Below are 57,671 nucleotides of genomic sequence, written 5' to 3'. Positions count from 1 at the left end.
AGATACCAAATGTACTCAGCTTTAGTTTTATTATTAATGGGACTAAATTTCAGGTTTGAAGATGGTTATGAGCAATGGGCATTCCATGGAATTTTTTGGGGCACAATTCTATTCTCTGGAAGTATATATGTACTTAGCTTTAAAGATTTATGGAAGACTAATCTTAAATTTTTAGGCCCTATTACTCCTCTAGGAGGACTATTTATGATTATCGGTTGGACTCTGATGTTAGTCTCTTTTCTGTAAAAAAATAAAATGTAAAATAAAGCTATCTAAGCTTAAATCCCATTAGACAAAGTTAACTGTTAATAGAGTTGTCAATTACAATTAACTATATTACAGCAATTTATACCACTTTAAATATTTTTCAATTGATTCCCTTTTTTCAGAGGTAAGATTATAATCCAAATTTTCATTTAAGTATTTCGCGTAGTCAAAATTAGGAAATTCAGGGAGGCCAGGAATTACATCATTTGGTCTCGATACTCCGTCGGCTAGAGCAGTATTGAATTTAGTTTGAAAGTCCAGGGGTAATCGCTTATTAGACACCCATACGGCAAAAGCAAATTCTAAACCTGTTAAGACTTTCCAGTAATGACCTAAGTCATAGTTGAATTCGAAATCTTCTTTTCTCCCAAATGTTCGATCTCCAATCAGAACGATTGCATCTGCAGCCCCCTGTTCAACCAAAGTTACTTCTTTTTTCCAAAGGTGCTTTAATAAAATTCGAGCTAAACCATTCGAGGTTTTAGACTGCATATCCAATTGCAGGGTTTCAATGTCCTGTATAGGCTTATTAGAAAATATAAAAACAGAATCTACATAATCCTTACTGCCAATACAATAATCTCCGATGATATAATATTCTTCTAAATCAGATAGGCCTGCAACGGGAATTATCCCCATATCGGCCTCATTTTCGATGACCTTTCTTGCACATTCGCTTGGATAATCTACAGTTAATTCAATGTCATCTATAATTTCAGAGTTCCTTATTCCTTGCAAAAAAGGTAATGTATTGGTATATGAAACAGCCGATATTCTAATTTTATTCATCAATTAAGTGTTCTAAATGCTTAATATTATAATAATCAACAATTGAAAATGAATTGTCTTGATATTCTAATTTGTACAATGAGGTATTCGTATGTGGGAATTCATCCATACGGCATACAGGAATATTGATAAGGTGGCATAACATAATTCGTAGCGCGCGGCCATGCATACAGACAAGTACAGTCTCTTCCTCAAATTGATTCAGCATGTAGGCTATTGCTGCTTTCTGTCTCTGAACTAAAGTATTGGGTGATTCTCCGGCCTCAATGGCCACGTCCAAATTATTACCCTTCCATAATTCGACAACCTTCTGAAACCCACTTAATACCTCAGGGGTTTGCTCCTTCCCTTCATAAATCCCCCAACTTATTTCGTCCAAACCTTCTAGCTTCTCCATAGGAATACCATCGTTCAAAAAAGGATCTACTGTTTGATGGGTTCTAAGTAAAGTGGAGGTATATATTTTATCAAATGGAACGTCTCTATATTCATTATAAAAAGCAAGAGATTGTTTTATTCCGATTTCATTTAAGGGACTATTCACCCCTCGTCCCTGAACTATTCCTTTAAGATTTAGGTCTGTTTGACCATGCCTAATAAAATAAAAAGTTTTCTTCAATTTATTATAAATTCTTATCCATTTAAAACAGGCAAAGCATAGTATTTTTTCTTGGAATCTTCGCCAAAATCAACATCTTTGAAATCTGTGACTACATTATATAACGTATCTCTCTCAATTGGGTGCCTTCCAACATGTTTAATAAGTTCCACAAGTTCTTGTGTACTCATTGCTGGATTTTGTTCCTCAGCACCGGCCATACTATAAATTTTTGTTGTATCGTCTAATGTACCGTCAATATCATTTACACCAAAACTTAAAGACATTTGAGCAGTATTTCTAGAAATCATTGCCCAGTATGCTTTAATGTGTGGGAAATTATCCAAATAAATTCTAGAGATTGCATAATTTCTTAAATCTTCTATCACAGAAACTTCAGGAACATTATTCATTTGATTGTCCTTATTCCTAAATTTGAGTGGTATAAAGGTTTGAAAACCATGTGTTTTGTCTTGAAGTTGCCTCAAACGTTCCATATGATCTACCCGATGCCAGAATTCTTCAATGTGACCATATAACATGGTTGCATTTGTGTGCATCCCTAAACGGTGGGCCTGTTCATGGATATCTAACCACTGTTCGGCATTGCATTTATCATTCGCAATTTTCTCTCTAATCTCAGGATGAAAAATCTCTGCACCACCACCAGGCATTGAATCCAGGCCGCACGATTGGAGGTATTTAAGGCCTTCGTAGTGACTTAAATTTGCTTTCTTGAAAATATAGTAATATTCTACTGGTGTTAGTCCTTTTATGTGAAGGTCAGCTCGATGTTCCTTACATCGTTTAAAAAACTCAGCATAAAATGCTAAATTCTGTTTTGGAACCACCCCCCCCGTAATATGAACTTCGGTAACTGGTTGGTTGTCATATTTTTTCACGATATTAAGCATAGCATCTACATCCATTTCCCAACCGGCCTCTCGCTCTTTTATCATACGTGAATAAGAACAGAATTTACAATCGTAAACACAAATGTTCGTGGGTTCAATATGAAAGTTTCGATTAAAATAGGTTAAATCACCATGAATTCGTTCTCTAATATAATTTGCCAGAACTCCTAGATAGCCTAGTTCGGCATGTTCGTAAAGAAATACACCTTCTTCAAAGGTTATTCTTTCTTGTTTTTGAACCTTCTCAGCAATTTGTATTAGCTCTGTTGATAAGTTTTTATCATTTAATAAAAACTTTAGTTTTTGTGTTGATTCCATTGCGCACTCCTTACCTACAAATGTATGAAAACCTGCCCTAAAAAGCTATTTATTTAAGTCATTATACTTCAACAAATTGTTGCATATCAATCAATCTTTTATATAATCCGTTTTTCTCAATGAGCTGCAAATGGGATCCGGTTTCAACTATTTTCCCTGCTTCTAATACAATAATCAAATCAGCTTTTTGAATAGTTGATAACCGATGGGCAATAACGACAGTTGTTCTATTTTCCATTAGTTTATAAAGGGAATCTTGAACCAATCTTTCTGATTCAGTATCTAATGCGGAGGTAGCCTCATCTAATAACATAATCGGTGGGTTTTTAAGTACCGCCCTAGCTATACAAATTCTTTGCCGTTGTCCCCCAGATAATTTAGAACCTCGGTCCCCAATATTTGTCTGGTAACCTTTCTCAGTTCCTATTATAAATTCGTGTGCATTTGCGATTTTAGCTGCGTGAATTACTTGTTCCTGGGTAGCTGATAAATTTGCAAAAGCAATATTATTAAAAATTGAATCATTAAATAAAATTGACTCTTGATTCACGACGCCAATCAATTGGCGTAAAGATTCTTGGTTTAAATCCCGAATATCTACATCATCAATGGTCAAGGAGCCAGAATTCACATCCATGAATCTAGGAATTAGATCGACCAAAGTTGACTTTCCACCTCCTGAGGGTCCTACCAAAGCAACAGTTTGCCCCTTCTGTATATCTAAATTTATATTATGTAAAACCTCTTGATCTTCATAAGAGAAACAGACTTGATTAAATTTAATTTTGTCTTGAAAGCTTGTTATTATTTTTGAATCCGGCTTGTCTGATACTTCATTTTTTTCATCAATCAATTGAAGCACTCGTTCCCCAGCTGCAATGCCATTGTGAATGTTGCTAAAGGCATCCGTTAATGCTTTCGCTGGTCGCATAACTTGTGAAAAAATTGCAATATAAGCGATAAACTCAGAAGCACTTAAGTCACCTTGACCGCTCAAGACAAGATGACCACCATATAGAAGGATAATGGCAACCATAATTACTCCCAACAGTTCCGAAACGGGTGATCCCATTTGTTGACGTCGCACCATTCTTCTATTTATTTTCGCATAGTTATCGTTCTCCAAATTAAATTTCCCTTTAATAAATTCTGAAGCATTAAAAGACTTAATAATCTTAATTCCGGAGAGTGCTTCTTCTAATAAAGTAATCATATTAGCATAAGTTCTCTGCCCCTGTTGAGCCTGGTGCTTTAAAGTCTTCACAATCCTAGCAATGAAAAATGCGGAGACGGGTATAACCAATAAAGAAAACAAGGTTAATTTGCTAGAAATAATAAAAAGCATGACCACATAGGCTAATAATTGAAGTGGTTCTTTAAAGGCAACCTGAAGGGTACCAGTCACTGAAAATTGTACAACCTGAACATCAGAGGCAATTTTCGAAATGATATCTCCTTTTCTTTGATTGGAAAAATAACCCAAATGAAGATTCATAACATTTGAAAAAACAGATTTTCTAAGATTCAATAATGTATGAATTCTTAAATTCTCCATTATACGTTGAGAAAGATATCTAAACAGGTTACTGATAAATACAGAAACCACAATTACAATACACGTTACCTTGAGAGCTTCATATGGACCAAAACGATTGTTCATATCGTAAGCAAAATAATTGAAATAATCCATCACGTCAAATGCTCCTTCTGGTTTAGGTACCGGCTCTAACACAGCATCTTGAGAATTAAATAAAGTTTGCAATAACGGCGCTAACAAAGCTAAATTCAGTGTACTGAACACCACCATGATTAATGTGCAAAGGATATAAGGAATAGCGTATTTTTCAATAGGCTTTGCAAACGATAAAAGTCGAAAGTATGTTTTCATGCAGAATACGAATTCCACAAAAATAACAAAATTTACAACCATAGCGGTTTATACTTATGGCATCTACAAGAATGTTGCAAACATATGTCATTTTAAACGCATAATTCTTTTTATTTTTTAGAATTAAAATACTGTTAATCAACTATTTAACAAACAAAAACTAACATTCGTTATTATTACTCAACTTACTAATAAAAATAAAGTGACTTGCTCATTAAGGCACTAAAATGTAAAATATTTTAACGGTTAAGATCAAAACTGAGATGAATCTGATTTTTCATCCCTTTTCATGGAATCTGCGTTGTAATGCAAAAATTAAAAAATGATTTAATTCTTTGTCAAAAACTGATAATTCCATTAAGTTTTTATAATTTTAATGCCAAATATTAAAAAATGGAAATAGAGGTTGCCAAAAGACTTCAACAAACACAAGAGTATTACTTTTCAAAGAAGTTGAGGGAAATTGATGAGATGAACAGGAACGGTTTCCAGGTCATAAACCTAGGAATTGGAAGTCCTGACCTTCCCCCGCATCCAGAGGTAATTCAGACACTTCAGGAAAACGCGGCATTACCAAACACACATGGCTATCAGAATTATAAAGGGGTTCCGATTCTAAGAAAAGCTATGGCAGATTGGTATCATCGATATTACCAGGTTACACTAGATCCAAATTCCGAAATTCTTCCTCTAATTGGTTCCAAAGAAGGTATAGTCCATATTTGCATGACCTATCTTCAGGAAGGAGATCAGGTTTTAATTCCTAATCCGGGTTATCCTGCCTATTTAAGTGCGGTTCAGCTAACGGGCGCCACTGTAATTCCTTACGAATTAAGCTCTGAAAAAAACTGGCTTGTCGATTTAGACGAATTAGAAAAGTTAGATCTAACTTTAGTAAAAATGATGTGGATTAATTATCCACATATGCCTACCGGTGCCTTAGCAAACACGGCTTTTTTTGAGTCTGTTGTTCAATTTGGCAAAAAGCACAATATTTTGATATGTCACGATAACCCGTATAGTTTTATTTTAAACGATCGGCCTCAAAGTATTATGTCGGTGGATGGATCAATGGAAGTAGCCATTGAATTAAATTCTTTAAGTAAATCATCTAATATGGCTGGGTGGCGAATTGGCATGTTAATCGCAAATGAACGTCGAATTTCTGAAATTTTACGATTCAAAAGTAACATGGACTCTGGCATGTTTCTCCCTCTACAATTGGCCGCCGCAAAGGCTCTGAGTTTAGATGAAGATTGGTATACTCAACTCAATATACACTATGAAGGCCGTAGAAGAATGGTTTTTGAAATAATGGACTTATTAGGCTGTAAATACGATCAAAATCAAGTCGGCTTATTCGTTTGGGCAAAGATTCCCGAACACTACGGAAACTCATACGAGTTAAGCGATATGATTTTAAATCAGGCACATGTGTTTATAACTCCAGGAGGAATCTTTGGTTCGGCCGGCATTCAATATATTAGAATTAGCTTATGTGCAAAAATTGAAGTTTTCCAAACTGCAATTGAACGAATAAAAGCAAGAATCAATTAAGTTCGTTTTATTTAATAGCTTCAGCAATTGAACACGTTTGCTTGACGGATGGAAAAAGTTTGATCTTCAATATCAATTTCATTAAAATAATCAGTTTTTCTTAGAAATAGGAAAATATTTTTAACCAAAGAGGGAATAGTGACTCAATTCCTCCCACATAAAAAGATAATGTGGGTTTCCTTGAGTTAATATAATGAATATAGCAATTCTCGGAATTGGGCTTATTGGAGGTTCAATTGGAATTCGATTAAAAGAAAGCAATTTCTGCGAAAAAATAATTGGAATCGAAAAAAATGAAAACAATAAGAAGTTAGCAATTCAACTTAAATTAGTTGATGAAATTCAAACTTTACAACAAGCAATTGAGACTTGTAAAGTTATTATTTTGACCATACCAGTGGATGCCATTATGGAGATGTTACCCACAATTCTTGATCAAGTTACAGATCAAGTTATTATTGATATGGGATCAACCAAATCTAACATTCTCAATTTAATAAAAGACCATCCAAAACGCGGAAGGTATGTTGCCGCTCATCCTATGGCCGGTACTGAATATTCAGGTCCTGAGGCTGCAAAATCGGAATTGTTTAAAGGAAAAATGATGGTTTATGTCGAAGCATTTAAGTCTGATGAGGATGCATTTGAAATTGCAGATAGTATAACAGATCAACTGGAGATGAAATCTTCTTTTATGAATGCCCAGGAACATGATATGCACACTGCATATGTATCGCATATCTCCCACTTAACCTCTTTTGCCTTAGCATCTACTGTTTTAGAAAAAGAAAAATCGCAAGGTAGAATATTTGAACTCGCTGGTTCTGGTTTTCAATCGACAGTACGTTTAGCAAAATCCTCACCAGATATGTGGACACCAATCTTTAAACAGAATAGGGAAAATGTTTTAGAAGTATTGGAAGAACATATTAAACAACTACAACACATCTACGATAAAATCCAACAAGAGGATTATGTTGCCGTACATAAATGGATAAAAAAATCAAATAAAATAAACAGGATTATTAAATAAATCATGCTTGAAAGAAAAACTCTTAGTAACGATTTAGTACAACTAATTCCATTGATTAAAGAAGATTATGGGTGGGTTTTCGCCGTTGCTTCTGATCCAGAAATATGGTCACAACATCCAGATTTTAAACGATATACCCCGATTGGCTTCACGAAGTACTTTAAAAAACTTTTGAGTACGGATATTGCCTATTTAATTTTAGACAATAAAACGGAAAAGGTTATTGGAGCAACCTCATTCTATCAATTCAATAGAACTACCAATTCGGTGGCAATTGGGTATACCTTTATTGCTAAAGAATATTGGGGAGGAAAATATAATCAATCTATAAAAAATTTAATGATGAATTTTGCTTTCGAAGAAGTGGAAAAAATCATATTTCATGTTCGAAAGGGAAATCATAGATCCCAAAAAGCATTGGAGAAAATTGGGGCAAGATTGTTGAGGGATTTTCCTATTGAAAATGAGGATGGGGTCCAATTAGAATATCAAATTGAGAAGGATCAATATCAAACCCAAAATTAGTCAGGGTTCATCATCTTAGTTTTAATTTACTATTGAGAATAAAGAAAGGCCAGAACACCCTCCTATTAACCGTTATTTCTCTCTATCAATACCATTAACGTCAAACTCAAAATAAAACGCTCATCATCTAGATTATTTTCTGACAATTTTGTCACTGAGAATTTTCTGCCAAAAAAAGATGGTTGTTTTGTGATTTCGAACAATTCTTCGCCGGATAGATCTTTGAGTATATATGACGGATTAAAAACATAACCAGAAAGGATTCCAATAACTGGAATGTCGCCAAATATACCGTCAAAGAATTTAGTCCAAGGGTTTTTCTCATGAATAGTGTGGTCCAATTGATCATTTTCATCCATCAAATTAAAGGTAGATCTCCATAAAGAAGCGATCGTTTTTCTGCGAAGTTTTCCTACAATACGCTCGCTATTATCTTTTATGGTAAATGTTTGTTGAAAATCAATCAGCTTATTCGAAATCAATTCATAAAGTTGTTCTGTCTTAGATTCATCTTTATAGACTATAATATGATCTCTCCACGAAAAAATTTTCGACCTTACATGAAAAATAGTTTGCCCATTGTTATCTTTGGCCGTAAAATCATTTGCAAAACTGGTTATGCGAAACGTAAAATTCAAAGGATATTGTAAATCTTTCATTTGATTGGTTAATATTTTTAAAAATAAACAAATCTGTTTAAATTACATTACCGGAATTCAGATTTTGAAGAATAGATTAATTAACGAGATCCCCTTTAATTTAGTACTTCCAGTTCAATTTTTCAAAAACTTTTGACCATAACCAAATGGGTCCAATACTTAAAAGTGTTATAAAACTCGCTTGTTGCATCGGCTTAGTCCTAAACTTTCTTGAGTATAACCATAAACCTAATAGGCCAAAAAGTGCTATGATTGAACAAATCAGAATAACTGTAGGTCCACCATCTCTTTCAATGTATTCCAATTGAACAATAAAAAAGCTCATAACCCCAATAGTAAATAAAACGACATATGAGAGCGTAGGCGCTAATTTTAAATAACTATAGATCAATATTGCAATAAAAAAAGAACCCCAATTCAAGAAAGTATGAGCATTCATATGAACTAAAAATTCAAATTGAGGAAACGGAATCATCCAAATTAGACCCATAATTCCAAAAAATGACATAAATAATAAAGTTGCAACAATAGTAAAATTTGCTTTTTGGAACGTTTGATCTAATTTATAAAAATATTGCTCAACTGGCCTCGTAAAAGTCGGCTTATTTGTATTGCCTTTATCTTTTTTGTTCATCAGGCAAATATAAGTAATATTGTAATTAAACCAGTTAGTGTTAGATTTTAAGCCCGTAAATAAATATGAATTACATCCAAAATATTTTCTAAATAGTAAAGGCCTATCAGTTGATAGGCCTTTACTATTTATTTAATAACCTTATTTTGCATATGAAACTGAACGGGTTTCACGAATAACTGTTACTTTAATCTGACCTGGATAAGTCATTTCTGTTTGAATTCGATTTGACAAATCTGCAGCTAATATCTCTGCCTGTGAATCTGATACCTTTTCACTCTCAACGACCACACGAAGTTCACGTCCAGCTTGGATTGCAAAAGTCTTTTCTACACCGGGATATGATAAAGCGAGATCTTCTAACTCTTTAAGACGTTTGATATAACTCTCAACTACCTCACGTCTGGCTCCAGGGCGTGCACCAGAAATGGCGTCACAAGCTTGAACAATTGGCGATATCATTGATGTCATTTCAATTTCATCATGGTGGGCCCCAATTGCATTACATACATCAGGATGTTCCTTATATTTTTCGGCCAATTGCATCCCCAATATTGCGTGAGGTAGTTCTGGGTTGTCATCAGGCACTTTACCTATATCATGCAATAGTCCAGCACGTTTGGCAAATTTCACGTTAAGACCTAATTCTGCAGCCATAGTAGCCGCAAAATTGGCAACTTCACGAGAGTGTTGTAGTAAATTTTGACCATATGAAGAACGATAACGCATTCTGCCAACCATTCGGATCAATTCTGGGTGCAGCCCATGTATTCCTAAATCTATTGCTGTCCTTTCACCAATCTCCACAATTTCATCTTCAATTTGTGTCCGTGTTTTCGCAACAACCTCTTCAATCCGGGCAGGGTGAATCCTACCATCGGTAACTAAACGGTGTAAGGATAATCTCGCGATCTCGCGACGAACTGGATCAAATCCAGAAAGGATAATTGCCTCAGGTGTATCATCAACAATGATTTCAACACCAGTCGCAGCTTCTAAAGCACGAATATTACGACCTTCACGTCCAATGATACGACCTTTTATCTCATCATTCTCAATATTAAAGATAGAAACGGTATTTTCTATTGCTGCCTCTGTAGCAGTCCTTTGAATGGTTTGAATGACAACCTTCTTAGCTTCCTTAGAAGCGGTTAGCTTCGCTTCGTCTACTACGTCTTTGATGTGAATGATCGCCTGTGATCTGGCTTCCTCACGCAAAGAATTAATCAATTGTTCTTTTGCCTCATCAGCGGAAAGTGCTGCAATACTCTCAAGCTGTTTGATGTGTTGCCCTTTTAGTTGTTCAACTTCTTCCTTTTTCTTCTCATTGATCTCAATCATTTGGTCCAACTTCTTAGATTTCGCATCTAGTTCTTGTTTTTCACGATTTGAGTTTTCAATTTTTTGATTAAGAGACTGTTCTTTTTGACGAATAGAATTTTCTTTCTGAGCCACCGTATTGTTACGCAGATTTACTTCCTTTTCATGTTCAGCTTTTAATTGTAAGAATTTCTCTTTGGCCTCTAATTGACGTTGTTTTTTGGTATGTTCAGCCTGTTGTTCCGCTTCTTTGATAATTAGTTTTGCCTTTTCATTTGCCGATTGTTCTTGTTTCTTGAATACCATCTGTAAAAGATAGCGACCAATAACAACACCAATTATCAGCGAAATTATGATTGATATAGTGGTTAATGACTCCATTTGTAAATAATTAATTTATGTTAATGTAATAGCAATTAGTTTCAAAAAAAAACCGCAATTAAATTATCAGGTCTCATGTATTATTAAACTTCGATTACACATGATTTGAGCATTTGATCATGACCTAGATGGCTTTCGCAAAATGGCCTACATCTCAGTTTTGCTCGTGATATTGAAGCGTTAAGTTTAAAATAGTGACAACCCGAATTTAATTGCGGCAAATTCGTTGTTATTAGCTCTAAATTATAAGAACGTAAACGTTTATTTTTTAAAAAAATCAGTAAGTATATTATCCAATTCGTGAATAGATTTCTCAAGGCCAACCTCCTGGTTCTGCGAATTCTTTTCAGCTTTAATCATTCCTGTAGCGTATTGTAACACACACATTGAAAGTAGATCTTGCTTATCACGAACAGCATAATTATCCTGCAATTCTTTAATTTTTTCGTTTATAAGCTTAGCGGCATATCTAATTACCTCTTCCTCTTCCGTTTCAACACGTAAAGGATACACACGATCAGCTATATTTATTTTTATGGAAATTTCTCCCATGTTTATTTGAGCTTAATAACGTAAAAAGTCAATTCAGTTTGTGTCAATCTCAACACTACTTCAATAGACTTATACATTTGTCTATTTCTCGCACAAAATCGTTAATTTTTTGCTTTGTGTCAAGTACTTTTTCATTTATGGCTGATTTATCTGCCTCTGAGTTGTCAAAGGATTTCGCTACCGCTAACTCCTTTATATTTTCTTCCAATTTTTTAACTCTATTGGAACTGGTCTCAAGGGCTACTTGCAAAGATTGAACTTCTAATTTTAATAAATCATTCTCTTCTTGCAAGGCTTCACTCAATTGAATAAGATTTTTCGTTTTCTCAACGATAATATTCATTTGGGAAGTTAAAGACGCCATATATTTCGCAATTTTTTTGTTTTATTAGCGCACTGATGCACCTACTTCTTTCTCAAAGTTAATAATTAATTTTTGAATTATTCCATCAATTTGTTTATCAGCAAGTGTTTTTTCTTCGTCTTGTAAGATAAAACTTAAGGCATAAGATTTCTTCCCCTCTGGTAATTTGTCCCCTTTATAAACATCAAATATCTGAACTTCTTTTAGAAGTTTGCGTTCAGTTTTATTTGCTATTGTTTGTAATTGGTCAAATGTGATCTGATCATCCAATAATAATGCTAAATCTCGGCGAACGGTTGGAAACTTAGAAACTTCTTGGAACGTTATTTTGTTCTTTTTAATTACTTTAATGACAAGATCCCAATCAAACTGAGCAAAAAAAACGGGACCATCAACATCTGTTTTCCTTAAATTTTCAACAGAAACTGCCCCAAAATTTACAAGAACTTTTTCGCCTTTTTTATACGTTAAGCCATAATTAAAATAAGAACCTTGATATTCTTCTACCCGTAAACCCTCAATTTTTAAGCGATTCACAATTCCATCAACAACGGCTTTTATGTCATAAAAATTTACAGCAGTTGAATCATTGTTCCATTGATCTACTTGCTTTCGTCCGGCAATGGTTAAAGCAAACAATTGTGTTTCCACGTATTTATTCTCAATCAGTTGATAAGATTTACCATATTCGAAAACTTTTAGATCAGCATTTTTTCGTTTTTGATTATATCCAATTGCCGTCAAAGCTGAAAATAAAAGACTTTGACGCATTACATCTAAATCATTACTCAATGGATTAAGCAATTTGACAGCTGTTTCTTCATTCTCTAAATATTCCGATTTCGTTAATGAATTGGTTAGAATCTCTCTATATGAATTTCCAATAAGAAAATCAGAAACCTGATTTAAAACAACTTCTTTATCAGGCTTTTCAGATGTATTAAGTGAAGCCTTAATTTGCGAATTCAATTCAATATTATTGTAACCATAGATACGTAAAATCTCTTCAACAATATCTATTTCTCTCGTCACATCCACTTTAAACCGAGGGACTAAAACATCAAATCCTTCTTCCGTTTCATTTTTTATCTTAATTCCTAAACTAAGGACAATTTCTTTTATGGTATCCTTTGGAATATCTTTACCAATCACCTTTTGAACATTCCTATAAGTAACTGCAAATTGGAATGGCAGAATTTTCTCTGGATAAACATCCACTAACGATGAAGAAATATACCCACCTGCTATCTCAGTAATAATTTTAGCTGCTTTTTTCAAAGCTGTAAGAGTCATATCTGGGTTTGTACCACGTTCAAACCGGAAGGATGAATCCGTTTTGAGAGTATGTCGTTTTGAGGTTTTGCGAACTGTAACAGGATTAAAATAAGCAGATTCCAAGAAAATTGACGTTGTTTCATCGCTTACGCCTGAATATTCTCCTCCAAAAACACCAGCAATACACATCGGCTTCTTATTGTCTGCAATCACCAAGTCCTCATCAGATAACGTACGTTCAACGCCATCAAGAGTCCTCAATAATTCGCCATTGTTAGCTCTTCGTACTATGATATGATTTCCAGCGATCTTTGTTGTATCAAAAGCGTGGAGTGGCTGACCCAAATCATGTAAGATATAATTGGTTACATCCACTATATTATTTATAGAACGGATCCCAATCACTTTCAATTTATTTTTTAACCATTCCGGTGATTCACCTACCTTTATCTCTTGGATATTAAGGCCGGAATATCTAGGAGCATCAGATGGGACATCCACCTCTACCAATGTTCCTTTAGAATTAGCTGCTTGAAAATCAGCAATTTCAAAATCCTTAATTTGGGCTCTAAAATAAGCAGCTAAATCACGAGCTACCCCTAAATGAGAAGCTGCATCAGCTCTATTTGGTGTCAGTCCGATCTCATAGCAATAATCATCCTCCATATTATAGTATGATTTTACTAACGATCCAATTTCAGAATCTGGATCCAATTCAATTATACCAGCATGAGAGTTTCCTAGACCAATTTCATCCTCGCCACATAGCATCCCTTGTGAAACTTCACCTCTAATTTTTGATTTCGAAATTTTAAAAGGTTCTCCATTCGTCGGGAAACAAGTGGTTCCCACTTGAGCAACAATTACTTTTAATCCTTCTCGAACATTCGGCGCACCACAAACAATGTTCAATAATTCTTCTTGGCCAATATCTACTGTTGTAATTTTAAGTTTATCGGCATTGGGATGCTGTTTACAGGATTTTACCAATCCAACAACTAACCCTTCTAATCCACCTGGTATACTCTGTTCTAATTCTAAAGATTCTACCTCTAAACCTATATCAGTTAAAATTAAAGAAAGTTCCTCAGGGGTGTTACTTATATCAAGAAAGTTTTTTAACCAATTATATGAAATTCTCATGACGTCATTTTTTCAAGACACAAAGATATGAATTGAGACTGAAATTGATGAGTTTTTCACCAATAATGTAGACAATTTGATCTTTATTTTCTTTAATAGAGATCTGACAAACCACATAATCTCTCTAAGTGGTGATATTTTAAACCAAAATATAATTTCAGGGATTTCAATTTGGTTAAAATTTGCTGTTGCCGATCCTCCTGAATCTGATTTTTCACCCCAATTATCATTACATTTTTGGGAGTATGCTGATCAGAAATGAATTGCATTACTTTAGTCTGGTAACCATAATATTCAAGAATTAAGGCCCTGATACTATCGGTCAACATTTCAGCGTGTCTTTCTAAAAAAATACCATATTGCGACATAAAATCCAAGTCATTAGCAGGTTTCGTTCGCTCGAGTTCTCTTCTGATCTGCTTATGGCAACACGGAGCAACAACAATTAAAGACGACTGTTTCAAAATCCCTTTATAAATCGCATCATCAGTAGCGGTATCACATGCATGAAGCGCTATTAATACATCAATAGGTTTTGAGCTTTCAAAATTTTCAATTGTGCCTTGTTCAAAAGACAATTGATCAAAGTTCGCCTTCTTAGCCACATGATTACAAAAATCAACTAAATCCCCCCTATACTCTACCCCTATCACTTCAGGGTTCCTCTTTAATTCATTTTTAAGATAATCATACAAAGCAAAGGTTAAATAACCCTTCCCTGCTCCCATATCAACCACATTTATTTTAGTTTCTCGGGGTAAGTTTATTAATGAGGTACTTAATAATTCTATGTAATGGTTTATTTGCTTCCATTTATCTTGCGCACTTTTATAAACTTGGCCATCAATATCCGTTAATTTCAACTCATGGAGGTATCCCTTTTTTTCGGGATCAAGCTTTCTTACTTTCTTTTTATCATGAACTAAAGTTGCCTCTATCTTTTTACTTTCTTTAGTTCTTATAAGATTCCATTGTGCTTTCTTATTCATCTGAAGAGTCAAACTTTCATCGTTCCTTAACATAGCGATTGCTCGAAAACCTTTGAATTGAGTTAGATCAATAATTTGATCAATTGCTTGACTAATGGAATAGTTCTTTGTGATATCCTTGGTCTTGTATCTATATATAAAACTCAGTTTTAATTCGTTTTTTATTAATATTAATCTGATATAAATATTTTTCAGATCTGTTTCATCTCCTTTGTAATGACCAAGGGAAATCTTGACTAGATCTTGATTCTGAATACCTTCTTTTAACTCTTTAATAAAAATTTCGTAATCTAACATACTTATAAATTTGTTTACAAAGATAAGATATATACCTACATTTGTATATGCAAAAACCAAGAGTTAAAGCGGTCTATTTTGACATAGATGGAACTTTAATTAGTTTCAAAACCCACCAAATTCCAGAATCTACGGTAGAAGCGATTAGAATTTTACAAAGTAAGGGAATCAAAACTATAATTTCCACTGGAAGATCAATCAATAGCATTGATCATGTAAAACATCTTGATTTCGACGGATATATAACTTTCAACGGAGGATATTGCCTAACAAATAGTTATGAAATTCTCTTTCGGAAAGCTATCGATCCTCAGGATATACAATCTGTTTTAGATTATGCAAAAAATAATCTTTTAAGTTTTTCTTTTATGTCCGAGAACGAGATTACGATTCATGACGTTACACCAGAAATTGCAGGCATGTACGCGCACTTGAATTTACCTGTCCCAAAATTAGTTAACATCAATGAGGTAGATACATCAAGCATTCTACAAACTAATATTTTCTTGGGTCCTGAAGAAGAAAAAATATTTATGGACACAGTAATGCCAAATTCATTAGCTTCGAGATGGTCACCCTTATTTGCAGATGTGAACCCAAAAGGATTGAGCAAGAAAGTAGGCATTGATATTTTTAATAAGCATTTCGGCATAGACTTAAAAGAAACAATGGCTTTTGGGGATGGTGGAAATGACATTTCTATGTTAGAACATGTTCAATTAGGCATTGCGATGGGAAATGCCAATCCAGAAGTTAAAGAAATAGCAGATTATACAACCGATGATGTGGACTCGAATGGGATTTGGAATGCTCTTAAGAAATTTGAGATAATTTAGCTAAATTCCTTCAAACCCATAATAATTTCATTCCTTAATTACTAAAAGAGCTCCAAATTGCTCTTTTAGTAATTATAAGATATAGATACTTAATTTAGACTAAGTCTTCTTTTGCCATTAAATATCTTTCTGCTTCTAACGCCGCCATACAGCCTGTTCCAGCTGCTGTGACAGCTTGACGAAAAACATGGTCCTGAACATCTCCGCATGCAAATACGCCAGGAATATTGGTTGAGGTACTATCTGATTTGGTTATCAAATAACCGGTTTCATCCATATCCAATTGACCTTGGAAAAGCTCTGTGTTGGGCTTATGTCCGATAGCTACAAAAAATCCAGTTACCTCCAAATCTTTTAACTCATTGGTTTGATTATTCTTCACTCTTACTGCTGTAACAACTTGGCCATCGCCTAATATTTCTTGGGTCTCAGTATTGTATAATACTTCGATATTATCCGTATTATTAACGCGGTGAATCATTGCTTTCGAAGCTCTGAATTCATCTCTTCGAACTAGCATATAAACCTTTCTGCAGAGTTTAGCTAAATAGGTTGCTTCTTCTGCGGCTGTATCTCCTGCCCCAACAATTGCCACATCTTGCCCTTTAAAGAAAAATCCATCACAAACAGCACATGCAGAAACACCAAATCCATTGTATTTTTCTTCAGACTCCAGACCTAACCACTTTGCGGTAGCGCCAGTTGCAATAATAACAGAATCTGCAGTTATTGTTTTTACTCCATCAATTTCTACTTTATGGAGTCCTGATTCTTGTTTAAAGTCAACTTTAGTAACATAACCAAATCGAACATCTGTGCCAAACCTTTCTGCTTGAGCTCTCAAATCTTCCATCATTACTGGTCCAGTAATTCCCTTCGGATATCCAGGGAAGTTATCCACTTCGGTGGTTTGCGTTAATTGCCCTCCTGGAACGATTCCAGTATATATAACAGGTTTCATGTCCGCACGGGCAGCATAAATTGCTGCTGTATATCCTGCTGGACCTGACCCGATAATAAGGCATGATAAGTGTTCTATTTCTTGCACAGTATTTATCATAAAAATTTCTTCTTTAACTTTTAAATTTATTTTGAAGTCCTTGCAGCATATCATCTGTAATTGGTTTGCTGGGCTCGACCTTCTTTTTCACAGGCTTAACAATACCTTTTATTGGGGTTTGAACTTCAACAGCAGCATTATTTTTGTCTTCTTTTTTCTTGTTCTTAAATTCATTCCAAATGTTCTCAAGTACTTTTTTTGTATACAACGGAAATTCACCATTTTGCATCCATGTATAATAACTTGGTTCAATCTCAAAAATGCTTATTACTTTTTTTCCCTTATGTTTTCCAAAATTAATTGCGGGATCGCCGTCTTGATCATAAACAATTCTACCTGCAAAATCCACTGGTTTACTTAAATTAGTAAACTGATGGAGCGCCTCTACGTCGTTGACAACAGGTTTGGAAATTACACCATGCTTGTCTTCAAATAAAACACCATCATATTTACTAAGTTGAGCTTTTAAAACTTTGTATGTCGCAATAACATCCGCCTCCGCATTATGAGCATTTTCTAATGATTCACCGCAATAGAATTTATACGCAGCCTTCAAGGTACGTTGTTCCATTTGATGAAATATATTTTGAACATCAACAAAAGAACGTCCTTCTAATGAAAAATCAATTCCTGCACGTAAAAACTCTTCCATCAGTACTGGGACATCAAATTTATTAGAATTGTATCCTGCAAGATCTGAGTCTCCAATAAAATCTGCTATTTCCTGGGCCCTTACTTTAAACGCAGGAAGGTCTTTAACATCTTCATCATAAATACCATGAAACCTAGTTGATTCAGCAGGTATTGCCATTTCAGGATTAATACGTAAAGTAAGCGTTTCTTCCTTTCCATCAGGTGAAATCTTCAAGATTGATATTTCAACTATCCTATCTAAAGAAACATTTACCCCCGTCGTTTCTAAATCAAAAAAGGCCAACGGGCGTTTAAGGTTCAATTCCATGTCATGTATTTTATAAGTATTTTGCAAATTGTACAAAAGTACAAAATCTATCTATCAGAATGCAGGTACTATCACAACTATAAATTAATTCAATGTAAAGTTTTACATTAATACATAATAGGAAATCTCAGCTAAATTTAAACTCCTATTTTTGATTGCACAAAAAAAGGCAGCCATAACTGGTCGCCTAATCTTTTTTAATAGTTTTAAAATTATCCTAAAACTTCTTTCAAGCGATTTATTTGATGATCAACTAATTTCTGCAATGGTCCTGAAGCCATCATTTTCATCATCATATTTAACTCCGCCTCGATGATAAATGTAGCTTTGGTCGATTCATCTGATACGGATTCTACCTTCCATCGTAAAATAAGTGGAAATGGAGCTTCCTCACTAGGAATCGAAACCAGTTCTTTATTTTCAATTCTTTCACTGATTCGTAAAGCCAATTTTACCATATTTTGAATGGTAAATTTAGCCTCATCTGCTGTTGAAGTCCAGTTATAAATATTTTCCGGCATCAACTGTTCGTGATTATTCAAATCAGCTAAAAAATTATAAACTTCACTTAGAGATTTGTTGACAATTACAGAGTTTTGAAACGTTGACATACATTTATAATTCTGGTGACCAATTTGATGGATCTTGTTTCCATTTTTCTAGAATACTTATATCTGAATCTAAGATATAACTATTTGTAGCTGCAACTCGAATCAATGCATCATAATTACATAAACTGTGATGTGAACATTTCGCATCTTCGAAGTTTTTGCGAGCAATTTCCAAACCGTAAGTAAAGATAGACACTAAACCAACTACATTACAACCAACTTCTCGTAGTGCATTTACAGCTTGTAGACTGCTTTTCCCAGTAGAAACCAAATCTTCCACAACGACTACCCTTTGCCCGCTGTTTACTTCTCCTTCAATTAGATTTTGACGACCATGATCCTTAGCACTACTTCTTACATAAGAAAATGGCAAGCCTAAATCTTGAGCAACAAGTACACCTTGGGGTATCCCTGCTGTCGCTACACCCGATATCATATCTACAGATCCAAATTCCTCCTGGATTAATTGTGATAAATTTTGTCTTATATACGTGCGGATAGCGGGATGAGACAATGCTACGCGGTTATCACAGTAAATTGGAGACTTCCAACCAGACGCCCAAATAAAAGGACTTTTAGGTTGCAATTTTATTGCTTTAATTTGCAATAAGGATTCAGCAACTTTTTGTTCAACCTCATTTAAATAATTCATGGCACAAATTTATAAAATTTATATGAACCAATCTCTGTTAATTTTAGCAGATTATTCACCTAGCATAAAAGAAAACGTACAATCAATTGGTTTACAAGATATTGATTTAGAAAAACTTTTTATTCAATCCACAAACAACCCTAATAAAATCATTTATCTCTACATAGATAAAAACATTAAAAATGTTTTTAAAGAAATATTATCAAAAACTAAAATCATAAAAGCAGCAGGCGGACTTGTCAAAAATGGAAAAGGAGAATACCTTTTTATCCATAGGTTAGGCAAATGGGATTTACCTAAGGGAAAGGTTGAAGAAGGAGAAAAAATAAAATCAGCCGCTTGCAGAGAGGTAGAGGAAGAATGTGGAATCAAAATAGACTATATCGGAAAAAAAATTGAAACCACATATCACACTTATTATATGCAGAAGAAATTTGTCCTCAAGCAAACTCAATGGTATGAGATGGGCGTTAATAAATCACCTCTATTAACACCTCAACTTGAAGAAGACATTACTCAGGCAGAGTGGTTAAAAAAATCATCCCTTGAAAAAGTCAAGGATAACACGTATCCACTAATTTTAGGAATATTAAAGGGGATCTAAAAAAATATTAAAAATTCGCCTATACGGATTTGAAGTAAACATTTTCCAAATTAAAAGATATATTCCTTTGAATTAGATTAAATTCATGATTTAGTTTGAGTTTTATTTTTTCTAAAAACTATAATTAATAAAACGACAATTCCCATTAAAAATGGATAATATGAATGTTGAATAATATCAACTGGGGACATTAATGGCTTATTTTGTTCAATAAGAATGATATTAGCAGCAGCTAATGCCGCTAATATTTGAGCACCATATGGAACCAACCCTTGCGTAAAGCATGAAACTGTATCCAAAATACTAGCCACCCTACCTCCATTTAATTTATTTTCATCTGAAATATCTTTAGCAATCGGTCCCACAATAATAATTGCTATTGTATTGTTTGCAATAGCTAAATTCACTAATGAAACTAAAAATGCAATGCCAAGCTCAGCCTTCTTTTTTGAGTTGATGCGCCTTGTTACAGCATCTAATAAATATTCAACCCCACCATTTAATCTAATAATTCCGACTACCCCCCCAATAATCAAACAAAGAATACTGAGTTCAAACATGCCTGAAAATCCATCGTTGACGGATTTGAGAATAGTAAGAAAATCAATAGAATGACTAGATAAACCTATTAATGAAGAAATTAGAATCCCAATACCCAAAGTCCAAATCACATTTAGGCCACAAAGTGCCAATACAAAAACGGCAATGTAGGGGATTACTTTAATGAGATCAAAATCTTCTACATTCAACTCTTCTACATTCGCAATAAGAAAATGACCTTGAACCGCATAAATTACAAACACCAAAATGGCCACTGGAAATACCATTTTGAAATTGACTTTAAACTTCTCTTTCATTCCAATATCTTGAGTTCTTGTCGCTGCAATTGTCGTATCAGAGATAAATGATAAATTATCGCCAAACATTGCCCCACCCACTACCGCGGACAGGGCTAAAGGCATAATGCCTGAAATATTGCTTTCAACGCCAACCGCAATTGGAGCTAATGCGACTATCGTTCCAACAGACGTCCCCATAGAAGTCGATATAAAGCAAGAGACCAGAAAAAGTCCAGCGATAATATATTGAGGACTTATATAAGTTAAAGCAAAGTTGATCGTAGAGGAAATCGCCCCCATGTTTTTTGACACCTCTCCGAAAGCCCCTGCCAATAAAAAAATCAAGATCATGATCAGAATATTTTCATTACCAGCACCGCTTGCGAAACTTTTAAGCTTCTGAGAGAAAGACCGCTTGGGAAATTGAAAAAAGGCGACAAAAAGCGAAAAAACAAAAACTACCAACACAGGAACTGCATAAAAATCCTGCAATATAAATGATCCGCAAAAATACACTATTACAAATAACAGAAGCGGTAATAAGGCCCAAAAATTGCCCTTCTTCATAAAATGAGATTAGATATAACAATTAAAAACTGACATTGTATTGGTCCCTGTAGGAAAAAACAAATTTCTACTATTTAGATAATGAAATCTACATATTATCTAGCGAAAATGAAAATCAATTTCTTATATTATTTTTAAGTTGATCGAAAAATATACGTAACTTTAATCTTATCACCACAATAAACTTAAAACAAAGCTAAAATGAAAAGAACGCCTTTGACAACTTTAGTACTATTGTTAATAGTGGCAGTCATACTCGTATTCGCTACAACTTGCTTTGGTATAAATTAAGTAAAATCAAAAGGGGACAATATATTTTATTATCCCCTTTTGATTTTGTCTTATTCTGATTCCTTTTCCCAAAAATCAGCATTTTTTATCCCTAGTTCTTTCGGATTAAACTCAGGATCTTTAATCCCCTGCTTTCTTTTATTTTTATAGTCTTTCCAAACCTTCATGGCGGTTTTACTTAATAATAAGATAGCAATTATATTTACCCAAGCCATTAACCCTACTCCAATATCTCCAATTGCCCACGCCATATCTGCGGTCCTGACAGTCCCAAAATAGACCGTTAATAAAAAAGCTATCTTGAATACCCAATTAATGATATTTCGAATTTTAGGATTTTTTATTAAATACGATATATTGGTATCTGCATAGTAAAAATAGGCCATTATGGTAGTAAAAGCAAAGAAAAATAAGGCTACTGCAACAAAACCGTCACCAAATCCAGGGAAATGATGTGAAACAGCAGCTTGGGTAAAACCACTATAATCCACATTTGGAATATTTTCTTGAATCATGGTGGTAGCTTTACCGGCAGCATCTAATTCAGTTACATTATATTTTCCCGTAAATAAGATCATTAATGCTGTTGCTGTACATACAAAGAGTGTATCAACATAGACTGAAAAAGCTTGAACCAATCCTTGCTGAGCAGGATGATTGACATCAGCAGCAGCAGCAGCATGTGGAGCAGTTCCTTGTCCAGCCTCATTTGAATAAATCCCTCTTTTCACGCCCCAAGATATTGCCATCCCTATAATCCCACCAAAAGTTGCATCTAAACTAAATGCACTACTAAAAATCAGTCCAAAAACCCTTGGTATCTCAGTGAAATTCAAGGCAATAATTATTACGGTCATTAAAATATACCCGCCCGCCATAAAGGGTACAATAAATTCAGCTACTGTTCCCAACCGCTTTACGCCTCCAAAAATAATTAGCGTTAATAAACCAACAACAGCAATTCCGGTGTAGGAATGAGGAATATTAAAAGCATTGTTAACAGAAGATGCTATTGCGTTACTTTGAACCCCTGGAAGTAAAAATCCAGCTGAAATAATGATTAAACAGGCAAATAATATAGCATACCATTTTACTCCTAACCCTTTCTCGATATAATAAGCAGGTCCTCCTCTAAATTCCAGTCCGTCCTTTTGCTTATATAGTTGACCTAAAGTCGCCTCTATGAACGCTGAAGCAGATCCTAAAAAAGCAATTATCCACATCCAGAAAACAGCTCCCGGTCCGCCATAAAAAATTGCAGTGGCCACTCCTATAATATTTCCAGTACCTACTCGACCTGAAATCGCAAGAGCAAAAGCTTGAAAAGAGGATATTCCCTCTTCATTTTTCTTCTTTGCAAAAAGAAGTCTTATCATGTCTTTCAAAGAAGTTACTTGAAGGAACCCAGTCCGAAAAGAGAAATAAAGTCCTGTAAATAAACATAGATATATGAAAATATCACTCCAGACAAGGTTGGAAAGTAAAGAAATAAAATTATCCATTAATTTGGTTTAAACAATTATTTGTCATAAAATATGTGTAAAGAAACACTTTTTTTCTAAAAACACATATTTTTTTTACCGATTTCCTTTCATTTAATAATTCAAAAAAGCTTTTAAAATTCTATTCGAACTGGAATCAGGTTAATAATTCACTTTCTAATGAATGCAAAAGGTCATTTGAATTATATATAATTAAAGTCTAAATGAGGTGTACGATATTCGAGTAGTTTAATACCTTTTTTAATCGTAACTTTGTATCCAAATTGGATTTAGTAGCAAAAATTGTGGTTTCGATATTAGCTGGAACGTCCATTATTTGAAATTCGGATTTTCACATTCCAGGTACCATCAACTCCTTATGTTTTTTTAAAATTACAGCGGATATAGTTGCCATACAATTTGTGCTTTAGGTTGTAAATTATTTGTAAATATTTTTAAAAAAAGATATTCATAATTCACTTACCATCCATGTATAGTACATAAATTAATAGAATAGAAAAACTATATAACTGTTTATTAATTAAATAGTTATAAAATTTAAAAAATAATAAATGATCAATGTTTCTAATTTATCACTTCGGTATGGAAAGCGAGTTCTATTCGAAGATGTCAACTTAAAATTTACACCTGGAAATTGTTATGGTATAATTGGCGCCAATGGCGCCGGTAAGTCAACATTTCTAAAAATCATTTCTGGAGAGATCGACCCTTCAACTGGATCAGTGGCTTTCACCCCTGGTGAGCGGATGTCCGTTTTAAACCAGAATCATTATGCTTTTGATGAATTCACCGTATTGGAGACAATCATGATGGGGAATCAGGAACTCTATAAAGTGATGAAAGAAAAGGATGCAATCTATATGAAGGATCCCTTCACCGATCAAGATGGAGAAAGAGCCGGAGAACTAGAGAGTCTTTTCGCTGAAATGGATGGATGGAATGCTGAAAGTGATGCTGCTAACTTATTAAGCAACTTAGGAATAAAGGAAGAGCTTCATTATAAATTGGTTAAAGAATTAGATGGAAATGAAAAAGTAAGGGTATTATTAGCTCAAGCTCTTTTTGGAAAACCCGATATTCTTATTCTGGATGAGCCTACCAATGATTTGGATATCAATACAATCGCCTGGTTAGAAGATTTCCTTGCTAGTTATGAAGCTATTGTGTTAGTCGTATCTCACGACCGTCACTTCCTTGATGCAGTCTGTACTCACATTGTTGACATTGATTTTAGCAAAATGAGTATCTATACCGGGAATTACACATTCTGGTATGAATCTTCTCAATTGGCCCTAAAACAAAGAACTGACCAGAACAAGAAGATGGAAGATAAAGTGAAAGAACTTCAAGAATTTATTCGCCGTTTCTCTGCAAATGCTTCAAAATCAAAACAAGCGACTTCTCGTAAGAAGGCCTTGGATAAAATCAACATTGAGGATATTAAACCATCCAACAGGAAGTATCCTGCAATCATGTTCAACTTAATGGATAGAGATCCGGGAGATCAAATTCTAAATGTTGAAGGCTTGGGAAAAACCATCAATGGTGAAGTGTATTTCAAAGACATCACTTTTATGGTTAATAAGGGAGACAAAATTGCTGTACTTTCTGAAAATAATTTAGTGACATCTGCCTTTTTTGATATTTTATCAGGACGTGACAAAGATTTTCAAGGGGAATTTAAGTGGGGGATAACCATTACTCCTGCTGATATGCCTATAGATAATTCTTCGTTCTTTGACGGTAAAAATGAAAACCTAGTTGACTGGTTAAGAGACTACACCACCAAGCCAGAAGCTGACGAGCAATTTATTCGTGGTTTCTTAGGAAAAATGCTCTTTTCAGGTGAAGAAGTATTAAAAAAATGCTCCGTATTATCCGGGGGAGAAAAGATGCGATGTATGTTTTCCAGAATGATGCTTCAAGGAGCGAACTTTTTGATCTTTGATGAACCTACAAACCATTTAGATTTAGAGTCAATCACGGCTCTCAATAATGGTATGAATGACTTTAAAGGATCAATTTTATTTACCTCGAGGGATCATGAATTGACGCAGACAGTTGCAAACCGTATTATTGAATTGACTCCAAACGGAATCATTGACAAACTTATGTCATACGACGAATACATCAATTCTGACCAAGTGAATATACAAAGAGAAGAAATGTATAAAAAGCGTTAATACAATTAATATTTTGATACTGCTAATGGGGTGTTTTTAATCATTGTTGAAACACCCCATTTTTATTTACCAAAGGTTAATCTACAGTAATTACCTGCTTTCTAATTGCATGATCAGCTTAGACTTTATTTGGCTAAAACAATAATCCTTTGCCTCTGCGTATGAAATTCCATAGAGAAGTTTTGAGGGATGCAGATCTATGGGAAATTGCCGTAAAATTTTCTTATAATAATTATCTAAATCGTCATCACCGGGTAATTCAAAATGAATTCGCAGTTGGAATCTTCTAAGCAAAGCTTGGTCAATAACTTCGGGATGATTTGTTGCACAAATTAATAAAGCATCTTCTGAAAAATAATCAATTAGCTGAATGATGGTATTCACCAACCTTCTCATTTCTCCAACATCGTTGTCATTAACTATTCTTGACTTAGCAATCTGGTCAAATTCATCTAAAAACAACACGGCTTTTTCTCGAGTTGCTCGGTCAAAAATCTGCTTAATATTTTGGGAAGTCTCCCCGATCCTTGAGTGAATTACAGTACTTAAATTCAGAATGATTAAGGGCTTATTAAGGGATGTTGCAATTGCTTTTGCACTCATAGTCTTTCCACATCCAGAACTACCGTATATTAAAAGCTTATTGTTAACTGGAAGCCCATAATGTTGCAATTCTTCTCTATACAGATGCTCCTTAATAAGGTCGTTGAGCAGTTGTTTATTCTCTTCACTCAGAAAAACATGATTTAAATTAACCTCTTCCCTATCTTTGATGATCAGATCTTGTATATTCATAGTTAATGCCTTTTAAAATTTAAGGCTTAAAAATCTTGGTCTTTTGTATTTTCCAAAGATAACTGTATTTTCTTATAATAGGTACCTTGTACCACGCTCTTTATAAACAAATCTAAAAACTAAATTTATTCAGCTATTAATCCACTAAGCTCGCCTATTATTAAAGGTTTACTTAGATTAATGATCCATAATAAGCAAGCTTACTGGTTCTCTAAATAAAGAATCAGTAAGCTTCAATCATTTTATCACTTGAATTAAATGGTGTTTTATAAGTAAAAAACACTACTTTTTATAGTATTTCATTGCCTCTGGGATAAAGGCTTGTAGTTGAGATATACGACGAGCATCACTTGGGTGAGTACTCAACCATTCAGGATTTTTCCCACTTTTACCTTGGGACATTCTTTCCCAAAATTTGACAGACTCATTTGGATTATAACCAGCCATTGCCATTAAAATTAGACCGGCCTTGTCAGCTGCTAATTCATCTTTACGAGAAAAGCTTAGCGATCCGACTTGATACCCTATTCCATATAGTTGATTAAACAATCCAATATATTTGCTATTACTCATTGTTCCAGCTGCGCCAAGTATTTGAGCTCCATATTGAGCTGCCATAGCGTTTGAATATTGTGCCACAGAATGTTCTTCTATTGCATGGGCAATTTCATGGCCCATAACAGTCGCTAACCCTGCGTCATTTTGAGCCACCGGAAGGATTCCAGTATAAACTGCAACCTTACCACCCGGCATACACCAAGCATTCACATCATCACTTTTAATTAGGTTAAATTCCCAGTTAAAATTGAAATTATCAGCTATTCCTAATTGCTTCAGATATTGATTAGCGGCAGCAGCTATATTGTTTCCAACACGTTTTACTTGAGTTGCAGCAGAAGTTCCAGTTACAACTTTCGACCCATTTTTGCTTAAAAAATCTTTATAGGCTAAAGCAGCTTGATCATTAATTTGCTGTGAGTCTACTAGCTTAAGATATTTTCGGCCCGTAATTGCTGAGGTTGCACAACTAGCTAAGGTTGCACAAATAAGAAATATCTTGGCATATTTAAAAACCCTTTTCATAAATATTGTTGATTTAATTTAAAATTTTCATTAGTTATACCTTATACGTATAACAAAACTTGTACCCAAAAGTTTAATCCTTGGATTTTTTCTTGAATAAGAAAATTTTAGATTCGTGGCCTTTTAACAATCTCTCGATGTTTTTTTGATGAGTTACCAAGATTAGTGCACAAATTGCAATACCATATAATAAAATAGAAGGAACTGAAGTTTTAAATATGAATGCAATACTGAATGGGAAAGTAAAACCTGCCATAATGGAACTTAATGACACATAATGAGTTACCAATAGAACCACTAAAAATACAGAAACGCATATTAACGCAGCTGGCCAGTGGATTGCCAAGATCATTCCAAAAAGTGTGGCAACCCCCTTTCCCCCTCTGAAACCTGCAAATATTGGAAACAAATGACCTAAAACTGCTATAACTCCTAAAGCCAATTGGATGTTAACAAACTGCGGAGAGTCATGATTCCCAATGATTGTATTGTCTAAAAGAAATGGAAGGTTGGTCGCTGTCCATCCCTTAAAAATATCCACAAACATAACGATCGACCCAGCCCTTTTTCCTAAAACACGAAAGGTATTTGTTGCTCCTGCGTTCCCGCTCCCGTATTCCCTTACATCTACGCCATAGAATGCTTGTCCAAACCAAACCGCCGTGGGAATTGATCCAAATAAGTATGCTAATATGACTATTCCAATCAGATAAATAGATATCATATCAAGCAATTTACTAAATTAGTTTTGCTTTTAAACTCAAATCAAGACTTTTTACTGAGTGTGTTAGAGCCCCCACAGAAATGTAGTCTACACCTGTTTTTGCATACGATTCTATGCTTTCCAAGGTAATGCCTCCAGAAGCTTCGGTGACGATTTTTCCGGAAACCATTTCTACCGCCCTTTTCACATCAATTGGTGTAAAATTATCCAACATCACTCGATCTACTCCTTCCAACTCAAGAACTTCCTTTAGCTCACTAAAGTCTCTCACTTCAACCTCAACGGGGATATCTAAATTATGGTTCCTTTTATAATCTAAAGCTCCATTCACAGCTTCATTTATTCCACCCGCATAATCTACATGATTATCTTTAATTAAAATCATATCGTATAAACCGAACCTGTGATTCACCCCCCCTCCTATTTCTACTGCTTTTTTCTCCAAGAAACGCAGTAAAGGAGTTGTTTTCCTTGTGTCCAATATTTTAGCGTTTGTTGATGAAACCGCCTCAACGTATTTGGAAGTTTGTGTCGCAATACCCGACATGCGTTGCATGATGTTCAACACCAAACGTTCACCCATGAGAATGGTTTGGATTTTGCCTTTCAATCTAAAAGCAATTTCGCCAAAGGTAACCTTTGCACCATCTTGAATGTAGGTTTCAAACTCGAGCAAGGGATCAAGATAAAAAAATATTTCTTTGGCTATTTCAACACCAGCCAATATACCATCTTCTTTTATTAATAATTGTGCATGTCCTAGTTGATTTTCATCAATTGTAGATAGACTTGTGTAATCACCATCGCCAACATCCTCCAAAAGCGCATTTTGAACAAAATGTATAAGCTTTTCTTTAAATTCTTTCTCCATTTATCAACCTAAAATTAAGCGAAGATGAATAAAAATATATTTATTTGAAAACTTAATTAAATAAAAAATTGAAGTTTATTCAATTCGAAGTTCTATAATTTGCGCCTGTCCAGCCACTTGGTTGAATTTCACAAAGACTCTATAGCTTGCATTTGTAGATTTAAGCTGATAGACAATATAAAAATTATTGTTACTTCGATTTGTTCTTTGAACCTGTTTTATTTTAGTGGTTTTATTTGTGCGAAAATAATCAGCCAATATGACCTCAGCCTGAAATTTCGAATAGTAACCAGAGTCATTTTTAATAGACAGCGAAACGTTCTCACCAAAAAAATCAGCAATGGATTTAGCATTACTTGTTTTAAAAGCATTCAGGACCTCAAGCCCAATTTCTCCTTGCCATTTAGCAATTGAAAAAATGGGTAATAAGATTGATGCTAAACTTAAAATTAGCAATCTAATATGATATAAAATTTTATTTACAACCATAATTGAATTTGGATAGAAAATTATTTTCTATACATTAAAAAAATAAAAAACTATTTTTTTAAATGTGCATACCAAAATTATGCCAATGATGAATTTTGTAATTATTCCAGAGCAACAACAGTGATTTATATTAATTTTAAAGGAATATAAAGTATATTTGTGTAATGAGTTCTGATCAAAATAAAGTAGCACTTTTAATCCTGGATGGATTAGGCTACGGTAATAACGATAATTCTAATGCTGTTTTAGCTGCAAATACTCCATTTTTAGATCATTTATTAGCAACATATCCTAACTCCAAATTAGACGCCTCAGGCGAGTCGGTTGGATTACCAGATGGACAAATGGGAAATTCTGAAGTAGGTCATATGAATTTAGGTGCCGGTCGTGTTGTATATCAAGAACTAGGTCGAATAAACAAAGCCGCATCTGATGGTGTTTTTAAAACAGATCCAACATTGCTATCTGCATTTAATTACGCTAAAGACAATCATAAAAAAGTTCATTTTATTGGTTTATTATCTGATGGTGGAGTTCATTCACATATTAATCATCTCAAAGCACTTTGTGACGCAGCAAAAGAATCAAATTTAACGGATGATCAAGTTTACATACACGCTTTTTTAGATGGAAGAGATACAGACCCTAATGGTGCATTAGCATATATCAAAAGTTTAAATGAGCACCTTAATCACTCTGTAGGAACGATTGCCTCAGCTATCGGCAGGTACTATGCTATGGATCGAGATAATCGTTGGGAGCGAGTAAAACAAGCTTATGATTTATTGACTAAAGGTATAGGTCAGCCTTCAACCAATTTAATTGAAAATATTGAAAAATCTTACGCTGATAAAATAACAGACGAATTCATCAAACCGATCGTGATGATCGATAAGGATGGAAGTCCTAAAGGGGTGATTGAATCGGGGGATGTGGTAATATGTTTCAACTTTCGAACCGACCGTGGTCGTGAAATTACCATTGCACTTACCCAATCTGAATTTCCTGAATACGATATGTATCCAGTCCCGTTGCATTATGTCACCATGACTTCTTACGATGAGACATTTAAGAATGTTCATGTTATTTTTCACAAAGATAATATTACACAAACTCTAGGGGAAACACTCTCCTTGCAAAATAAAAGTCAAGTTCGAATTGCTGAAACTGAGAAATATCCACATGTTACTTTCTTCTTTTCTGGGGGCCGAGAAGACCAATTTGAAGGGGAAAGAAGACTTCTAGTTCCTTCTCCAAAAGTGGCTACCTATGACTTACAACCTGAAATGAGTGCTGCGGGCATCACGGAAGCCATCACCAAAGACATGATTGAAAACGGGCCGGATTTTATTTGTTTGAATTTTGCCAATCCTGACATGGTAGGGCACACTGGAGTCTTTGATGCAGTTGTGAAAGCTGTTGAAACTGTGGACAGTTGTACAAAACAAGTGGTAGAAACTGGATTAAACCATGGATATTCCTTCATTATACTTGCTGATCATGGTAATTCAGAATTTATGATGAATGAAGATGGTTCTGTAAACACTGCACATACAACTAACTTAGTCCCATGTATTTTAATTGACAACAACTTTAAAAACATCAAGGATGGTAAACTCGGAGATATCGCACCAACTATTTTGAAAATAATGGGTTTATCAATACCAACTGAAATGACTGGAAATGTATTGGTCTATTAAAAAAAATCTATATAAAATGATAACAGCAGGGCTTTTATTCTCCGCTGTTATCTTTGCTTGTAATTCCTCTGATACTAATTCGAAAACTTCGGATCTAAAGATTAAGAAACATTTTGATATCCCAAGCTTTATTCAAAAGGAAATCGATTCTCTACAAACTGCAAATCCAAATGTATTGAAAACAGTCACTATGGATATCAAAATGGAGACGAAAACGTTAAAGATAAAGGATTGGGAAAAGGAATTTTCAAGTTTTAAATCTATTGATTTAAATAAACCTGCCTATTCAGGGTTTATAAAAGTAGATACCATTGGGCAGGTCTTAGAATATAGTTTTACTGATCCAAATCTAGATCTTTCCTGTGTACGAGTTAATCTTGACAAGAATGGAAGCCCTATAATGATATCCATCCAAAAACACATAAAAAATAACTTATACACAAGTTCTGAGTTTTTAGTTTACGAAAAATCTAAATTTTATATTGTCGAAAAAAATCAAGATGTAAAAGTTATGGGAAGTAATTTTTACAAAATATTAGGTCAATTCATCAATTAATCATAGTGAACCAATGAAATTAGTTTGTCACTAAATCGACTTAATCTTCCATTGCTTTGTAAAAAATCTAAGCTGATTACAAATGTATATCCAGCAATAGACCCACCAAGTTTCTCAATTAGCTTGCTTGCAGCAACTACCGTTCCTCCTGTTGCCAATAAATCATCATGAATTAAAACTTTAGTTCCAGGAAAAAAGGCATCTTCATGCATCTCTATTGTAGCCTGGCCGTATTCCAATTTATAGGATTCCGATACCGTATTAAACGGAAGTTTCCCTTGTTTGCGTATTGGAACAAATGGTTTGTTTAAATGCTGCGCAAGTAAAAATCCAAACAAGAATCCACGAGATTCTATCCCAGCAATCACATCAAAATCAACCCCTTCTAATTTAAGCGCAAATTCCTCAATTGCCAATTTCACCAATTCAGGGTGTTGCAATAATGGAGTTATATCTTTAAATACAATTCCTGGATTTGGGAAATCCAATACATCGCGAATAATTTCCTTTAATTTTCCTTCTAGCATTTGTATATTATTTTTTTAAATGTGCAATTTTACGGAAAAATAATTCATCAAAAGAAAAACAAAGCTTAATTCAAGCGCCAACAATCTCTAGATAGACAATGATAACTGAAAAATTATCTACTTATAAATCTATCATAAATTGTAGTAGCTTAAAAGAGAATCGGAACGTATAAAGATTTACCAAGTCGATTGACAATTAACAAATCTTGATTACATTTGGCTAAAACAACAGACTCTCACCTATGCATTTTGTTCGTCCTGTATTTATATTAAAATTCATTTTCTCTGATGTAATTTGGAGGATGAATAAAAAAGAGAGAAATATATATTTGACCTTTGATGATGGCCCTATACCTGAGATTACACCTTGGGTTTTAGATTGCTTAAAGGATAAAAATGTCAAGGCCACATTTTTTTGTGTAGGTGAAAATATTCACAAAAATCCAGAAATATTTGAGCGTATAAAACAGGAAGGTCACCAAATAGGGAACCACACGTTTAATCATCTAAGAGGTTGGGATACTGAAAACGAAGCCTATTTAAGCAATGTTGATAAATGCCAAAAACTAACTGGAACAAAACTATTTAGACCACCATATGGCAGAGCGAAAAAGGATCAATTAAACATCTTAAAGCAGCATTACGAAATTATTCTTTGGGATGTTTTAACAGGAGATTATGATCGTTCAATAAGTCCGCAAAAATGTCTATATAATACTATAAAATATTGTAGAAATGGTAGTATTATAGTATTTCATGATAACATAAAAGCTTTTGAAAATTTAAAATATGCCCTACCAAGAGCAATTGATCAGTTGTCATCCAAAGGGTTTATTTTTTCCTTATTCTAAAGTATCTTGGATAACAACAGAATAATCCTTTGCATTACTTAAAGAAAAATACCCTAAAGCTCCATTACTTATATTAGAGGTTGGGTTACCCGGAGCGGCATTACCGGGATTGGCTGCCTGAACCTCAGACCAATACCTATACACATCTTTAGAAACGATATTTCTTCGTACAATTATTTCATCTGATGAATTAAAATTCTCTTGATCCCCTCCGCTTATTTGGTGAGTAACTTGCTTTCCATCGTTATATTTATCACTCAGTACAGCACTAAACTTAAAGGGTTCTCCGTTTACAGAAATACTGTATTTGTAGAAGTTTGATACACCATCTGGATCATCAAATTTAAGATTAATAAAATAATACGTTTCATTAAAAATATCTTCCTTGGTCACGCCTAAAGAATCTATTTCCACATAGTCATACATACGAGCAGTTGAAACATAGTTTTCGCCATCTATGGAGACGTTCAAAAAATAAGTATCTTGAGTGTTAATATCCATAGTAGAATGAATATATCTACCATTTCCATTATGCATGAATCGAAAATTTCTCCCTCGGTTAGTACTTAAGATAACTTCAGCATTCTCTACAGCATCAAACGCCTTAGTTTCTTCAAAATTCACCGTTCTGCTAACTTGAATTTCCTGGCCCGAACCCAAATTATTCAGATCCGCTACAATGACCACTTTAGGATCAGCTGAATTTAAATCTACTTCAATCAATTCTTCACAACCGAGCAGTAATAGGGACGATAAACTCAAAATTATTATTCGGAAAACCTTCATATTTATTAAAATTTAAAATTCCATGTCACGGATGGTATGATACCAAATAAAGCAATTTTGTAAGCTTGAGTTACATTTGGATTTGATTCACTCTCGCGAAAATCTATGATATAAGCATTCTTCCTATTGTAAACATTATAAAACCCAAATGCCCAGGAAGAATTAAATTTCTTGCTTTTCATAGGAGGTTCATAAGTTGCAGAAAGATCCAATCTATGATAATTCGGCATTCTATAATCATTCCTTTGTGTATAATAAAACATTGTTTTTCCATCAACCTGATATTTTCCACTTGGAAAAGTAATGGCATTCCCTGTGTTAAAGACAAAGGTAGCTCCTAGAACCCAATTTTTACTTAATTGATATATTCCAACCACCGATACATCGTGCGTTCTATCTTGTCTTGCATTGAACCATTCATTATTATTTATTTGCTCAAATAATTTTTCGCTTTTAGCTAACGTATATCCAATCCATCCACTCAGTTTTCCCTTATTTTTTCTTAACAGAAATTCTACGCCATAAGACCTTCCAATCCCATATAACAAATCTCCTTCCATATATTTATTTGCCTGTAAGTCCGCTCCATTTCTAAAGTCAATCTGATTATCCATAAATTTATAGTAGGATTCTACAGAGAATTCGAATTCATTGTCTCGAAAGTTTTTGAAATATCCAACTGCAATCTGATCGGCTATCTGAGGTTTAATATTCAAACTACTCACCACATATTGATCGGTAGGTAAACTTGCGGTTGTATTAGTTAGTTGATGTAAATTTTGAGCAATTCTGTTGTAGCTAGCTTTCACGCTATTAGAGTTGTTGAAAATATAAGCCATTGAAAGTCTTGGCTCAACATTCACATAATGCTTAGCAATAGCAGTTCCAAAAGATTGCTCTCCAATTGGTTCACCTTGTTCATCAAAGTCATAGAAGGTCCCAGGCCCCATAACCATAAAGTCATTAACCCTTACTCCATAAATTAATGAAAAATTTTCTACTGGCTTCCATTCATGGGAAAAATATGCAGCGGCTTCTATTCCTTGCCGATTATCAACCATTATAGAATTAACTTGTGAATTATCTTTCGCATTTAAACTAGCTGGTGCAATTCCTTGATGCAGTAGATTTACACCAAATCGGATTACATTATTGTTATTTGAATAGTAGGAAAAGTCTTGCTTTAAATTCCAATTCCTGATTTTAGAGGCAATTGTAAAATCGCTATCATCATTATTAACATTAACATGATACGTAAAATCACTATATATTAATGAAGTATTGCTAAACAATTGTTCATTCAATACACTATTCCATCGTAAAGTTGCTGTGGCATTACCCCAATCAAATCCAAACAAATCCCCATATCCTAGTTCATCTTTACCAAAATAACCAGAAAGATAAACTGTATTTTTCTCGTTTAATTTATAATTAACTTTAGCATTTAAATCGTAAAAATACAATTTGCTCTTGTTTACAGTTTCATCATTCGATAACTTTAAAAATAAGTCAGCATACGTTCGACGCCCGCTGACCATAAATGAGCTTTTATCTTTGACTATCGGCCCCTCCAACTTAAGTCTGGAAGCAATTAAACCAAGCCCCCCCTCCAAAGAGAATTTTTTTTGATTTCCGTCTAACATGCTGACGTCCATCACCGAAGAGATCCTTCCACCATATTGTGCCGGTATTCCACCTTTATAAAGGTTAGCATCCTTAATCGCATCTGAATTAAAAGTAGAAAAAAATCCAAGTAAATGGGAAGCGTTATACACAGTTGCCTCATCAAGCAATATTAAATTTTGATCACCGGCTCCACCACGAACATAAAAACCTGAGCTGCCCTCTGCGGCGGAGGCAACTCCGGGAAGTAATTGAAAAGTTTTTAGAATATCCTTTTCTCCAAACACAACCGGTATATTTTTTAATTCATCCATGGTAAATTTAATATTACCCATTTGCGCAGAGGTAACACTTTGATTTTCTTTTTTACCAGAAATAACGACCTCTTGGATTGCATTGGATTCGGAACTTAACTCAAAAACTATCCGTTGATTTTCTGAAAGCTTTAAACTATCTGTTTTTGTAGAATATCCAACATAAGAAACATCCAATACATAATCACCTTTTGGAATTGTTAGAGAATAAAATCCATATTTATTCGAATAGCTACTCGCTTTACTCCCGCGGATTTTAATCACTGCCCCTATAAGATTTTCTCCTGAATTTGCATCTTTTATATACCCATTCAATGTTATTTTTTCTTGTCCAAAGAGAAACCCGATGGAAAAGCACAAAATCATGAGAAATAGAATTTTTTTCATAAATGGTGATAGATATCTGCAAACATATATTCAAAAAAATAAACAAAAGCTTTTGAGTAAATTCAATATGTTTCTGTAGACTTAAAATTTAGTAAACTATTAATATTTCTTATTTGGCCTTTTGCAAAAAAAATAGCCTAGGATGCTTTTGAGAAGAATTTCTGAAAAAATACTCCTTGATAAGCAATAGATTTTTGCCAATATTCCCAGTTGTGTGCTCCGGGCATTGTAAAAAACTGATGTGGAATATTCAGATAATTTAATTTCTCATGGAGTTTACAATTGACCAAATAAAAGAAATCCTGAGTTCCACAATCAATAAACAACTCAAGTGATTTTGGTTTAATCAAATGTGTTAATTCCATAACAGTATGTGAATTCCAAATATCAGGGTTTTCAGCATAAACACCTAAAAGATTGGATATATTCCAATTATTTGGAAATGGACGTATATCCACTCCTCCAGATGTGCTACCCGCTGCCCCATAAATATCTTGGTGCTTGATGGCTAAATAAAGAGCTCCGTGACCCCCCATACTTAGACCTGTTATTCCTCTTTTTGAACGATCCTTGTAAACAGCATACTTGTCTTCAATAAACGCAATAAGCTCTTTGGAAACAAAGGTCTCGTATTGAAATTCTTTGTTATCCTGTATATCCCAATACCAACTTCCAAATCCACCATCTGGGCATACAATTATCATTTGCAATTGATCTGCCATTTCCTTCACATCAGGGACTTTGTTCACCCAATCTCCATAATTCCCAGAATAACCATGAAGCAAATACAAGGTAGGAAAAGTTTTTCCTTTCGAATCCTCAGGTTGAATAACAACTGTCTTAATTAGTTTATTCATTGCCGCACTTGGAATATTTAATGTATCTACTTTTGCAGCGAATGAAAAATTTAAGCAGACTACGAACAGAAAAATGGAAAGCGTGAATTTCATTAATTAGTGTGATTTAATTTTATAAAAATAAAGATAAGATTCTAAACCCAAAGGACGTTCAGATATCGTGAAAAATCCCGCCGAATTTTGTATATCAAAGGCGATGGCTTCTCCTTGGGGTTCTGGAATATATGAAATATTTTGATAGACTCCTTGCAAGGCTCCTTTTATGGTACTTTCGGGCCTCCTATTCCAGTAATATATCTTTGTCAGGCTTTTCATTATAATAGCATCTCCTTTTTCTGAAATATCAGCGGAGGTAATAAAGGTGAATGGGAAAGAAATAATTGGACTGAGATTATATACAGCCTTCTCAACACTAAAAATATCAGCAGAATATAATGTAGATCTAAACTCTCTTTTACTAATTAAATAGAACAAATTATCAATAGGATCAACAAATATTGCTTCAGAATCACGTCCTTTGCCCGGATATTTAAGCTTTTTTATTTGAATATCTTTTTGATACACCGTATCAATAGTTGCAAGCGATTTATGAGCTGGTTCTTCAAATACTAACAGTTGAATTTCCTTTCTTTGTGCAAGGTTATCTCCAATATCCGCTAGTATGATAAAAAATTTATTATTAATCTTTACCCGGGCAATATCTTCTACATCACACACTTGGATATTCTCAAGCACATACGTTTTAACTAAGTTAGCTAAAGAGTCAATTAAGTATATTTTAGCACCATCACCAGAATCATTATGAACCCAAAAACAATTGGAATTTACATGGGAAGGTATAATCCCAGATATCTCATTAAGGTCAGGAGAGGTAACTTTTCCTAAAGCTTTTCTATCAACCTGTTTTTCTGATTGAGCACTCACATTGGAACCTGGTAGAATCCAAATCAGTATAATTAAAATAGATATCTTTAAATGCACAAATATTTTTATTTTCCTTCAAAAGCAGAAATAATTGCCGATCTAAAGGTTGAATCTTTTTCCGAGAGTTCAAATGACCTTTTATAGGTATCCAAAACACCAAATAATTCAGCAGGTCTATCTGTGGCATTATCAAAGAAATATTTGAAGCTGTAAGTTTTTGCTTTAGAAAGATCGACCTTTTCTTGATTAGAAGAGAATACTATAGGTTGCAAAACGTCTGTTGTCATTTTTCCTGTCGTTGGTAAATTGAACATGATTCCTAAACTTTTAACAAAGTTGTCTGATTGCACTCCGATGGAGGAAATTTTGATGGGTCCTCTGGTAAAACCTAAATCGCCATCAGGCACCCCTTCACGGGACACCCCTGGTTCTATATTTTTTAACACCTCTACCTGTAAACCTACTGTATCACTTTCATACAATGATTTAACCACATACATTACAGATGAATCTGTTTGTCCCAATTCTTTTATATGAAAATATAAATGCAGCTTATCAGCAAGAGGCATGTTAGTCAACTGATTTAGTTTATCCCATTCTTGTTTTACTGATTTTGATTTTTTCGCGTCGTTATTAGTACGATTACCACAGGCAAATATGGACAGACTAGAAAACACGATAAAGACGTAGGTGGTGAGCTTTTTCATAACGTTAGTTTTGATTGTAAAACAAAAATATAAATATATTGTTTGTTAATTTTTTAGAAGTGCATTGTATAAAATTTCTACTGGATGGTATGATTTTCTACCCAAACCATCTTTTATCTGATGCCTGCATGAAGTTCCCGGAGCAGCAATTAAATAATCCTCTGTTGTTCTCCGTAAAGTTGGATACAAAACAAGTTCAGCAACCTTTTGAGAAACTTCATAGTGCTCCTTTTCATAACCAAAAGATCCCGCCATCCCGCAACATCCCGAAGGAATTTCTTCCACACTATAATTCATTGGAAACGACAGTAATTCAGTTGTATATCCCATTAGTTTAAAAGCTTTTTGATAGCAATGACCATGTAATTTTATTTTCTGTGGTTCCGAAGTAAATTGCTCTTTATGTATCCTGCCAGCCTTTATTTCATTGATCAGGAACTCGTCCACCATTAGCGAATTTTCGCCTAATAATTTCGCATCCTTCCGTTTATTTATATCAACTAAATCAATATACTCGTCTCTAAACGTAATTATCGCAGATGGCTCAATGCCCAATAGAGGTGTTTCTTTACTGATAAGATTAGCCATTAAATCAACATTCCTATTGGCAATTTCCTTGGCCTTTTTCACAAATCCTTTTGATAGATAAGTTCTTCCACTTTCTAGTAACCTTGGGACGATAACTTCATAACCAAGTGCAGTTAACAATTTATATGTAGTGATACCGATTGGAGTATCATTAAAGTCAGTAAATTCGTCACTAAATAAATATACTTTTTTACCCAAAGCGACTTTAGGCTGTTTTTTTACCCATTGGGTAAATGAGGTGCCATAAACTTTAGGTAAAGAGCGTCCAGAAGCAAATCCAAGTATGTTTTTAATTATTTCTGAAGTGATTTTATTTCCAGCAACGAAGTTATACACTGGTGCTAAAACAGAACCAAGTTTTTGCGATTTTGTAAAATTTGCAATAATCTTCGAGCGAAAGGAGCTTCCGTTGGCGTCATAATAATGCTGCAAAAATTCGGCCTTCATTTTCGCAATATCAACTCCTGATGGACATTCCGTTTTACATCCTTTACAACTCAAACATAAATCCATTACCTCTTTGAGTTCCTCATGATCAAAACGATTGGTTTGAGTCGAATTTGTCAAAAACTGACGTAATAGGTTTGCCCTTGCCCGCGTGGTGTCCTTTTCATTACGGGTAGCCATGAACGAAGGGCACATTGTGCCTCCGGTAATTTCTGTTTTACGACAATCTCCACTTCCTGAACATTTCTCAGCTAATCTTAATATACTTTCATTGCTAGTAAAATCGAAATAGGTTTGAATATCTTTTCCATCTGTGGGTTTATCATAGCGCAAATGAGTATCCATTGGAGGGGTATCGACAATTTTTCTTGCGTTGAAAACACGATGTGGATCAAATATATTTTTAACTTGTAACAGCAAATTATATACTTCTTCTCCCAATACTTTACCTATAAATTCACCCCGAAGTCTACCATCTCCATGTTCACCACTAAGAGATCCATTGTATTTTAGAACAAGATCAGTTGTTTTTTCTAAAATGGTACGGAATTGTTGTTTCCCCTTAGGAGTTTTTAGATTTATAAATGGTTCGATATGTAATTCACCCGCACCAGCATGTGCATAATAAGATGCATGCACATTTTGAGACGCTAATAGTTCTTGAATATCTTTTACATAATTTGGCAAATCAATTGGTGAAACCGCACAATCTTCAATCAAATTTACCGGTTGTGATTCACCAGGTAAGTTTCTAATTAAACCTAATCCTGCCTTACGAACATCCCAAACCAAATTTGTTTGTTGTTCGCCCGTAATAAAAGGATAAGCATACCCTAACCCGTTTGCCTGAAGATTAATTATTAATTGATCAGATTTTTTGGTGATTTCCTCCAAATCATTTCCCCTAAATTCTACGATAAGAAGTGCCTCAGGATCCCCTTGAATAAAAAAACGATTATATTGATAGGTTGGGTGAGCAACAGTAAAATCTAAAATATATTTATCGACCAATTCGGAGGCTTCTGGTTTGTGATTTAATGCAATCACGTTCCCTTTCATACATTCCACCAAATTATCGAAATGTATACATAGCAATCCGATTTCCTTGGGTGGTAAGTCCATCAATTTTAGTTTAGCTTCTGTAATTAGACCTATAGTTCCCTCAGATCCAGCTAACAATTGACACAGATTAAATGGTTTACTATTACCTGCGAGTAAATCTAATGCATATCCAGTATTCCTACGAGTGATTTCTGATTTTGGGTAACCAGCATGAATCGCACTTAAATTATCCTTATTAGTTAATATATTATTTAATTCTCTATAAATATCCCCTTCTCTGGACTGAGAGCTCATTTTTTCAAAATATTCAATTTCGCTCAATTCTTTAAAAACGACCAAAGATTCATCATCTAACAATACTTTCGCTGATAATAAGTTCTGTCTTGTATCTCCCCATACGATGGAATGTAAACCGGAAGAATTGTTGCCGATCATACCGCCAATCATTGCACGACTAGCGGTCGATGTTTCGGGGCCGAACATAAGTCCAAATTGCTTTAAATAGGCATTCAAGTCATCTCGTATAACGCCTGGTTCTACCCTCACCCATTTTTGTTCTACATTTACCTCCAAAATTTTATTAAAAAAACGAGAAACATCTACGATTATTCCATTCCCAACGACCTGACCGGCTAAAGAGGTTCCGGCAGTTCTGGGTATTAGAGTAATCAAATTCCTTCTGGCAAACTGAATCAGTTTTTTTAAGTCTGGTAACTGTTGAGGAATACAAACGGCTAATGGTAATTCTTCATATACAGAAGCATCAGTAGAATAGGCAATTCGCATTGTTTGATGCTCGATTAAATGTTCATCAAAAAATAAATCTCCGGCTAGAGATTGGGCAAGGATTGATAATTTTGAATGCATTGTTACAAGAATAAATATTGTGAAACAAAACTACACATTGTTAGACAAAATAGAAGGAAAATGGCTAATTTAGAATGTAAATAAATCTATGCAAATCCAAAGTGGAATTTATGATGAATTGATCTAATTGTAAAAAAACGTTCTATAATTCCATATAATAAGACTGAATAATATTCATTATTAATTGTGAAATTTTGAATTTTATTCGGAAATCACGATATTTGCAATTACATGGCAAAATTAGAAATTTCCTTAGACCAAATTGATCTGCATATTTTGAGAATTATGCAAGAAAATGCCCGTACCAATAATGCGGATATTGCAAGAGAACTCGGGATGGCCCCTTCGGCAATTTTGGAAAGAGTAAAAAAACTTGAACAAAAAGAGGTTATATTACAATATAATGCACGAATAAATCCTGCTGCAATTGACCAAAAGATGTTATCTTTTATCTTTATTAAAACCCAAGATATTATTGGTGTACAGAAAGTAGGCTTGTTACTTGCAGAGATACCAGATGTATTGGAAGTACACGATATCGCTGGAGAAGATGGTTATTTAATTAAAGTGAGGACCAATGATTCAGCTGGGTTAGTCGATTTAATGCGAAATACATTAAGCAAAATTGAAGGGATAATATCAACCAGAACTACAATTGTTTTAGAAACTGTTAAAGAGGATAACAAATTGGTTATTCCTAATAAGGATTAAGAAAGATCATGGTTAAAGGCACGTCTCCTAAAATAAGCACCATTATTTTTGCCTATATAGTCGTATATATTGTATGGGGTTCTACTTTTTTCTTTATTGAAAAATCTCTTCATGCTTTCTCACCATTTGTATTAGGATCAATCCGATTTATTATCGCTGGATCCTTGTTGATGTTTTATTGTTGGTTAAGAGGGTATAAAATTTACATTAAAAAACCTGTTAGAGATGCCGCATTGGTTGGGTTTTTATTACTTTTCGTCGATATGGCAGCGATCATTTGGTCGGAACAATACATATCTAGTGGGATAGTGTCCATTTTATCTGCCGCAACAGCTATTTGGTTTATTGTATTAGATAAACCAAAATGGAAAGAAAATTTCTCAAGTATTCCAACTATTTTAGGTTTAATTCTAGGATTCATTGGAGTTTTATTATTATTCTCCGAACAGATTTTCACAAAAAACACAGATTCAATCATTAGTGATAACAAATTAACAGCAATGATTGTATTGACCTTGGGAACAATTGGATGGACCGTAGGCTCATTGATATCTAAGTATAGTAAGGAAATAGATCGGAAAAAAGATCAAATTGTTTTAAAATCAAAGGGTAGTTCCGAAGATTTAAATGTCATGGTTAAAACTGCCTGGCAGATGGTTGTAGCTGGAACAACTTTTACGGTGGTAGCTCTATTAAATGGAGAATATAGAGATTTTGACATCAGCTCGGTATCTCTGGAATATTGGGGAGCGATGGTTTATCTTTCCTTAATGGGTTCAATTTTAGCTTTCAGTTGTTACATTTACTTATTGCAGGTTCGTCCTGCGACTGAGGTTAGCACCTATGCGTATGTTAATCCTATTGTAGCCTTAATTTTAGTTCATTTTTTTACAGATCATATTGTAAGTAGGTTGCAAATAATTGGTTTAGCGGTTGTTCTTTTTAGTGTTCTATTAATGAATTGGAATCTATATAGAAACAGTGATTTGCTTCGAAAATACAAGAGGAGGAGAAAAATCAAAAAACTTAGAAATATGGCCCCTCAGAGTAGTATTCCTAGAATCATCGAGGTTGTAGAATTCATGAAAAAGAAATCAAAATAAAGTCGCCTTAAACCATATGATGGTATCAATTGGCGGAGATTAAGTAAGCTGATTGTCAAATCAATTTGTTTATACTGCAATTATATCATCTCCAAGTCATTTCAACCAAATTATCCTTTCATAAGTAAATATTAAAGTTTTTATTTGTAATACTTTTTGAATAAAAAATATAAAAAGTCAAAAAGTCACAACATGAAAACACGTTTAGTAAAACTCAGTTTATTTTTGGCCTTTTTTTTATCAGTCCAATTTCTCTTTGCTTCTGAAGCAATTCAAATAAAGGGCAAAGTACTCAATGCGGAGACTTATGAACCAATTCCATTTGCCTCAGTTGTTGCTGTGGGGACAGAAAAAAAAATTGGAATTACTACAGATGAAAAGGGTGAATACACGATTGAAGTTCCTAGTCATGTAAAAAAGATCAGGATTAGCTCGGTAAGCTTTGAAACTGAAGAATATCCTTTAACTTCAGAACAGAATCAAATTATCCGCGTATTATTATTCCCTTCGAATAGTATTGAAGAAATCGTTGTAAAGGCACCAAAACGAGGAAAATATTCTAATAAAAATAATCCAGCAGTGGATTTGATTAGATTAGTTGTCAAGCATAGAGATGAAAATAGGCTTACTGGTCAAAATTATGCTGAATTCAATCAATATGAAAAAATAAGTCTTGGTTTAAGTAATCTGGATTCCAAATTCAAAAACAGAAAAATATTTAAGAAATATCAATTCCTATTTCAATCGGATGATTCATCTAAAAACGGAAACACCTATTTGCTTCCTGCTTATATGGAGGAAAAGTTTTCAAAGATATACTTCCGTAAAGATCCAAATGCTAAGAAGCAATATATCCTGGCCGAGAGAAAAGCTGAATTTGATCCTAAATTTATTGATAATGATGGTTTGAGTAAATACTTTAATAGGTTGTACGATGAAGTTGAAATTTACGATAACAATATAACAATACTAACCAATCAATTCTTGAGTCCTATTGCAAACTCAGCTCCTACGTTTTATCGCTATTACATTACAGACACGATTAAAACTAGCTCACCTATGCTCGTCGAATTAAGCTTTTTCCCTAGAAATAAAAATGATTTATTATTTAAGGGAAAACTATACGTGACCTTAGATGGTAATTATGCCGTTCAAAGTGCACAAATGACAGTAAGCAATGAAATAAATTTAAATTTTGTAAGAGATTTAGATATTGAACTGGCTTTCAAAAAAAATGAAGACAACAAATTCTATCTAAGTAAATCAAGTTTAGGAATTGATTTTTCGATCACTGATAAAGGAAAAGGAATTAGAGGGAAACGTATTGTACATATCGACCAGTACACAAATAATATTGCTAGAGCTGACAGCATTTATCAAGTTGCCGATGTTCACACAGTACCGCAAGAAGTTAAAGTTGAAGAAAAAAGCGAAAGTTACTGGGCAACTCTTAGGCCGGAACCACTAAAACCCACGGAACGCATGATTTATGAAAATATAGACAGCTTACAGCATATGCCGTCATTTCGTACTTTCATGGATATTAGCGCTTTGATATTTTCTGGATATAAGCAAGCCGGAATTGTTGAGGTAGGTCCAGTCAATACGTTCTATTCTTATAACCCAATAGAAGGGTTTAGACTTCGGGTAGGTGGTCGTACAACCGAATTGTTCAGCAAACGTTTTTATATCGAAGGATATGGGGCGTATGGTTTTGAAGATAAAAAATGGAAATATTTTTTGAGTGGAACATACTCTTTAAATAATAAATCAATTTACAATTTCCCTCAACATTACATTAGAGCATCTGCTTCATACGACACTAAAATTCCTGGACAAGATTTAGAATTTGTCCAGGAAGACAATGTTTTATTATCGATAAAACGTGGAGAGAATATGAGCTATTTATACAATGAGACCTATAGATTGGATTATAAAGCTGAGTTTAGTAACAACTTTTCTATAAATGCTGGTTTGGGTATTTGGAGGCAAACACCTGCAGGAGTTCTAAATTATAAGATACCGCTAGAAGATGGTGGCTTTCAAAATGTAAAAGAACTAAATGGCACTGAATTCAACCTTGGATTTCGCTATGCTCCACATGAAGAATATTATCAATCAAAACTATATAGAGTTCCAATAAACAATGAGTATCCCATTTTTAACTTCAATTACACTGCAGGCATAAAGGGTCTATTTAAAGGAGAGAACAGCTATCATAATTTTAAGTTAGGAGCATATAAACGATTTTATTTATCTCAATTAGGATATGCCGATGTAAATGTAGAAGGAAGTTACACACTAGGGAACAATTTACCCTTTGCAGTTCTTAATATCCATAGAGCAAATCAAACCTATGCTTATCAATTGCAATCGTACAATCTAATGAATTTTATGGAATTCGTTTCAGATCATCATGTTTCATGGAATATGCAATACTACATGAATGGTTTTATATTTAATAAGATCCCATTATTAAAAAAATTGAAGTTAAGGGAAGTATTTAGCTTCAAAGGAGTCTATGGTGGTCTCCGAGATAGCAATAACCCAACATTAAACAACAAGATTTTTGCTTGGCAGACCAATTCCATGGCTCAACAAGCTTCGTTTACTTTTGATAAAGATCCGTATATGGAGCTAAGTGCGGGAATTGCAAATATCTTTAAAATTTTAAGAGTGGATTTAGTGAAACGATTAAACTACCTGAATCATCCGGATGCTCCTGAGTGGGGTGTTAGGGCAAGAATTAAATTTGATTTTTAACCTTAGTGTTAAAAATCAAATTTTAAATATAATATTCACCATCTACGCCTATTTTTCATTGTTTAACTTTACATTCCGCAAAATTCTGTATCAATTCATTGTTTTTTGCTGATTCTACAGCATTAGAAAATGAAAACATAATTCAATTCTTTCAAATACGTGAGTTCCATGTTCGCTCAATTTGGAAATTGATCTTTTAAAATCAAAAAAGTATTTGGATACGATCTTTCTAAGGCTTACTTTTGTCAAATTAATATGATGATCACTTGCACATACCATTACTGTTTCCATCATCGCCATTTTGGCGATAGATATTAGTATTGGCTCTACGTGAGGCAAGTTTCCCAGGATCAACTTTTATTAATAAATTACACACGACAAAAACCAACATTTTGAAAAATCTGAAAATAGCTATCCAAAAATCGGGTAGATTAAATGAAAAATCTGTACAACTTCTAAAAAATTGTGGCTTAGATTTCGAAAACTATAAAAGCTCTTTAATTACAACTGTTTCAAATTTTAATTTGGAAATATTATTCTTACGAGATGATGATATCCCTGGATATGTTGAGGAAGGCATTGCTGACTTAGGAATTGTGGGTGAAAATGTGATTGACGAGACGCAGACCAAGGTTCAATATTTACAAAGGTTGGGATTTGGGAAATGCACGTTAAAACTCGCTATTCCAAAAGATTCCACCATAGATCGGTTAGAAGATCTAAATGGTAAATCGATTGCTACCTCCTACCCTAACATCCTTCAAAATTTTCTGAACGAATATAAAATTACTGCTGATATACAAGAAATCTCTGGTTCTGTTGAAATTGCACCAGGGTTGGGTTTAAGTGATGCTATTTGTGATATTGTATCCACTGGCGGAACATTAAAGAATAATGGATTAAAACCTTTCGTTGATGTAAGGAAATCAGAGGCCATTTTGATAGGAAGAGATGGGTTAGAAGAAAATCCAATTATATGTGAGTTACTGCAAAGAATACAGTCTGTTCTTCGGGCAAAAGAAACAAAATATGTAGTTTTGAATGTTGAAAAGAACAATCTATCGCAAATTACAGAATTGTTGCACGGCGTAAAAAGCCCCACCGTAGTTCCATTGGCAGAAGAAGGATGGGTTGCCGTTCATACCGTAATTTCTGAAGATGATTTTTGGGATAAAATCAACAAATTAAAAGCAGCAGGTGCCCAAGGAATTGTGGTCATGCCAATTGAAAAAATCATTATGTAATATGCTTGAAACTTATATATATAAAGATTTAAACCAGGATCAAATCCAAAATTTGGTACGTCGAAATACGGACTCAAATAATGCAATCCAAGATTCAGTCCTGAATATTATCCAGGATGTCAAATCTCAAGGTGATTTAGCCTTAAAATCATTCGCTTTGAAATTTGATAAGGTAGAGTTGGACACGCTGATTTTAGGCTCAGAAGAAATTGATGCTTTAGCGATGACAATTTCTAGAGATCAAATGAGGGCGTTGGAAATAGCCTTTCAAAACATCTATAAATTTCATCAATCTCAGCTTAAACGAGAACGAGTAGTTGAGACTATGCCCGGTGTGAAATGTTGGCGAGAAGTTAGACCTATTGAAAAAGTTGGATTATATATACCAGGAGGATCTGCGGTACTACCAAGCACATTATTAATGTTAGGAATCCCAGCACGTATTGCTGGATGCAAGGAAATAGTAATTTGCTCTCCTCCTCAAAATAATGGAAAGATCAATGGTTTTGTTGCTTACTGCCTAAAATTGTTAAAAATTGACAAGATTTATTTAGTCGGTGGCGCGCAAGCTATTGCGGCCATGGCGTTTGGTACTCAAAGTGTACCAAAAGTCAATAAAATATTTGGCCCTGGCAACCAATTTGTCACCAAAGCAAAAAGCCTAATTCAAGGAATTACAGACGTAAGTATTGATATGCCAGCCGGTCCTTCCGAAGTATTAGTTATTGCTGACCAAACATCAAACCCAGCATTTGTTGCAGCTGATCTATTAGCTCAAGCTGAACACGGAAATGATAGTCAAGCAATTTTGGTAAGTACAGATGCCGCTATTGCTAAAAAAGTGAAGGAAGAGGTTAGTAAACAACTTCAAGTATTGCCTCGTAGAGAGCTTGCTGAAAATGCAATGAAGAATTCTTATGTCATATTGACTGACTCACTTCAAGAGGCTATGCAATTCTCAAATATTTATGCTCCTGAGCACCTCATTATTGAAATTGATGAGTGGAAATCATTATCAACGTACGTTATGAATGCAGGATCAGTCTTTCTGGGTCACCTAACACCTGAAAGCGCCGGGGATTATGCTTCAGGCACAAACCATACCTTACCTACCTCGGGTTATGCAAGATCATACTCTGGAGTCTCTGTGGATTCATTTATAAAGAAAATAACATTTCAACATATCTCCGAGCAAGGTCTTGAGCAGATTGGTTCAACTGTAGAAATATTGGCAGAATTGGAAGGTTTACATGGCCATAAGAATGCTGTCAGTATTCGAAAAAAATAATCATTAAAAATGGGAGTATTTACTGAGCTCCCATTTCTAAATATTTTATTATAATCTATTTTTTCTTTTTTTTCTTTGAATTACCAATGAGTCGATGATAAATTTCATTAATAGCTTTCTTCAATTTTTTTAATTTAACTCCTGCTTTATTTAGTTCTTTAGCTGTAGTTTTATTAATTTCTTTGGTTTCATTCTTTTTCGACTTCTTTTTCTTGTCGGATGAATCCTTTTTTAATTTATCTTTTAGTTTTGACGATTCATGCTGCTTCTTTTTGGATTCCTTTTTATCCGAAATTTCGGTTTTATTCTTTTGATTGGATTTACTGGAAGTCTCCTTAATTGATTTTTCCATAGTCAATAGATCCTTTCTTGAGGCTTCATTTTCTATTTTCTTATCATCAACATCCTTAGATTTTTCAATTTGCTTCTTCACGACAGGAATTACCTCGTTTACAGGTTTTCCTTGATTTACAATTTTGGCAGGTTGACTAATCTTTTCGTTACTCTTATCAGCGTTTACTGCTATTGCGGAAGCCTTTGTAATAGGCTTCGTAGGTATTGTTTTTTCAACTGGGGGTTTATCACCTGATTTAGATTTTACAGTCGTTTTAACTGATGAAGTTTTCTTTGGTAATGCAGATGTCTGAGTTGGCTTAGAACCTTTGTTCTGAGTACTCAAATCGCTAGAACTGATTTCAGTAGTTTTAGATTCTGAAAGCTTTTTATCAGAGGATCTACTACTTACTAAGGTTTTCATTGGTTTGCTCACCGGTTTCTTTTCAGGACTTTTTCCTTTCTCATTGGAAGAGGAATTTGTTTTAGTTGGATTAATTTCTTCAGCCATTTCTTTAAATTTATATTTACTTCAATTTATATTAATGTTGCATACTCAGTATTTGTAAATAATTTGTTATTCAAATAAATGTTGTTATTTCTGGCTTTCATAACAGACAATTACATATATTGCTGTTAATCAATAATTTAACACAACACTCGCAGTTACTTTAAAATAACAAAAAAGAATCTCGAAGCATCGAAATTAACATACTTAGAAACATCAATATAGCAATTTTTGTTTTGAATTCACATAACTATTAAACCATTTTATTCATCAGCTATCAAAGAATATTCTTACATTTGTAATTCTACATAATTGGGGTCGACCGGAATTGACAGGATGGCGATGGTTATGTAAGCATGCAGTGCATTGTTAGTCTAGCACTTAAATCTGAACTTTCAACTTTATAACAGGCGAAGAAAACTACGCCTTAGCTGCTTAAGTTAGACTTAACATAGCTATTTGTCCCGTTAGATCCTGTTCTTTGGTTTAACATTCGGGGCATCGAACAATAGAACTGGTCATTGTGATTTTGCTAAGCAGTGATGAGACCCAGCAGATAAGGAAAACGGTATAGGTTTGCAACTCACCTTCCCTTTCCCGACAATCAAAGAGAAGCTAAGCATGTAGAAAGCGTAAATCATACTATGTTTGGACGAGGGTTCGAATCCCTCCGGCTCCACGGAAGTTAATCAAAGAGGTAAATATCAATTATTTACCTCTTTTTTTTATATGGTCACGAGTTTTAAAAGGATAATAAACTGTACTTAAGCTTTCTATTCTTCATTTTAGACTTTTAAATGTAACTATAGTTTATCCTATTATATTTAAACCAAATACTAGCATTTGAAAGTTAAATTAAATAGGCAATTTTAAAAGATTCATAAAATTATGAGCTATTTAAACTTTACATTCAACTCAAATTATTATTACATTTGAGCCAATAAACTCAATTAATCGGCTCATCATATACAACTGGCAATATAAAGAGTGTCCCAATTTCACCTTCTCAATTGAAAATATTCGTGCTACAGCAATCGCATTTGCGGAAGAGTTAGGAATAACTAAAGGATTAATGATTTCACTAAAAGGAGAAGAAAAGCAAGAAACAATTATTGAATTACTAATTTCAGAGGCTTTGAAAACATCAGAAATTGAAGGTGAATATATGAGTCGATTGGATGTAATGTCTTCAATCAAGCGAAATCTAGGATTTAAGGATATTGCTACAGTTACGGACAAAAGAGCTGTTGGTATTGCAGATTTAATGACAAGTGTAAGGGATTCATTCAATGTTGATCTTTCAAAAGAATTAATTTTACATTGGCATAAGATTCTAATGCATTCCTTTAGAAACATAAATGCTGGTGAATGGCGCAAAGAAGAGGAAACTAAGCAAGTTGTATCAGGCAGTTATGGAAAAGAGGTAGCTCACTATTTAGAATATCAATAACACTCTTAAAAGACAATAAAAGTTAGGTTAAATTACCATATAAATCAGTACTTACACTATAAATACTTTAAGATTTTTGATTCAAAAATTTCTATCTCTTTCCTATTATCAAACCAATTAAAATCTTTATTCATTAATTTAATTTCACCTGAATTTTTATTCGTAAAACTAACTAATAAAATTCGTGTGTACCTATCAAATTCTCTGAATAAAACTTTAACAACTTCATTTCTTTCTTTATAAAAAAAATCAACACATTTCCAATGACCAGTATGATCAAGCTCTATAACTAGGTTATTCTTGTCTAAAAAAATATCAGGATTCTTTTCATGTAACTTCTTAAGATTATCCTCAATTTCACCCATAGTCTTATTAACTTTCCAAGATTCAGCAAATGGATAAAACCCTGCAAAACCACCAACTCGCCTCCTGCCAAGCTCATATCCAAAAATTATTAGAATGAGACAAAAAACAATCAAAGATATTTTTTTAAACAATTTCATAGAACCTTATTAATTACCTGAATTACCATCATTCGTAACATATTGCCAAAATGCATCATAAGCGGCAGTTGGTGCTTTACCCAAAGTTATTAATCCAAAAGTAACACCTTAGAAGTGCCTATGCCCTTGTTTTCAAACTTCGTTTCCAGTAGAAGTTACAATATCTATAGTCATAAGGGCTAAAAGTACACCAGAACTCAAAGTGTATCGTATCTGTCACGGCATTTATCACCGTTAAAACAAATATAAACAAACCAGCTAGTTTAGTAGTATAATAATCTGGTATCCATCAAATATAGATTTCTCATGATAAATTAAAATAAATTTACCTGCAAGGTTTGACTCACAAATACAACTTCAATAGACAGTCGAAATTTGCAAAGATAATTTTGTACTCCCTTTTAAAATCGTCGTGATATTTATTGCTTTACGTAAAATTATACATAGTCTATCGAAAGATACTTGTATAATGTTCCTAACAATAAAATCCATCCCCATTAAATTTTCAACCCATCTAAGAAAAACAAAATTGATTTTATGATTTCACAAAAACATCTGTAAATCAACTATTTACAAATTTAACACTCAAAATTACACCCGATAATTTTGGGTGTTTATAGTTAAAAGTTTAATCTCTTGAATAGTAATTCACATTGGTAAAAATTAGGTTTAGCTTTAAAATTTTTGCATTGAGAATTGAGCTTTATTACTTGTGTGGTTTCATTTTCGGCTCATTGTATTCATATATTTCTAGTTTATAATTTTTATAATATTACTTGAAAAATAATTTAACATTTTTCAAAAAGGTCTCACCAATCGGAATCTGAAGGTAGACTTCCCCGTTTTGGTAGACTTACCTGTTTTTCAGACCAATTAAAAATATTAAATTCGTTTGATAAACATTATGAAGAGAAGCAAATTTTCAGAACATCAGATTGTCAATATTCTTAAGGAATATGAAGCAGGAAAGTCTACAAAAGATATTTGTAGAGAACAGGGAATTTCAGCACCAACATTTTACCAATGGAAACAAAAATATGGTGGTATGGATGCTCAACACTTAAAAGAGTTAAAAGCATTACAAGAAGAAAATAGTCGCTTAAAGCGAATGTTTGCTGATTTAAGTTTGGACCACCGTATTTTGAAAGACATTATTGAAAAAAAGCTTTAAAGCTCTGTGAACGTAAGGAGCTGGTTGAGGAGGTTGTAGATGAGGAAGGGATCAGTATTCATAGAGCCTGTAAGATTGTTTGCATGAGTCGCAGCATGTATTACTATGGCCACAAAAATGATGATCAAATTGTTATTGAAAAACTAATGGAACTAGCATCTAGATATCCTACAAGAGGATTTGAAAACTATTATGGTAAAATTCGACTGGAAGGCCTTGTGTGGAATAGGAAAAGAGTGCTTCGAGTTTATCGAAACATCAATTTAAAGCTTAGAGTGAAGCGTAAACATCGTCTTCCTGCTAGAATTAAAGAGAAACTCCTTGTTCCAGGGGCTGTTAACGAAACTTGGTCGATAGACTTTATGAGTGATTCTTTGGCTAACGGCAGGAGGTTTCGGGTCATCAATATTATTGATGATTACAACCGAGAGTCACTACTAAACGAATCTTATTATTCTATTCCAGCAAGTAGGTTAGTTCAAAAAATAAAGGAAATATTACTTCATAGAGCTAAACCAAAACGTATCCGAACAGATAACGGTCCAGAGTTTATAGCTAAAGTTTTCAAAGACTTTTGTGATACACAGGGAATAGAAATACAATATATACAACCTGGTAAGCCTGCTCAAAATGCATATATTGAACGTTTCAATCGTACATTTAGAGAAGATGTTTTGGATGCTTATTTATTTGAATCCATTAATCATGTAAATGCATTAGCCTATGAGTGGCAGATTGACTACAATAGCAATCATCCTCACAAAGCATTAAATGCACTAAGTCCATGGCTATTCGCCAAAGAAGCCTCGGTTTCTTGAGGCGTGTTTTTATATTTATTCACTGTTCGAAAAATGGCAAGGCTACAAAAAAGGTAAGGCTACAGAAATTATACAGGTTGTTGTTGGAACAGCGGTTTCGATTGTTTAGAGCACGATATAGAATGTCTTTGGTGTCAATTAGGGATTTTATATTGTCTACTAGGATGTAAACCTGAATCAGTGTGTAATAATGATTAAGTCAAGTGTTCAAAAATTAATAAAAATTAAACGATGAATTATAAATTTGTTATTAGTTATATATCTGTAATTTTTAATGTTTTTTATTTGGGTTTATGGATTTATTTAACGTCAATATACCAGTCACATACTCCAAGTAAGGAACAATTTGATAAAATAATAATCATTCCAGAATATTATAGAGAATTTACATTAATAATATTAACAATTTTCTCAGCAATTATCTTTGGAAGAAGTAATAAATTGATCCACAAAATATTATTAGTTATTCAAAGTTTAATAGGGTTTCTATTAATATGGCAATTTTTGTAATTAAAACAATATTATGCGATTTTTTTCCAATTTACTTCTTTAAAATTCTATCATGAAATAAATAACATTCATACGATCAAGTTGAATGGTGTAAAAGCAATCATTACCAAAAAACAAATTTCAATCATCTATTGCTTTATGGGAAAATCTTAACCGTCAAATATTATTCATACGGCGTCAACTAAGTCCTGACTTATTATCTAGAAAAGCCAACGGTTATACGATGGAGTATTTGGTAAACGATTATGTTTCGCACTTCGAACATCACCTAAATCAAATTAATAATGGAAAATGACATCATTCTGAAAGAATTTACTTTATGAATAAAGAAGAACTAAATTTTTAAACTGTCGAATTACTGAAAGAACATACCATTTAAATTTTCATCCCTTCCAAGAAAAGCAAAATTGATTTTATGATTTCACTTCTATCCTCACCTTTTCCACAAAATTAACGCTCATCGAAAGATGGTCTTTAATTTTGTGGGCCAAGGAATTTGAATTTGTGTTGGGTGGATTCTACCGGAAAGGATTCCAAGGTGTGGGTTCGGGATCTGTGGACCTGACCATTCTAATAGCGATATCAATCTAACTGGATAATTCAACCCTCAATATCTATTAAATTAATAAAATAATCAATAAAATCATTTTTATTCTCCATAGGTTTAAAGCCTACATGTTCATAAAGTCTTTGCGCCGTTAAGTTGGTTTTCTGTGTGGATAGATAAATGGTGTTACTTCCTTTCGACTTAGTTATTTCGAAGCATTTTTGCAATATAGTCGTTCCAGCTCCCTTAGACCTAAAATGCTCTAAAACATATAAATCATTTATAATCCAGTTTTTGGTCATTCGAACCGAAGAAAATGTTGGATAAAGCTGAGTAAACGCGACAGCTTTTCCCTGATATAACAGAACATATATTAAGGAATCGTCTTGAAAGAGTCGTTCATCAATATAGGACTTAGACAAATTTAGATCTGATTCTTTCCCATAAAAAATTCGGTATAGGTCAAAAAGTTCATAAACCATGTTTGCATTCGACGGATTAATTTGGATAATTTGATAGTTCTTCATAAGCTTGACTACAAATAGGTGGAAAGTTCTACAGCGAATGGATTTTTACTGGTAGATAATGCTAGTTTAATTCTTTTGATTTCCGATTGCGTTTTATTCTGACTTAATTTCTTCTGTGCTTGAATTTCGTGAACATCGATTCTGAAGGTTTCTATATGATCCATCATACTTAATTTATACGAAAGAGGAATATTATTCCAATGCTCAAAATAGGGAGGTTCATACTTTGCAATCGTTTTTTCTATTATTTCAAGTTTGTTGGATATTTTCTGAAAAGCACCATACGCATGCAACACTATATAATCCCAAGTTGGAAAAGAAATTTTATTATCGTAGTGGCTTGGAGAAATATACGCATGGGGACCTTGGAAAATTACTAGACACTCTGAGTTGTTCTGGATGCTAGATTGATTATTCATGTTTGAAACATGGCCATATAGGATTATCTTCTCATTAGCTTCTTCTGCTATAAGAGGAATATGACTACCAATTATTTGATTTCCATTAAAATTAAGCAGTGTTGCAAAACTATTTTTATCCATAAATTCATATTGTTCCTTTAGATCTTCAAATTGAAATTTAGTTGGAATGTACATATTATATTTTTTTTTAATCGAATTTAACCTTAAATTGGATGATATTTATAAGCCAATTTTTAATAAATGGATAATCCAATTTTAGGTAATTTGAATTTAGAGTTCAAACAATCTTCTGGAAAAAGAAAATCTTTGACTCTTTCTCACTTACTCTTGAAATACATCACTTCAGGCCAACTATTGACTGGACAAAGGTTACCAAGTAGCAGGAAATTAGCTGAAAAATTGCAAGTTAATCGGGCCACTGTAACAAAAGCTTATGAAGAATTGGAACAACAAGGCTGGATTAAACCAAAGCTTGGAAGTGGGTATTATATCCAGAATACAATAGACATCAAAATATCTCAAGAAAAGATAGATAATACTAGTTCGACCGATATAGGAGAAATAATATTGTCTTCCCAAAAATTCCCAGATATTAGTAAACTCACCAAACCTCAAACTGTGCCGAGAGTAGGTTTGCATTTGGATGATGGATTTCCGGATCCGAAACTCAGCTTTCTTAAGGAATTTTACCAAACTTATCGGAGTCAATTGAAAAGAGCTGGGTATTATTATAAATACGGATGTTATGGTGATTCTAAAGGTGGTGAAATGTTCAGAATAGTTCTGGCAGACTTCTTGAATAAAAACAGGGGGTTTCAAATCTCATCAGCGCACCTCATGTCAACCAATGGTACAGTTATGGCATTGAATCTAATTAGTCAATCCTTACTTTTAGCAGGTGACGCTGTCATTATAGAAAAGCCTTGTTGGACTAGAGCAGAACAGATATTTCAGTTTGCAAATTGTCATTGTATACCGGTTGGTGTAGATAATGATGGTTTAATCGTAGATCAAGTGGAAGATGTCTGTATGAAAAGGCCTATTAAACTTATATATATTACACCACATCATCAATATCCTACAACTGTAAGTCTTTCTTTGGATAGAAGGTTAAAATTATTAGGCTTAGCCAAAAAGTATGGTTTTTTTATAATTGAAGATGATTATGATTATGATTTTCAGTACAATCATTCCCCCTTGCTTCCTTTGGCCAGTATGGATCGCTCCTGTCATGTAATTTATTGTGGATCTTTTAGTAAGAATCTTTCACCTGCTTTCCGCGCTGGTTATATAATAGCTGATCCGAAACTGATCGATATTTTTGCAAAGGTTCGTTTAATCGTTGATCGGCAGGGAGATCATATAATGGACAATACAATGGCTGAATTGATTGAAGATGGAACATTTAAAAGATATATTCGAAAATCAGTTACTCAATATACCAATAGAAGAAACATATTCTGTGATATCTTGAAATCTGATTTACAAAATTTTGTAGAATTTGATATTCCCAATGGTGGTTTAGCTGTTTGGGTAAAATTCTTGCCAAAAATAGATTTGCATTTACTTTCAAAAAATTGTCAACAGTATAATTTATTTATTTCAAATGGTCAGTCTCATAAGTATCATGATTTCAACGTAAACGGCATTCGATTGGGATTTGCTTCTTCAAACGAAGCTGATTTAAAAAATGCAATTGGAATATTGAAGATGCTTTTGACAAAAAAATATTCATGATAAATTATCGGAAAAGAGTGAATATCCGATCAACTGTTCTAATTTCTTTCAATGTTTAAGTTAAGAATTCACATAATCTACTGGAACTGGTGATGGAAGTGGAGGACAATATTATAAAGTTATCACAAGTCCTTTGTTTCCAATAAATGTTAGTTATAATGGAAGAATATATTACCAAAAAATGTCATTATGTATAAATATGCTTTATCGAGATATTCAATAATTATTTTAATACTTTTTTCATGTAAATCATATGTTAAAGACAATGG

General features: G+C 33.8%; 51 protein-coding genes, 1 other RNA gene and 1 pseudogene (1 of these 53 running past the window's edge). 20 read left to right on the top strand and 33 right to left on the bottom strand.

Annotated features, from left to right (window positions below):
• Positions 1-246: the 3' portion of a DUF423 domain-containing protein gene (locus AC6CHH_RS02050; protein ID WP_498279214.1), read on the top strand. Its footprint begins 129 nt before the window's first position; the window shows 246 of its 375 coding nt (coding positions 130-375); its start codon lies beyond the left edge, outside the window; the stop codon is at positions 244-246.
• Between the two features lie 90 nt (positions 247-336).
• Here AC6CHH_RS02050 and AC6CHH_RS02045 read toward each other — a convergent pair whose 3' ends face one another.
• From AC6CHH_RS02045 to AC6CHH_RS02030, 4 genes are all read right to left on the bottom strand, one after another.
• Positions 337-1,056 (bottom strand): menaquinone biosynthetic enzyme MqnA/MqnD family protein, encoded by a 720-nt coding sequence (locus tag AC6CHH_RS02045; RefSeq protein ID WP_498279212.1) that lies wholly within the window; start codon positions 1,054-1,056, stop codon positions 337-339.
• Positions 1,049-1,675, bottom strand: a complete 627-nt coding sequence (locus AC6CHH_RS02040; protein WP_498279210.1) for a histidine phosphatase family protein — start codon at positions 1,673-1,675, stop codon at positions 1,049-1,051. The genes AC6CHH_RS02045 and AC6CHH_RS02040 overlap by 8 nt, the downstream gene beginning before the upstream one ends.
• 14 nt (positions 1,676-1,689) lie before the next feature.
• On the bottom strand, positions 1,690-2,886 hold the full coding sequence (mqnE, locus tag AC6CHH_RS02035; RefSeq protein ID WP_498279208.1) for an aminofutalosine synthase MqnE: 1,197 nt from the start codon (positions 2,884-2,886) through the stop codon (positions 1,690-1,692).
• Between the two features lie 61 nt (positions 2,887-2,947).
• Positions 2,948-4,774 carry an ABC transporter ATP-binding protein gene (locus AC6CHH_RS02030; protein WP_498279206.1) on the bottom strand — a complete coding sequence of 609 codons (1,827 nt, stop codon included), beginning with the start codon at positions 4,772-4,774 and terminating at the stop codon, positions 2,948-2,950.
• Between the two features lie 393 nt (positions 4,775-5,167).
• Here AC6CHH_RS02030 and AC6CHH_RS02025 point away from each other — a divergent pair, with 393 nt between their 5' ends.
• From AC6CHH_RS02025 to AC6CHH_RS02015, 3 genes are all read left to right on the top strand, one after another.
• Entirely contained in the window at positions 5,168-6,331 is a 1,164-nt protein-coding gene (locus AC6CHH_RS02025; RefSeq protein ID WP_498279204.1) for a pyridoxal phosphate-dependent aminotransferase, read from the top strand.
• A 193-nt stretch (positions 6,332-6,524) separates the two neighbouring features.
• Complete coding sequence (locus tag AC6CHH_RS02020) at positions 6,525-7,364, top strand: prephenate dehydrogenase (RefSeq protein ID WP_498279202.1); 840 nt, start codon at positions 6,525-6,527, stop codon at positions 7,362-7,364.
• A 3-nt stretch (positions 7,365-7,367) separates the two neighbouring features.
• Positions 7,368-7,889 (top strand): GNAT family N-acetyltransferase, encoded by a 522-nt coding sequence (locus AC6CHH_RS02015; protein WP_498279200.1) that lies wholly within the window; start codon positions 7,368-7,370, stop codon positions 7,887-7,889.
• Positions 7,890-7,954: 65 nt separating this feature from the next.
• Here the strand turns inward: AC6CHH_RS02015 and AC6CHH_RS02010 are convergent, their stop codons facing one another.
• From AC6CHH_RS02010 to AC6CHH_RS01980, 7 genes are all read right to left on the bottom strand, one after another.
• Positions 7,955-8,548, bottom strand: a complete 594-nt coding sequence (locus AC6CHH_RS02010; protein ID WP_498279198.1) for an LURP-one-related family protein — start codon at positions 8,546-8,548, stop codon at positions 7,955-7,957.
• A 100-nt stretch (positions 8,549-8,648) separates the two neighbouring features.
• Complete coding sequence (locus AC6CHH_RS02005) at positions 8,649-9,182, bottom strand: hypothetical protein (protein ID WP_498279196.1); 534 nt, start codon at positions 9,180-9,182, stop codon at positions 8,649-8,651.
• Positions 9,183-9,323: 141 nt separating this feature from the next.
• A complete protein-coding gene (gene rny / locus AC6CHH_RS02000) occupies positions 9,324-10,883 on the bottom strand; it encodes a ribonuclease Y (protein WP_498279194.1) in 1,560 nt (519 codons plus the stop codon).
• Between the two features lie 261 nt (positions 10,884-11,144).
• The gene (locus AC6CHH_RS01995) at positions 11,145-11,435 is read right to left on the bottom strand and encodes a cell division protein ZapA (protein WP_498279192.1); all 291 of its coding nucleotides are present in this window, start codon (positions 11,433-11,435) and stop codon (positions 11,145-11,147) included.
• A gap of 55 nt (positions 11,436-11,490) precedes the next feature.
• The gene (locus tag AC6CHH_RS01990; RefSeq protein WP_498279190.1) at positions 11,491-11,799 is read right to left on the bottom strand and encodes a hypothetical protein; all 309 of its coding nucleotides are present in this window, start codon (positions 11,797-11,799) and stop codon (positions 11,491-11,493) included.
• 24 nt (positions 11,800-11,823) lie between these two features.
• Positions 11,824-14,217, bottom strand: coding sequence for a phenylalanine--tRNA ligase subunit beta (gene pheT / locus AC6CHH_RS01985; protein WP_498279188.1), 2,394 nt, complete (start codon positions 14,215-14,217; stop codon positions 11,824-11,826).
• A gap of 92 nt (positions 14,218-14,309) precedes the next feature.
• Positions 14,310-15,503, bottom strand: coding sequence for a class I SAM-dependent methyltransferase (locus AC6CHH_RS01980; protein ID WP_498279186.1), 1,194 nt, complete (start codon positions 15,501-15,503; stop codon positions 14,310-14,312).
• A 47-nt stretch (positions 15,504-15,550) separates the two neighbouring features.
• On the opposite strand from AC6CHH_RS01980, the gene AC6CHH_RS01975 reads away from it, so the two are divergent.
• Positions 15,551-16,339 carry a Cof-type HAD-IIB family hydrolase gene (locus tag AC6CHH_RS01975; protein WP_498279184.1) on the top strand — a complete coding sequence of 263 codons (789 nt, stop codon included), beginning with the start codon at positions 15,551-15,553 and terminating at the stop codon, positions 16,337-16,339.
• Between the two features lie 94 nt (positions 16,340-16,433).
• Here AC6CHH_RS01975 and trxB read toward each other — a convergent pair whose 3' ends face one another.
• The 4 genes from trxB to pyrE all read right to left on the bottom strand — a co-directional run bounded on the left by trxB (position 16,434) and on the right by pyrE (position 19,623).
• On the bottom strand, positions 16,434-17,399 hold the full coding sequence (gene trxB, locus AC6CHH_RS01970) for a thioredoxin-disulfide reductase (protein WP_498279182.1): 966 nt from the start codon (positions 17,397-17,399) through the stop codon (positions 16,434-16,436).
• Between the two features lie 13 nt (positions 17,400-17,412).
• Entirely contained in the window at positions 17,413-18,360 is a 948-nt protein-coding gene (locus tag AC6CHH_RS01965) for an exonuclease domain-containing protein (protein WP_498279180.1), read from the bottom strand.
• A gap of 212 nt (positions 18,361-18,572) precedes the next feature.
• The gene (locus AC6CHH_RS01960; protein WP_498279178.1) at positions 18,573-18,971 is read right to left on the bottom strand and encodes an SRPBCC family protein; all 399 of its coding nucleotides are present in this window, start codon (positions 18,969-18,971) and stop codon (positions 18,573-18,575) included.
• Between the two features lie 4 nt (positions 18,972-18,975).
• A complete protein-coding gene (pyrE, locus tag AC6CHH_RS01955; RefSeq protein ID WP_498279176.1) occupies positions 18,976-19,623 on the bottom strand; it encodes an orotate phosphoribosyltransferase in 648 nt (215 codons plus the stop codon).
• Between pyrE and AC6CHH_RS01950 the strand changes: the two genes are divergently transcribed.
• Entirely contained in the window at positions 19,622-20,227 is a 606-nt protein-coding gene (locus tag AC6CHH_RS01950; protein ID WP_498279174.1) for an NUDIX hydrolase, read from the top strand. The genes pyrE and AC6CHH_RS01950 overlap by 2 nt on opposite strands.
• Before the next feature lie 83 nt (positions 20,228-20,310).
• Here the strand turns inward: AC6CHH_RS01950 and AC6CHH_RS01945 are convergent, their stop codons facing one another.
• Positions 20,311-21,633: a Na+/H+ antiporter NhaC family protein gene (locus AC6CHH_RS01945; protein ID WP_498279172.1), complete on the bottom strand. Its 1,323-nt coding sequence runs from the start codon at positions 21,631-21,633 to the stop codon at positions 20,311-20,313.
• A 341-nt stretch (positions 21,634-21,974) separates the two neighbouring features.
• Positions 21,975-23,426, bottom strand: coding sequence for an alanine/glycine:cation symporter family protein (locus AC6CHH_RS01940; RefSeq protein WP_498279170.1), 1,452 nt, complete (start codon positions 23,424-23,426; stop codon positions 21,975-21,977).
• A 551-nt stretch (positions 23,427-23,977) separates the two neighbouring features.
• On the opposite strand from AC6CHH_RS01940, the gene AC6CHH_RS01935 reads away from it, so the two are divergent.
• The gene (locus AC6CHH_RS01935; RefSeq protein ID WP_498279168.1) at positions 23,978-25,609 is read left to right on the top strand and encodes an ABC-F family ATP-binding cassette domain-containing protein; all 1,632 of its coding nucleotides are present in this window, start codon (positions 23,978-23,980) and stop codon (positions 25,607-25,609) included.
• 90 nt (positions 25,610-25,699) lie between these two features.
• Here the strand turns inward: AC6CHH_RS01935 and AC6CHH_RS01930 are convergent, their stop codons facing one another.
• The 5 genes from AC6CHH_RS01930 to AC6CHH_RS01910 all read right to left on the bottom strand — a co-directional run bounded on the left by AC6CHH_RS01930 (position 25,700) and on the right by AC6CHH_RS01910 (position 29,538).
• Positions 25,700-26,404 (bottom strand): AAA family ATPase, encoded by a 705-nt coding sequence (locus AC6CHH_RS01930; RefSeq protein ID WP_498279166.1) that lies wholly within the window; start codon positions 26,402-26,404, stop codon positions 25,700-25,702.
• Positions 26,405-26,686: 282 nt separating this feature from the next.
• Positions 26,687-27,487: a M48 family metallopeptidase gene (locus AC6CHH_RS01925; RefSeq protein ID WP_498279164.1), complete on the bottom strand. Its 801-nt coding sequence runs from the start codon at positions 27,485-27,487 to the stop codon at positions 26,687-26,689.
• A 73-nt stretch (positions 27,488-27,560) separates the two neighbouring features.
• The gene (gene plsY / locus AC6CHH_RS01920) at positions 27,561-28,211 is read right to left on the bottom strand and encodes a glycerol-3-phosphate 1-O-acyltransferase PlsY (protein ID WP_498279162.1); all 651 of its coding nucleotides are present in this window, start codon (positions 28,209-28,211) and stop codon (positions 27,561-27,563) included.
• A 13-nt stretch (positions 28,212-28,224) separates the two neighbouring features.
• Entirely contained in the window at positions 28,225-29,082 is an 858-nt protein-coding gene (nadC, locus tag AC6CHH_RS01915; RefSeq protein ID WP_498279160.1) for a carboxylating nicotinate-nucleotide diphosphorylase, read from the bottom strand.
• A gap of 75 nt (positions 29,083-29,157) precedes the next feature.
• Complete coding sequence (locus tag AC6CHH_RS01910) at positions 29,158-29,538, bottom strand: DUF4783 domain-containing protein (protein ID WP_498279158.1); 381 nt, start codon at positions 29,536-29,538, stop codon at positions 29,158-29,160.
• A gap of 197 nt (positions 29,539-29,735) precedes the next feature.
• Between AC6CHH_RS01910 and gpmI the strand changes: the two genes are divergently transcribed.
• Together gpmI and AC6CHH_RS01900 are read left to right on the top strand one after the other, a co-directional pair.
• Positions 29,736-31,271, top strand: coding sequence for a 2,3-bisphosphoglycerate-independent phosphoglycerate mutase (gpmI, locus tag AC6CHH_RS01905; RefSeq protein ID WP_498279156.1), 1,536 nt, complete (start codon positions 29,736-29,738; stop codon positions 31,269-31,271).
• 16 nt (positions 31,272-31,287) lie between these two features.
• Positions 31,288-31,827 (top strand): hypothetical protein, encoded by a 540-nt coding sequence (locus AC6CHH_RS01900; RefSeq protein WP_498279154.1) that lies wholly within the window; start codon positions 31,288-31,290, stop codon positions 31,825-31,827.
• On the opposite strand, the gene AC6CHH_RS01895 is transcribed toward AC6CHH_RS01900, so the two are convergent.
• A complete protein-coding gene (locus tag AC6CHH_RS01895; protein WP_498279152.1) occupies positions 31,824-32,354 on the bottom strand; it encodes an adenine phosphoribosyltransferase in 531 nt (176 codons plus the stop codon). The two genes, AC6CHH_RS01900 and AC6CHH_RS01895, sit on opposite strands and share 4 nt — an antisense overlap.
• Before the next feature lie 302 nt (positions 32,355-32,656).
• On the opposite strand from AC6CHH_RS01895, the gene AC6CHH_RS01890 reads away from it, so the two are divergent.
• Positions 32,657-33,205, top strand: coding sequence for a polysaccharide deacetylase family protein (locus AC6CHH_RS01890; protein WP_498279150.1), 549 nt, complete (start codon positions 32,657-32,659; stop codon positions 33,203-33,205).
• On the opposite strand, the gene AC6CHH_RS01885 is transcribed toward AC6CHH_RS01890, so the two are convergent.
• The 6 genes from AC6CHH_RS01885 to AC6CHH_RS01860 all read right to left on the bottom strand — a co-directional run bounded on the left by AC6CHH_RS01885 (position 33,197) and on the right by AC6CHH_RS01860 (position 41,767).
• A complete protein-coding gene (locus AC6CHH_RS01885; RefSeq protein ID WP_498279148.1) occupies positions 33,197-33,967 on the bottom strand; it encodes a DUF4249 domain-containing protein in 771 nt (256 codons plus the stop codon). The genes AC6CHH_RS01890 and AC6CHH_RS01885 overlap by 9 nt on opposite strands.
• A 29-nt stretch (positions 33,968-33,996) precedes the next feature.
• Positions 33,997-36,294: a TonB-dependent receptor gene (locus AC6CHH_RS01880; protein ID WP_498279146.1), complete on the bottom strand. Its 2,298-nt coding sequence runs from the start codon at positions 36,292-36,294 to the stop codon at positions 33,997-33,999.
• A 158-nt stretch (positions 36,295-36,452) separates the two neighbouring features.
• Entirely contained in the window at positions 36,453-37,265 is an 813-nt protein-coding gene (locus AC6CHH_RS01875; RefSeq protein WP_498279144.1) for an alpha/beta hydrolase, read from the bottom strand.
• A gap of 3 nt (positions 37,266-37,268) precedes the next feature.
• Positions 37,269-38,153: a hypothetical protein gene (locus AC6CHH_RS01870; protein WP_498279142.1), complete on the bottom strand. Its 885-nt coding sequence runs from the start codon at positions 38,151-38,153 to the stop codon at positions 37,269-37,271.
• An 8-nt stretch (positions 38,154-38,161) separates the two neighbouring features.
• Positions 38,162-38,803 (bottom strand): hypothetical protein, encoded by a 642-nt coding sequence (locus AC6CHH_RS01865; protein ID WP_498279140.1) that lies wholly within the window; start codon positions 38,801-38,803, stop codon positions 38,162-38,164.
• 45 nt (positions 38,804-38,848) lie between these two features.
• On the bottom strand, positions 38,849-41,767 hold the full coding sequence (locus tag AC6CHH_RS01860; protein ID WP_498279138.1) for an FAD-binding and (Fe-S)-binding domain-containing protein: 2,919 nt from the start codon (positions 41,765-41,767) through the stop codon (positions 38,849-38,851).
• A gap of 231 nt (positions 41,768-41,998) precedes the next feature.
• Between AC6CHH_RS01860 and AC6CHH_RS01855 the strand changes: the two genes are divergently transcribed.
• From AC6CHH_RS01855 to hisD, 5 genes are all read left to right on the top strand, one after another.
• A complete protein-coding gene (locus AC6CHH_RS01855; protein ID WP_498279136.1) occupies positions 41,999-42,478 on the top strand; it encodes an Lrp/AsnC family transcriptional regulator in 480 nt (159 codons plus the stop codon).
• An 8-nt stretch (positions 42,479-42,486) separates the two neighbouring features.
• Positions 42,487-43,581 carry an EamA family transporter gene (locus AC6CHH_RS01850; RefSeq protein ID WP_498279134.1) on the top strand — a complete coding sequence of 365 codons (1,095 nt, stop codon included), beginning with the start codon at positions 42,487-42,489 and terminating at the stop codon, positions 43,579-43,581.
• A gap of 192 nt (positions 43,582-43,773) precedes the next feature.
• Positions 43,774-46,344, top strand: a complete 2,571-nt coding sequence (locus tag AC6CHH_RS01845; protein ID WP_498279132.1) for a DUF5686 and carboxypeptidase-like regulatory domain-containing protein — start codon at positions 43,774-43,776, stop codon at positions 46,342-46,344.
• Between the two features lie 392 nt (positions 46,345-46,736).
• Positions 46,737-47,588 (top strand): ATP phosphoribosyltransferase, encoded by an 852-nt coding sequence (hisG, locus tag AC6CHH_RS01840; protein ID WP_498279130.1) that lies wholly within the window; start codon positions 46,737-46,739, stop codon positions 47,586-47,588.
• Between the two features lies 1 nt (position 47,589).
• Positions 47,590-48,876, top strand: a complete 1,287-nt coding sequence (gene hisD, locus AC6CHH_RS01835; RefSeq protein WP_498279128.1) for a histidinol dehydrogenase — start codon at positions 47,590-47,592, stop codon at positions 48,874-48,876.
• 55 nt (positions 48,877-48,931) lie between these two features.
• Here hisD and AC6CHH_RS01830 read toward each other — a convergent pair whose 3' ends face one another.
• Positions 48,932-49,720: a hypothetical protein gene (locus AC6CHH_RS01830; protein WP_498279126.1), complete on the bottom strand. Its 789-nt coding sequence runs from the start codon at positions 49,718-49,720 to the stop codon at positions 48,932-48,934.
• A 311-nt stretch (positions 49,721-50,031) separates the two neighbouring features.
• On the opposite strand from AC6CHH_RS01830, the gene ssrA reads away from it, so the two are divergent.
• Together ssrA and AC6CHH_RS01820 are read left to right on the top strand one after the other, a co-directional pair.
• Positions 50,032-50,399, top strand: a transfer-messenger RNA (tmRNA) gene (ssrA, locus tag AC6CHH_RS01825).
• Between the two features lie 237 nt (positions 50,400-50,636).
• Positions 50,637-51,167 (top strand): DUF4172 domain-containing protein, encoded by a 531-nt coding sequence (locus AC6CHH_RS01820; RefSeq protein WP_498279754.1) that lies wholly within the window; start codon positions 50,637-50,639, stop codon positions 51,165-51,167.
• Positions 51,168-51,223: 56 nt separating this feature from the next.
• On the opposite strand, the gene AC6CHH_RS01815 is transcribed toward AC6CHH_RS01820, so the two are convergent.
• The gene (locus AC6CHH_RS01815; protein ID WP_498279124.1) at positions 51,224-51,670 is read right to left on the bottom strand and encodes a hypothetical protein; all 447 of its coding nucleotides are present in this window, start codon (positions 51,668-51,670) and stop codon (positions 51,224-51,226) included.
• A 904-nt stretch (positions 51,671-52,574) separates the two neighbouring features.
• Between AC6CHH_RS01815 and AC6CHH_RS01810 the strand changes: the two genes are divergently transcribed.
• Positions 52,575-52,841 carry a transposase gene (locus tag AC6CHH_RS01810; RefSeq protein ID WP_498279122.1) on the top strand — a complete coding sequence of 89 codons (267 nt, stop codon included), beginning with the start codon at positions 52,575-52,577 and terminating at the stop codon, positions 52,839-52,841.
• An 11-nt stretch (positions 52,842-52,852) separates the two neighbouring features.
• Positions 52,853-53,659 (top strand): annotated as a pseudogene (locus AC6CHH_RS01805) (IS3 family transposase); the annotation flags it as partial.
• 1,110 nt (positions 53,660-54,769) lie between these two features.
• On the opposite strand, the gene AC6CHH_RS01800 reads toward AC6CHH_RS01805, so the two are convergent.
• On the bottom strand, positions 54,770-55,243 hold the full coding sequence (locus AC6CHH_RS01800) for a GNAT family N-acetyltransferase (RefSeq protein ID WP_498279120.1): 474 nt from the start codon (positions 55,241-55,243) through the stop codon (positions 54,770-54,772).
• A gap of 8 nt (positions 55,244-55,251) precedes the next feature.
• A complete protein-coding gene (locus tag AC6CHH_RS01795) occupies positions 55,252-55,839 on the bottom strand; it encodes an FMN-binding negative transcriptional regulator (protein ID WP_498279118.1) in 588 nt (195 codons plus the stop codon).
• 66 nt (positions 55,840-55,905) lie between these two features.
• Between AC6CHH_RS01795 and AC6CHH_RS01790 the strand changes: the two genes are divergently transcribed.
• On the top strand, positions 55,906-57,402 hold the full coding sequence (locus tag AC6CHH_RS01790) for an aminotransferase-like domain-containing protein (RefSeq protein ID WP_498279116.1): 1,497 nt from the start codon (positions 55,906-55,908) through the stop codon (positions 57,400-57,402).
• The last annotated feature ends 269 nt before the right edge of the window (positions 57,403-57,671 follow it).

It is taken from the genome of Sphingobacterium sp. GQ94 (assembly GCF_059758715.1).
This window is presented reverse-complemented; position numbering and strand designations above follow the sequence as displayed.

Coding starts and splice junctions, on each gene's coding strand:
- AC6CHH_RS02045 (WP_498279212.1), bottom strand. CDS start 1,056: ATGAATAAAATTAGAATATCGGCTGTTTCATATACCAATACATTACCT.
- mqnE (WP_498279208.1), bottom strand. CDS start 2,886: ATGGAATCAACACAAAAACTAAAGTTTTTATTAAATGATAAAAACTTA.
- AC6CHH_RS02030 (WP_498279206.1), bottom strand. CDS start 4,774: ATGAAAACATACTTTCGACTTTTATCGTTTGCAAAGCCTATTGAAAAA.
- AC6CHH_RS02025 (WP_498279204.1), top strand. CDS start 5,168: ATGGAAATAGAGGTTGCCAAAAGACTTCAACAAACACAAGAGTATTAC.
- AC6CHH_RS02020 (WP_498279202.1), top strand. CDS start 6,525: ATGAATATAGCAATTCTCGGAATTGGGCTTATTGGAGGTTCAATTGGA.
- AC6CHH_RS02015 (WP_498279200.1), top strand. CDS start 7,368: ATGCTTGAAAGAAAAACTCTTAGTAACGATTTAGTACAACTAATTCCA.
- AC6CHH_RS02010 (WP_498279198.1), bottom strand. CDS start 8,548: ATGAAAGATTTACAATATCCTTTGAATTTTACGTTTCGCATAACCAGT.
- AC6CHH_RS02005 (WP_498279196.1), bottom strand. CDS start 9,182: ATGAACAAAAAAGATAAAGGCAATACAAATAAGCCGACTTTTACGAGG.
- rny (WP_498279194.1), bottom strand. CDS start 10,883: ATGGAGTCATTAACCACTATATCAATCATAATTTCGCTGATAATTGGT.
- AC6CHH_RS01995 (WP_498279192.1), bottom strand. CDS start 11,435: ATGGGAGAAATTTCCATAAAAATAAATATAGCTGATCGTGTGTATCCT.
- AC6CHH_RS01990 (WP_498279190.1), bottom strand. CDS start 11,799: ATGGCGTCTTTAACTTCCCAAATGAATATTATCGTTGAGAAAACGAAA.
- pheT (WP_498279188.1), bottom strand. CDS start 14,217: ATGAGAATTTCATATAATTGGTTAAAAAACTTTCTTGATATAAGTAAC.
- AC6CHH_RS01980 (WP_498279186.1), bottom strand. CDS start 15,503: ATGTTAGATTACGAAATTTTTATTAAAGAGTTAAAAGAAGGTATTCAG.
- AC6CHH_RS01975 (WP_498279184.1), top strand. CDS start 15,551: ATGCAAAAACCAAGAGTTAAAGCGGTCTATTTTGACATAGATGGAACT.
- trxB (WP_498279182.1), bottom strand. CDS start 17,399: ATGATAAATACTGTGCAAGAAATAGAACACTTATCATGCCTTATTATC.
- AC6CHH_RS01965 (WP_498279180.1), bottom strand. CDS start 18,360: ATGGAATTGAACCTTAAACGCCCGTTGGCCTTTTTTGATTTAGAAACG.
- AC6CHH_RS01960 (WP_498279178.1), bottom strand. CDS start 18,971: ATGTCAACGTTTCAAAACTCTGTAATTGTCAACAAATCTCTAAGTGAA.
- AC6CHH_RS01950 (WP_498279174.1), top strand. CDS start 19,622: ATGGCACAAATTTATAAAATTTATATGAACCAATCTCTGTTAATTTTA.
- pyrE (WP_498279176.1), bottom strand. CDS start 19,623: ATGAATTATTTAAATGAGGTTGAACAAAAAGTTGCTGAATCCTTATTG.
- AC6CHH_RS01945 (WP_498279172.1), bottom strand. CDS start 21,633: ATGAAGAAGGGCAATTTTTGGGCCTTATTACCGCTTCTGTTATTTGTA.
- AC6CHH_RS01940 (WP_498279170.1), bottom strand. CDS start 23,426: ATGGATAATTTTATTTCTTTACTTTCCAACCTTGTCTGGAGTGATATT.
- AC6CHH_RS01935 (WP_498279168.1), top strand. CDS start 23,978: ATGATCAATGTTTCTAATTTATCACTTCGGTATGGAAAGCGAGTTCTA.
- AC6CHH_RS01930 (WP_498279166.1), bottom strand. CDS start 26,404: ATGAATATACAAGATCTGATCATCAAAGATAGGGAAGAGGTTAATTTA.
- AC6CHH_RS01925 (WP_498279164.1), bottom strand. CDS start 27,487: ATGAAAAGGGTTTTTAAATATGCCAAGATATTTCTTATTTGTGCAACC.
- plsY (WP_498279162.1), bottom strand. CDS start 28,211: ATGATATCTATTTATCTGATTGGAATAGTCATATTAGCATACTTATTT.
- nadC (WP_498279160.1), bottom strand. CDS start 29,082: ATGGAGAAAGAATTTAAAGAAAAGCTTATACATTTTGTTCAAAATGCG.
- gpmI (WP_498279156.1), top strand. CDS start 29,736: ATGAGTTCTGATCAAAATAAAGTAGCACTTTTAATCCTGGATGGATTA.
- AC6CHH_RS01900 (WP_498279154.1), top strand. CDS start 31,288: ATGATAACAGCAGGGCTTTTATTCTCCGCTGTTATCTTTGCTTGTAAT.
- AC6CHH_RS01895 (WP_498279152.1), bottom strand. CDS start 32,354: ATGCTAGAAGGAAAATTAAAGGAAATTATTCGCGATGTATTGGATTTC.
- AC6CHH_RS01890 (WP_498279150.1), top strand. CDS start 32,657: ATGAATAAAAAAGAGAGAAATATATATTTGACCTTTGATGATGGCCCT.
- AC6CHH_RS01880 (WP_498279146.1), bottom strand. CDS start 36,294: ATGATTTTGTGCTTTTCCATCGGGTTTCTCTTTGGACAAGAAAAAATA.
- AC6CHH_RS01875 (WP_498279144.1), bottom strand. CDS start 37,265: ATGAAATTCACGCTTTCCATTTTTCTGTTCGTAGTCTGCTTAAATTTT.
- AC6CHH_RS01865 (WP_498279140.1), bottom strand. CDS start 38,803: ATGAAAAAGCTCACCACCTACGTCTTTATCGTGTTTTCTAGTCTGTCC.
- AC6CHH_RS01860 (WP_498279138.1), bottom strand. CDS start 41,767: ATGCATTCAAAATTATCAATCCTTGCCCAATCTCTAGCCGGAGATTTA.
- AC6CHH_RS01855 (WP_498279136.1), top strand. CDS start 41,999: ATGGCAAAATTAGAAATTTCCTTAGACCAAATTGATCTGCATATTTTG.
- AC6CHH_RS01850 (WP_498279134.1), top strand. CDS start 42,487: ATGGTTAAAGGCACGTCTCCTAAAATAAGCACCATTATTTTTGCCTAT.
- AC6CHH_RS01845 (WP_498279132.1), top strand. CDS start 43,774: ATGAAAACACGTTTAGTAAAACTCAGTTTATTTTTGGCCTTTTTTTTA.
- hisD (WP_498279128.1), top strand. CDS start 47,590: ATGCTTGAAACTTATATATATAAAGATTTAAACCAGGATCAAATCCAA.
- AC6CHH_RS01830 (WP_498279126.1), bottom strand. CDS start 49,720: ATGGCTGAAGAAATTAATCCAACTAAAACAAATTCCTCTTCCAATGAG.
- AC6CHH_RS01815 (WP_498279124.1), bottom strand. CDS start 51,670: ATGAAATTGTTTAAAAAAATATCTTTGATTGTTTTTTGTCTCATTCTA.
- AC6CHH_RS01810 (WP_498279122.1), top strand. CDS start 52,575: ATGAAGAGAAGCAAATTTTCAGAACATCAGATTGTCAATATTCTTAAG.
- AC6CHH_RS01800 (WP_498279120.1), bottom strand. CDS start 55,243: ATGAAGAACTATCAAATTATCCAAATTAATCCGTCGAATGCAAACATG.
- AC6CHH_RS01795 (WP_498279118.1), bottom strand. CDS start 55,839: ATGTACATTCCAACTAAATTTCAATTTGAAGATCTAAAGGAACAATAT.
- AC6CHH_RS01790 (WP_498279116.1), top strand. CDS start 55,906: ATGGATAATCCAATTTTAGGTAATTTGAATTTAGAGTTCAAACAATCT.